General features: G+C 68.2%; 36 protein-coding genes. 25 read left to right on the top strand and 11 right to left on the bottom strand.

Translation table 11 applies throughout. The annotated features are described in order from the left end of the window. Window positions 1-168: 168 nt before the first annotated feature. The 4 genes from Q4F04_RS04350 (at window position 169) to Q4F04_RS04365 (ending at window position 2849) form a co-directional block, all read left to right on the top strand. Window positions 169-816 carry a GntR family transcriptional regulator gene (locus Q4F04_RS04350; RefSeq protein ID WP_303368607.1) on the top strand — a complete coding sequence of 216 codons (648 nt, stop codon included), beginning with the start codon at window positions 169-171 and terminating at the stop codon, window positions 814-816. After that, window positions 813-1445, top strand: a complete 633-nt coding sequence (locus tag Q4F04_RS04355; RefSeq protein ID WP_303368608.1) for a DNA-3-methyladenine glycosylase — start codon at window positions 813-815, stop codon at window positions 1443-1445. Before Q4F04_RS04350 ends, Q4F04_RS04355 begins: the two co-directional genes overlap by 4 nt. Beyond that, window positions 1442-2098, top strand: coding sequence for an alpha/beta hydrolase (locus Q4F04_RS04360; protein WP_303368609.1), 657 nt, complete (start codon window positions 1442-1444; stop codon window positions 2096-2098). Before Q4F04_RS04355 ends, Q4F04_RS04360 begins: the two co-directional genes overlap by 4 nt. A gap of 148 nt (window positions 2099-2246) precedes the next feature. Beyond that, window positions 2247-2849, top strand: coding sequence for an HNH endonuclease (locus Q4F04_RS04365; protein WP_303368610.1), 603 nt, complete (start codon window positions 2247-2249; stop codon window positions 2847-2849). A gap of 3 nt (window positions 2850-2852) precedes the next feature. Here Q4F04_RS04365 and Q4F04_RS04370 read toward each other — a convergent pair whose 3' ends face one another. Further along, a complete protein-coding gene (locus tag Q4F04_RS04370) occupies window positions 2853-3038 on the bottom strand; it encodes a hypothetical protein (protein WP_303368611.1) in 186 nt (61 codons plus the stop codon). A 120-nt stretch (window positions 3039-3158) separates the two neighbouring features. On the opposite strand from Q4F04_RS04370, the gene Q4F04_RS04375 reads away from it, so the two are divergent. Next, window positions 3159-4238 (top strand): PA0069 family radical SAM protein, encoded by a 1080-nt coding sequence (locus tag Q4F04_RS04375; protein ID WP_303368612.1) that lies wholly within the window; start codon window positions 3159-3161, stop codon window positions 4236-4238. Between the two features lie 21 nt (window positions 4239-4259). Beyond that, window positions 4260-4619, top strand: a complete 360-nt coding sequence (gene arsC / locus Q4F04_RS04380) for an arsenate reductase (glutaredoxin) (RefSeq protein ID WP_303368613.1) — start codon at window positions 4260-4262, stop codon at window positions 4617-4619. Window positions 4620-4706: 87 nt separating this feature from the next. Here arsC and trpS read toward each other — a convergent pair whose 3' ends face one another. Next, the gene (trpS, locus tag Q4F04_RS04385; protein WP_303368614.1) at window positions 4707-5726 is read right to left on the bottom strand and encodes a tryptophan--tRNA ligase; all 1020 of its coding nucleotides are present in this window, start codon (window positions 5724-5726) and stop codon (window positions 4707-4709) included. Between the two features lie 80 nt (window positions 5727-5806). Between trpS and Q4F04_RS04390 the strand changes: the two genes are divergently transcribed. After that, window positions 5807-6517, top strand: coding sequence for a rhomboid family intramembrane serine protease (locus tag Q4F04_RS04390; RefSeq protein WP_303368615.1), 711 nt, complete (start codon window positions 5807-5809; stop codon window positions 6515-6517). Between the two features lie 80 nt (window positions 6518-6597). Here the strand turns inward: Q4F04_RS04390 and murJ are convergent, their stop codons facing one another. From murJ to Q4F04_RS04405, 3 genes are all read right to left on the bottom strand, one after another. Next, window positions 6598-8130: a murein biosynthesis integral membrane protein MurJ gene (gene murJ, locus Q4F04_RS04395; RefSeq protein ID WP_303368616.1), complete on the bottom strand. Its 1533-nt coding sequence runs from the start codon at window positions 8128-8130 to the stop codon at window positions 6598-6600. Between the two features lie 4 nt (window positions 8131-8134). After that, a complete protein-coding gene (locus Q4F04_RS04400) occupies window positions 8135-10852 on the bottom strand; it encodes a [protein-PII] uridylyltransferase (RefSeq protein WP_303368641.1) in 2718 nt (905 codons plus the stop codon). Between the two features lie 77 nt (window positions 10853-10929). Beyond that, window positions 10930-12129 (bottom strand): penicillin-binding protein activator, encoded by a 1200-nt coding sequence (locus Q4F04_RS04405; RefSeq protein ID WP_303368617.1) that lies wholly within the window; start codon window positions 12127-12129, stop codon window positions 10930-10932. 99 nt (window positions 12130-12228) lie between these two features. Here Q4F04_RS04405 and rsmI point away from each other — a divergent pair, with 99 nt between their 5' ends. The 14 genes from rsmI to Q4F04_RS04475 all read left to right on the top strand — a co-directional run bounded on the left by rsmI (window position 12229) and on the right by Q4F04_RS04475 (window position 26994). Beyond that, on the top strand, window positions 12229-13185 hold the full coding sequence (gene rsmI, locus Q4F04_RS04410) for a 16S rRNA (cytidine(1402)-2'-O)-methyltransferase (RefSeq protein WP_303368618.1): 957 nt from the start codon (window positions 12229-12231) through the stop codon (window positions 13183-13185). Next, complete coding sequence (locus Q4F04_RS04415) at window positions 13160-13579, top strand: YraN family protein (protein WP_303368619.1); 420 nt, start codon at window positions 13160-13162, stop codon at window positions 13577-13579. Before rsmI ends, Q4F04_RS04415 begins: the two co-directional genes overlap by 26 nt. A 70-nt stretch (window positions 13580-13649) precedes the next feature. Further along, window positions 13650-14606, top strand: a complete 957-nt coding sequence (gshB, locus tag Q4F04_RS04420) for a glutathione synthase (protein ID WP_303368620.1) — start codon at window positions 13650-13652, stop codon at window positions 14604-14606. A gap of 464 nt (window positions 14607-15070) precedes the next feature. Beyond that, entirely contained in the window at window positions 15071-16585 is a 1515-nt protein-coding gene (locus tag Q4F04_RS04425) for a YifB family Mg chelatase-like AAA ATPase (protein ID WP_303368621.1), read from the top strand. Window positions 16586-16833: 248 nt separating this feature from the next. Next, window positions 16834-18123 carry a phosphopantothenate--cysteine ligase family flavoprotein gene (locus Q4F04_RS04430; RefSeq protein WP_303368622.1) on the top strand — a complete coding sequence of 430 codons (1290 nt, stop codon included), beginning with the start codon at window positions 16834-16836 and terminating at the stop codon, window positions 18121-18123. Then, on the top strand, window positions 18120-19169 hold the full coding sequence (locus tag Q4F04_RS04435) for a cysteine desulfurase family protein (protein ID WP_303368623.1): 1050 nt from the start codon (window positions 18120-18122) through the stop codon (window positions 19167-19169). The genes Q4F04_RS04430 and Q4F04_RS04435 overlap by 4 nt, the downstream gene beginning before the upstream one ends. A 3-nt stretch (window positions 19170-19172) precedes the next feature. Then, entirely contained in the window at window positions 19173-20699 is a 1527-nt protein-coding gene (gene sufB, locus Q4F04_RS04440) for a Fe-S cluster assembly protein SufB (protein WP_303368624.1), read from the top strand. Beyond that, window positions 20696-21721: a glycosyltransferase family 2 protein gene (locus Q4F04_RS04445; protein WP_303368625.1), complete on the top strand. Its 1026-nt coding sequence runs from the start codon at window positions 20696-20698 to the stop codon at window positions 21719-21721. Before sufB ends, Q4F04_RS04445 begins: the two co-directional genes overlap by 4 nt. A 50-nt stretch (window positions 21722-21771) precedes the next feature. After that, entirely contained in the window at window positions 21772-22533 is a 762-nt protein-coding gene (sufC, locus tag Q4F04_RS04450; RefSeq protein ID WP_303368626.1) for a Fe-S cluster assembly ATPase SufC, read from the top strand. A 103-nt stretch (window positions 22534-22636) separates the two neighbouring features. After that, window positions 22637-23863, top strand: coding sequence for a SufD family Fe-S cluster assembly protein (locus Q4F04_RS04455; RefSeq protein ID WP_303368642.1), 1227 nt, complete (start codon window positions 22637-22639; stop codon window positions 23861-23863). Between the two features lies 1 nt (window position 23864). Beyond that, a complete protein-coding gene (locus Q4F04_RS04460) occupies window positions 23865-24353 on the top strand; it encodes a hypothetical protein (protein ID WP_303368627.1) in 489 nt (162 codons plus the stop codon). Continuing rightward, window positions 24350-24928, top strand: coding sequence for a YIP1 family protein (locus Q4F04_RS04465; protein WP_303368628.1), 579 nt, complete (start codon window positions 24350-24352; stop codon window positions 24926-24928). Before Q4F04_RS04460 ends, Q4F04_RS04465 begins: the two co-directional genes overlap by 4 nt. Beyond that, window positions 24925-26136: a cysteine desulfurase gene (locus tag Q4F04_RS04470; RefSeq protein WP_303368629.1), complete on the top strand. Its 1212-nt coding sequence runs from the start codon at window positions 24925-24927 to the stop codon at window positions 26134-26136. The genes Q4F04_RS04465 and Q4F04_RS04470 overlap by 4 nt, the downstream gene beginning before the upstream one ends. A 54-nt stretch (window positions 26137-26190) precedes the next feature. Next, window positions 26191-26994, top strand: coding sequence for a hypothetical protein (locus Q4F04_RS04475; protein ID WP_303368630.1), 804 nt, complete (start codon window positions 26191-26193; stop codon window positions 26992-26994). On the opposite strand, the gene Q4F04_RS04480 is transcribed toward Q4F04_RS04475, so the two are convergent. The 3 genes from Q4F04_RS04480 to Q4F04_RS04490 form a co-directional block, all read right to left on the bottom strand. Beyond that, the gene (locus tag Q4F04_RS04480; protein ID WP_303368631.1) at window positions 26946-28622 is read right to left on the bottom strand and encodes a CHASE domain-containing protein; all 1677 of its coding nucleotides are present in this window, start codon (window positions 28620-28622) and stop codon (window positions 26946-26948) included. The genes Q4F04_RS04475 and Q4F04_RS04480 overlap by 49 nt on opposite strands. A 316-nt stretch (window positions 28623-28938) precedes the next feature. Then, window positions 28939-31044: a PAS domain-containing sensor histidine kinase gene (locus Q4F04_RS04485; protein WP_303368632.1), complete on the bottom strand. Its 2106-nt coding sequence runs from the start codon at window positions 31042-31044 to the stop codon at window positions 28939-28941. Between the two features lie 24 nt (window positions 31045-31068). Then, entirely contained in the window at window positions 31069-32214 is a 1146-nt protein-coding gene (locus Q4F04_RS04490; protein WP_303368633.1) for an RsmB/NOP family class I SAM-dependent RNA methyltransferase, read from the bottom strand. Between the two features lie 255 nt (window positions 32215-32469). On the opposite strand from Q4F04_RS04490, the gene recA reads away from it, so the two are divergent. The 3 genes from recA to Q4F04_RS04505 all read left to right on the top strand — a co-directional run bounded on the left by recA (window position 32470) and on the right by Q4F04_RS04505 (window position 37240). Next, window positions 32470-33543, top strand: a complete 1074-nt coding sequence (recA, locus tag Q4F04_RS04495) for a recombinase RecA (RefSeq protein WP_303368634.1) — start codon at window positions 32470-32472, stop codon at window positions 33541-33543. A 132-nt stretch (window positions 33544-33675) separates the two neighbouring features. After that, a complete protein-coding gene (gene alaS, locus Q4F04_RS04500; protein WP_303368635.1) occupies window positions 33676-36333 on the top strand; it encodes an alanine--tRNA ligase in 2658 nt (885 codons plus the stop codon). A 112-nt stretch (window positions 36334-36445) separates the two neighbouring features. After that, window positions 36446-37240 carry a class II glutamine amidotransferase gene (locus Q4F04_RS04505; protein WP_303368636.1) on the top strand — a complete coding sequence of 265 codons (795 nt, stop codon included), beginning with the start codon at window positions 36446-36448 and terminating at the stop codon, window positions 37238-37240. A 21-nt stretch (window positions 37241-37261) separates the two neighbouring features. Here the strand turns inward: Q4F04_RS04505 and aroC are convergent, their stop codons facing one another. Beyond that, entirely contained in the window at window positions 37262-38362 is a 1101-nt protein-coding gene (gene aroC / locus Q4F04_RS04510; RefSeq protein ID WP_303368637.1) for a chorismate synthase, read from the bottom strand. Window positions 38363-38589: 227 nt separating this feature from the next. Between aroC and Q4F04_RS04515 the strand changes: the two genes are divergently transcribed. After that, window positions 38590-39084, top strand: coding sequence for a BrnA antitoxin family protein (locus tag Q4F04_RS04515; protein ID WP_303368638.1), 495 nt, complete (start codon window positions 38590-38592; stop codon window positions 39082-39084). Between the two features lie 1180 nt (window positions 39085-40264). Here the strand turns inward: Q4F04_RS04515 and carB are convergent. Continuing rightward, window positions 40265-43603, bottom strand: a complete 3339-nt coding sequence (carB, locus tag Q4F04_RS04520) for a carbamoyl-phosphate synthase large subunit (protein WP_303368639.1) — start codon at window positions 43601-43603, stop codon at window positions 40265-40267. 97 nt (window positions 43604-43700) lie between these two features. Beyond that, window positions 43701-44074: FlgD immunoglobulin-like domain containing protein (locus Q4F04_RS04525; RefSeq protein ID WP_303368640.1), on the bottom strand; the 374-nt coding region annotated here is incomplete at its 5' end.

Raw genomic sequence — 44074 nt, forward strand, 5'->3', positions numbered from 1 at the left:
AAAGCGTGTTGTCGAGGTCGAAGATCCAGGCGCCCACGCCTGTGAAATCCGCCTGCAGGGCATGGGCGTCGATGTCGCGCAAGGGGCGAGAGGGCCTGTCCATGCGCCACGGCTAGCGCGGGCGGCGCGGCCTTGCAATCGCCGGGGCGTCCGTCCAACTCTGCCGCGATGAAAGACGCATACAGCCTGATCCTGTCGGCCATTGACGACGGCACCTACCGCCCCGGCGACCGGCTGGTCGAATCGGAACTGGCCGAACGCTTCGGCGTCAGCCGCACCCCCGTGCGCGAGGCGCTGCAGCGGCTGGAAACCCAGTCGATGCTGACCCGCGACGGCCGCAGCCTGATCGTGGCCACGCTGGACCACAACCAGCTGGCCGAGCTTTACACCGTCCGCACCGAGCTTGAGGCGCTGGCCGCCCGCCTCGCCGCCCGCCATGCCACGCGCGAGGAAGTGCGGGTCCTGGGCCAGATGGTCGAGGACGACCACCGCATCGTGGACGACCCGCAGGCGCTGAGCCGGGCGAACCGCCGCTTCCACCACCAGATCCACCTTGCCTCGCACAACCGCTATCTGGTGCAGCAACTCGACATCGTGCATCGGACGATGGCGCTGATGGCCCGGACCTCGCTGGCGGCCGAGGGGCGCGGGGCGCGGTCCCTGGCCGAGCATCGCGAGATCGTCGAGGCCATCGCCTCGGGCGACGGGGATGCGGCGGAAAAGGCTCTGCGCAACCACATCTCGACGGCCTTCGAAACGCGGCTGATGGAATCCGCCCGCGCCTGGGCCAGCACCATCGAGCAGGGGCGGAAGTGAGCGGCTTCCGCGTGATCGAGGCCGAAGGCGACATCGCCGAGGGCGCGGCGCATCTTGCCGCCACCTGTCCCGTCTGGGCGCGCGTCCTGCCCGAGCTTGGCCCCCTGCCGCTGCGCCGGCGCGAAGACGGCTTCGGCGCAGTCATGTCGGCCATCGTCTCGCAGCAGATCTCGGTTGCCGCCGCCGCCTCGATCTCGGGACGGCTGGCGGCGGCGGGGCTGGACCGGGCCGAGACGATCACGGCGGCCGAGGACGCGGCGCTGCGCGGCTGCGGGCTGTCGGGGCAGAAGGTGCGCTACCTGCGGGCGCTGGCCGGGGCGGGGATCGACTTCGACGCCCTGCGGGGGATGCCCGACGAGGAGGTGATCGCGACCCTGACCGCGCTGCCCGGCATCGGTCGCTGGACCGCCGAGATGTACCTGATCTTCGCCCTCGGTCGCGCCGACGCCTTCGCGCCCGACGACCTGGCCCTGCAGGAAGCGGCGCGGATCATGTACGCCTTGCCCGAGCGCCCGCGCGGCAAGGCTCTGGCCGAGATCGCGAAGCCCTGGGCACCGTGGCGCGCGGTTGCGGCGCGGGGGCTCTGGGCCTATTACCACCACGCCAAGGGACGCGAGGGGGTGACATGACGCGCGAGTTGCAATCGGATCGCCGCGGGCCTGCGAAGGCGGGCTCGGTCATCGTCTTCCTGCACGGCTATGGCGCGGATGGCGCCGACCTGCTGGGCCTGTCCGAGCCGCTGGGCCGCTACCTGCCCGACACCGCCTTCTACGCCCCGAACGCGCCCGAGCCTTGCGTCAACAATCCCTTCGGCTTCCAGTGGTTTCCGATCCCCTGGCTGGACGGCTCGACCGAGGCGCAGGCCCGCGCCTCGATGGAGAAATCCATCGACGACCTGAACGCTTTTCTCGACGCCGTGCTGGCGCGCGAAGGGCTGACGCCTGACCGCATGGTGGTCGTCGGCTTCTCGCAGGGGACGATGATGGCGCTGCATGTCCTGCCGCGCCGGGCGCAGGCCGTGGCGGGGATCGTCGGCTTCTCGGGCCGCCTGCTGGCGCCGGAACTGGTGGGCGAGGTCCGGGTCCGCCCGCCGGTCCTGCTGCTGCACGGCGACCAGGACCCGATGGTGCCATTCGCCGACATGGGGCTGGCGGAACGGGCGCTGTCCGGCGCGGGCTTCGACATCGCGACCCATGTGATGCCCGGCACCGGCCACGGCATCTCGCCCGATGGCCTGGGCGCGGCGCTGAGCTTTGTCCGCAAGGTGCTGGGCGCGCTTTAGAATCTGCGGCGTTGCCAAACGGTCACGTTGCCGTCATGCCGCGTTTACCTGCTTCCCCGATACCCCGCCACATGTAGAGCCTTGTCATGGTCGCGCCGCCCAATATAGTCGGCGGCGAGTCCTGAGGCGTGATGGCGGGGACAACCGGATGCTTGACGACCCACATGTCGACGCCGACTTCCGCACCCAGTTCGTGCGCGACCCCGCGTCGTTGCGGCGGAACCCGGCACTGGTCCTGAACGCGGACTATCGGCCGCTCAGCTATTATCCCCTGTCGCTGTGGCCCTGGCAGGAGACCATCAAGGCGGTGTTCCTGGACCGCGTGACGATCCTTGCCGAATACGAGGAGGTCGTGCGGAGCCAGAGGGAGGCGATACGCATCCCCTCGGTCGTGGTGCTGAGGGATTATGTCAGACCCAGGAAGCGCGTGGCATTCACGCGCTTCAATCTTTTCATGCGGGACGGATTCTGCTGCCAGTATTGCGGATCAAGGGGCGACCTGACCTTTGACCACGTGGTGCCCCGGTCGCGCGGCGGCGTCACAAGCTGGGAAAACGTGGTCGCCGCCTGTTCGCCCTGCAACCTGCGGAAAGCGAACAAGAGCCTGCGGGCCTCGGGGCTGCGGCTGGCACGCGCCCCCCGCCGCCCCAGTTCCGAGGAAATGCACGCCATGGGCCGGCGCTTTCCGCCGAACCACCTGCATGTGAGCTGGATGGACTATCTCTACTGGGACGCCGAACTGGAAAGCTGAGGCTCAGGCGTCGGGCGTGTGGCGCGGCCCGTTGCCGATGCGCGCCGACAGATGCGCGACCGCCGCGGCGATCACCGTGCCAAGCGCCAGCACCTGCAGGGGAATCCCCAGCGACACGGCCACGACCAGCGTGACGCCCGCCGCCACGATCACGGCCAGGACCAGCATCAGGAAATGGGGCAGGGGCATCGCTTTCTCCTTCATGGCCTGAATATGTGGCGCGCTGCCTGAAATGGAAAGCCGCGAATGGCGCGAAATGTTCCCATGCGCAGGCTTGCCAATGTTCCTGTTGTGTTCCAGTCTTGGCCCATGCTGCCGCCCCGCAACCCGGACGAGATCCTCAAGGCCCGTGGCGCCGCGCATCGCCCCGCCCCGCGGTTCGAGCCATACCAGCTTGTGCATGAGGATGACGGCTGGGCCGCGCCCCCCGACGAAAACCTGCTGCGGACCGAGATCACGACCGAGGCGCCGCGCCGGATCATCACCCGCAACGATTCGCCCGACGTGCCCTTTGACCGCTCGGTGAACCCGTACCGGGGCTGCGAGCATGGCTGCATCTACTGCTTCGCCCGGCCCACCCACGCTTGGCTGGGCCTGTCGCCGGGCCTCGACTTCGAAACCCGCATCGTCGCCAAGCCGGATGCGCCGAGGCTGCTGGAAGCCGAGATCGCCCGCCCCGGCTATGCCGTGGCCCCCATCGCCTTCGGCACCAACACCGACCCCTACCAGCCGGCAGAGGCGGGTCTGGGGATCATGCGCGGCTGCCTGCAGGTGCTGCATGACTGGAACCACCCGCTCAGCATCGTGACGCGGGGGCGAGGGGTCCTGCGCGACCTCGACCTGATCGGGGCGATGGCGACCCGGGGGCAGGTCTTCGTCGGCATCTCGCTGACCACGCTGGACGCGGCATTGGCAAGGGCGATGGAGCCGCGCGCCCCCGCCCCCGCGACCCGGCTGAGGATGATCCGCGCGCTGGCGGATGCGGGCGTCCGCGTCCGCGTCATGCTGTCCCCCATGATCCCCGCGTTGACGGACCACGAGATCGAATCGCTTCTTGCCGCGGCGCGGGCTGCGGGCGCGGCCACCGCCAGCATGATCCCGATCCGCCTGCCGCTTGAGGTGGCGCCGCTCTTCCGCGACTGGCTGAACCGCCACCATCCGGGGCGCGCCGTCCATGTCATGTCCCGCATCCGGGCAATGCGCGGCGGACGCGACAACGATCCCCGCTTCGGCCACCGGATGCGGGGCGAAGGACCCGAAGCCGAGCTGATGCACCAGCGTTTCCGCGTTGCCCGCAAACGCCTGGGCTATGACGGCGAAAGCCCTCCTCTCGATTGCAGCCGCTTTGCCCCGCCGCCGCGCCCCGGCGACCAGCTTGCGCTGTTCTGACAGTCAGGGCAGGCTGAAGCCATGACGGTGATCTGGCACAATCCGAACTGTTCGACCTCGCGCAAGGTGCTGGCCGCGCTGCGCGAAAGCGGCGACGACCCCGAGGTGATCGAGTACCTCAAGACCCCGCCCGACCGCGAGACGATCCGGCAATGGACAGCTGACGCCGGGCTGACGGTCCGGCAGGCGCTGCGGCAGCGAAACACCCCCTATCACGACCTTGGCCTGGGCGATCCCGAACTGACCGACGACCAGCTTCTCGATTCGATCGTGGCGCATCCGATCCTGCTGGAGCGCCCCTTCGTGCGGACATCGCTCGGCACCCGCCTCTGCCGCCCGCCCGAGCGCGTCTTCGAGATCATGGCGAACCCGCCTGCCTGATACCAGCCTCGCCGCGCAGGCTCGTTCTTCTTCGCTCAAATATCGCGGGGGAGCCGCAGAATGCGGCGGGGGCGGCAGCCCCCATGCTCACCGCGCCGCCGGGATCATCCCCATGATCCCGCGCGCTTCCGCCACGATGGGCGAGGCGATGGCATCGGCCTTCTCGGCGCCTGCCAGCAGGATGCGGTCGATCTCGGCGGGATCGCCCATCAACTCGTTCATCCGCCGGGTGATCGGCGCCAGCACCGACACGGCGAGGTCGGCCAGCGCCGGCTTGAAGGCGCCGAAGCCCTGGCCCTCGAACCGCGCCAGCACCGCCTCCGGCGTCTCGCCCGAAAGTGCTGCGTGGATGTTGACGAGGTTCCTTGCCTCGGGCCGGTCCTTCAGCCCCTCCATGGAACTCGGCAGCGGCTCGGCATCGGTCCTTGCCTTGCGGATCTTCTGGGCGATGGCGTCGGCGTCGTCGGTCAGGTTGATGCGGCTGGCGTCCGAAGGGTCGGACTTGGACATCTTCTTCGTCCCGTCCCGCAGGGACATGACGCGGGTGGCCGCACCCTCGATCACCGGCTCGGGCGCGGGGAAGAAGTCGGTGCCGTAGTCGTGGTTGAACTTGGCCGCGATGTCGCGGGTCAGTTCCACGTGCTGCTTCTGGTCCTCGCCCACCGGCACATGGGTCGCCTGATAGGCGAGGATGTCGGCCGCCATCAGCGCGGGATAGGCGTAAAGGCCAAGGCTGACCGCCTCGGCGTTCTTGCCCGCCTTGTCCTTGAACTGGGTCATGCGGTTCATCCAGCCCAGCCGGGCCACGCAGGACAGCATCCAGCCCAGTTCCGCATGGGCGGGAACGTGGCTTTGCACGAACAGGACCGATTGCGCGGGGTCGATGCCCGAGGCCAGGAAGGCCGCCGCCGCCTCGCGCGTCTGCTGGCGCAGCCGCTCGGGTTCCTGCCAGACGGTGATCGCATGCAGGTCGACGAGGCAATAGACCGTCTCGACCTGCCCCTGCTTTTCGGCAAAGCGGCGGAGCGCGCCGAGATAGTTGCCCAGTGTCAGGCCGCCCGACGGCTGGATGCCAGAAAAGATGCGCGGAGTGTGAACGCGTGCCATGCTGCTGCCTGCTGGAAAATCCGTCGGCGCCGGGATACCCCTTGCCCCTGACAGGCGCAACCGCGCCGGAAAGGACCGCGATGCGCGTCGGAATGAACGAAAGCCCCGTCAACAGCCTGCCCGCCGTGCTGTGGATGCTCGCGCTGCCCATCATCGCCGCCGAGGCGTATTTCGGCCTGGGCCGCCTGGGCTTTCTTGCGGGCGGCGTCAACGCGGGCCGGGCCGCGCGAGGGATCACCATCGAGCGCACCGCCTTCGCGCCCGAGTTCCTGGTCCGCGCCTTCGACCGCTCCTCGGTGGCGGGGGCCGAGCTTTACCGGCTGATCACCTATCCCTTCGTCCATTACTCGCTGACCCACGCGCTGTTCGTTCTCGTGTTCCTGCTGGCGTTGGGGAACATGGTGGCGCGATCCTTCCGCCCCTGGGCGGTGGTGGCGCTGTTCTTCGCCTCGGCCATCGGCGGCGCGGCGGTCTATTCGGTTGCCGCGGGGCTGCTGCCGCTGTTCCACTTCGACCCGCTGGTGGGGGGCTACGCTCCGGTCTACGGCCTGCTGGGCGCCTTCACCTTCCTTTTGTGGACCCGGCTGGGTCAGGAAAATGCCAACCAGCTTCGCGCCTTCACGCTGATCGGGGTGCTGCTGCTGTTCCAGCTTGTGTTCGGCATCGCCTTCGGCGGCGCGGGCAAGAACTGGATCGCCGAGGTTTCGGGCTTCGTGATCGGCTTCGGGCTGTCCTTTGTGCTGATCCCCGGCGGTCTCGGCCGCGTGCGCCGACGCATCCGGCAACGCTAGGCCGCTCGTTCTTCTTCGCTCAAGTATCCCGGGATCGTCGTATACGACGATGGGGCCGGCCCCCGGTCCGGCGCCGATCCTCAGCGCCGCCGTCGGATGTTGGCGCGCAACTCGGCCGGGCTGATCGCGCCGGTCAGGAAGCTCAGCGCGAAATAACCCGCAGCCCCCCCGAAGACGAGGATGGCGAGGTCGGGGATGTCGCCCTCGCCGTCCTGCGCCAGCCAGCCGCGCAGCACCCACAGCCCCGCCGCCATCAGCGCCGAGGACAGTAGGATCCGCGGCGCCCGGGCGCGCAGCCGTCGGTCCAGCCGCGCCGACAGGCCCATGCCGCGCGTGCCCCGCCAGAGCTGCACGACCATGACCCAGGCGGCCACGGTCGTGCCCAGCGCGGCCGCCAGGAAGCCGATCAGCGGCATCAGCCCCACCGCCACGACCGCGTTCACGATCATCGAATGGACCGCGTAGCGGAAGGGTGTCCGCGTATCCTCGCGCGCGAAATACAGCGGCTGCAGGATTTTCTGCAGGACAAAGGCGGGCAGGCCCAGGGCATAGACGACCAGCGCCCGCGCGGTCATCTGCGTGTCATGCGCGTCGAAGGCGCCGCGCTGGAACAGCGTGGCGACCATGGGCACCGCGATCACGGCGATGGCGAAGGCGGCGGGCAGCGTCAGGAACATCCCGAACTCGGTCGCCCGCGACAGGGCCGACTGGCCGCCCGCATCGTCGCCCGCCCGCAGGCGGCGCGACAGTTCCGGCAGCAGCACGACCGCCACCGCCGCACCGACCACCCCCAGCGGCAGTTGATACAGCCGGTCGGAATAGCTGAGCCAGCCGATCGCGCCCTCGAAGAAGGACCCGACCTGCCGCCCCACCAGCAGGTTCACCTGCACGACGCCGCCTGCGAAGATCGCGGGCAGGGCGATCGACAGAAGCCGGCGCATGTCGGGGGTCAGCCTCGGCCTGCCGGGGACGAAGCGCCAGCCGGTGCGCGAGGCGTCCCACCAGACCAGCGCCAGTTGCGCCACCCCCGTGGCCGGCGTGGCCCAGGACAGCGTCAGCCCCAGGTCCCATCCCTGCCAGCGCCCCAGCAGCATGGCCAGGATGAACAGCAGGTTCAGCAGCACGGGCGCGGCCGCCGCGACCCCGAAGCGGCCATGGGCGTTCAGCACCCCCGAGATCATCGAGGCGAGCGAGATCAGCAGGATATAGGGAAACGTGATCCGCCCGTATTCCACGGCCAGGTCGAAGCGTTCGTCGCCCGCGAAGCCGGCCGCCATCAGCCAGACCAGCCCGGGCATCAGGATCATCGCGAGCGCCGAGAACACCGCCACCACGAACCCCAGCCCCGCGAAGGCATCGGCGGCGAAGCGCCGCGGCTCCTCGCCCGATTCCAGCTTCTTGGAAAACATCGGCACGAAGGCGGTGTTGAAGGCCCCTTCCGCGAAGAAGCGGCGGAACATGTTGGGCAGCGACAGGGCCACAAGGAAAGATTCGGCCTGCGCGCCGGTGCCCAGCCATGCCGCCATCAGGATATCGCGCACAAAGCCCGTCAGCCGGGACATGAAGGTCCAGAGGCCCACGGAGATGAACCCCCGCACCAGTCCGCCGCGCATGAATTCAGGCCTCCGCTCGTTCCGCGCCTTCGCGTATCGCCTGATGCAGCCTGCGTTCAAGGGCCTCTCGTTTCGCGGGCTGGGTCAGCTTCAGCCCGAAGGCGTCCTTGACGTAGAAGCTGTCCACCACCTGCGCGCCGTAGGTGGCGATCACGGCGCTGACGATCTGGATGTGGTTCGCCGCCAGCGTCCGCGTCAGGTCATACAGCAGCCCCGGCCGGTCGCGGGTGTCCACCTGGATGATCGTGTGGATTTCCGATCCCTCGTTGTCGAAGGTGACATGGGTCGGGAAGCGGAAGGCGCGGTCGCGCTTTTTCGGCTTGTCGCGCTGGGTCAGGGCGTCGCGGGGCACGATCTCTCCAGCCAGCGTGCGGAAGATCATGCGCCGCAGTTGCGGCAGGCGGTCGGCGGCATAGGGCCGCCCCTCGGCATCCTGCACCCAGAACACGGCGGTCGCATAGCCGTCGCGCGTGGTATAGGTCCGCGCGTCCACCACGTTGGCGCCGACCAGCGCCAGGGCGCCGGCGAGGCGCGAGAACAGCCCCGGATGGTCGGCCATGACAAAGGCCGCGCGGGTGGCGTCCCGCCGCAGGTCGGGGTCGAGATCCATGCGGATCCCGTCGGCCGAGATGCCTTTCAGCAGCCGGGCGAAGACCTGCTGGGTGTCCGTGGGCAGGCCCTGCCAGTAGCTGTCGTAATGCCGCCTGGCCTCGGCGCGGATGTCGGCGGGCGCCCAGCCCTGCGCGGTCAGCAGGTGGCGCAGGCTGCGGCGCGCCTCGTCCACGCGCTGCTCGCGGTTGACGTCCTCGAGGCCATTTTCCAGCACGTCCGCCGTCAGCCGGTGCAGCTTGCGCAGCAGTTCCGCCTTCCAGTTGTTCCAGGTGGTCGGCCCCACGCCGCGGATGTCGCAGACCGTCAGCACCGCCAGCAGGTCCAGCCTGCTGCGGGATCGCACCGCCTTGGCGAAATCGCGCAGCGTGCGGGGGTCCGAGATGTCGCGCTTCTGCGCCACGTCCGACATCAGCAGGTGGTTGCGGATCAGCCATTCGACCAGTTCGATCCGGGCGGGGTCCAGTCCCAGCCGCTGGCACACCCGCCGGGCGATCTGCGCCCCGATGATCGAATGATCCTCGGGCCGTCCCTTGCCGATGTCGTGCAGCAGGGTGGCAAGATAGATCACCTTCCGGTCAAGCCTGCCCTCGGCCATGATGGCGCTGACGATGGGCAGGTCCTCGACCAGCTCGCCCCGTTCGATCTGCGCCAGCGCCGCCACGCATTGGATCAGGTGCTCGTCCACCGTGTAGTGGTGATAGACGTTGAACTGCATCATCGCGACGATGCGCTCGAACTCGGGGATATAGGCGCCCAGCACGCCCAGCTCGTTCATGCGGCGCAGGGCGCGTTCGGGGTTCCCGTGCTTCAGCAGCAGGTCGAGGAAGATGCGCGCGGCCTCGGGGTCGGCGCGCATGGGGTCGTCGATGCGGTAAAGGTTCTGCGCCACCAGCCGCATCGCCTCGGGGTGGATCAGGATGCCGCTGCGGAGCGCCTCCTCGAAGACGCGCAGGATGTTCAGGGGATCGGCGAAGAAGCTGTCGGGATCGGCGATGGCAAGGCGCCCGGTCTCGACCCTGAAGCCCGCGGCGACCCTCGGCTTGCGGAACCGTTCCAGAAGCGGCGCGCGATACAGGTGGCGCTGTTCCAGCCCGGTCAGGAAGACGCGGGTCAGCTCGCCCACCTTCGTCGCGTGGCGGAAATAATCCTGCATGAAGATCTCGACCCCGCGCCGCCCGCCCGCGTCGCGGTAGCCCATGCGCTCGGCCACCTCGATCTGCATGTCGAAGCTGAGCTTTTCCACGGCCCGGCCGGCGACCAGATGCATGTGGCAGCGCACGGCCCACAGGAAATCCTCGGCCGCCCAGAAGGTCGTGTGCTCGGCGCGGGTGAAATGGCCGGCGTCCACCAGCTCGATCGCCCGGTCCACCTGGTGGATGTATTTCGCGATCCAGTAAAGCGTCTGCAGGTCCCGCAGCCCCCCCTTGCCTTCCTTGACATTGGGTTCCAGCACATAGCGCCGGCCGCCCTGCCGCCGGTGGCGCTCCTCGCGTTCTTCCAGCTTGGCCTCGATGAACTGGGGCACGCTGCGCTCGAACAGTTCCGGCCACAGCCGCTCGCGCAGGGTCTGTCCCAGCAGGGCGTCGCCGCAGACCAGCCGGTGTTCCAGCAGGCTGGTGCGGATGGTCATGTCGGCTTCCGCCAGCCGGATGCATTCGTCGACCGATCGCGTGGCCTGCCCGACCTTCAGCTTGAGGTCCCACAGCATGTAGAGCATCGATTCGATGACGCTCTCGATCCAGCCGGTGGGTTTCCAGGGCAGCAGGAACAGCAGGTCCACGTCGGAATGGGGCGCCATCTCGCCGCGCCCGTAGCCGCCGACGGCCAGCACCGCCAGCCGCTCGCCCTCGGTCGGCGCAAGGTTCGGATGCAGGCGGACGGTGGCGACATGGTGAATGGCGCGGACGGTGGCATCGGTCAGTTGCGCGATGGCGCGGACCGTCTCGCGCCCCTTGCGGGGGTGGCTGGCAAGGCCCGCGACGATGTCGGCCATCGCCTCGGCGCGGGCGGTGGACAGCAGCGCCACGGTGCGGGCGCGGATCTCGCGCGGGTCGGTCAGCCCGTGCAGCGCGGCGTCGAGCCCCGCGATCGCGGATTCGCTGTCAAACAACGGATGCGCCCCGGGCAGGGCCGGGGCGCTCTGGATCGGCTGGACGGGGGCGCCGTCCTCGTCGGATCGGATCAAGATCAGAAACCGGCGCCGCGGAAGCTGCGGCTGGGCGGGTCGATGATGACAAGCTGCCCGTTCCGCAGGGTGGCGACCGCAAGCTGGCGCTGGTTGCCGCCGTCGGGCAGCAGGCGGAAGGCGCCCTGGATGCCGGCGAATCCGCTGCCGCGGGTCAGCCCGGCGGTGGTCACGGCATCGCGCCGCCTGGCCCGGACCTGCGCCGCGATGGCCGAGACGCCGTCATAGGCCAAAGTCGCGAATTCATGCGGCTGCTCGCCGAAGGCGGCGCGGTAGCGGGCGTTGAACTCGGCGATGCGGGGCAGGTCGGGGACCGCGAACCAGCCGTTCTGCAACTGCGGCAGGCGGGCGCGATCAGACGGGATGTCCCAGCGGGTCAGGCCCATCAGCTGGATCGACTGCCCGCTCAGGCCCACATCCGCCAGCGCGCCGGTGATCTCGGGCAGGACGGCCACGTTGTTGCCGGTCAGGAAGATCGCCTGCGCCTGGTTGGCGGCGGCCGCCCGGGCGATGGTGGGGGCGATGCGGTCCATCTCGGCCCGCGTCGGACCGTGGCCGGTCTTTCCGACGGTGGTCGCGCGGTTGCGGGCGATGGCGCCCTCGATGGCATTGCCGCCGATCTGGCCTGCGACATCCGTTTCATGGACGATCAGGAACCGGCTGAGGCCCCGGTCCACGCCATAGGAAACCAGCCGGTTGGCGGTGTTCGCAAAGGTGTTGCCCAGCACGAACAGGTTGCCGCCCGCGATGTCGGCGTTGTTCGAGAATGACAGGACGTTCACCCGCCCCTGCACCGCATTGCCGACCGCGTTGGCCGATTCCGCGTGCAGCGGCCCGACGATGACCTTGGCGCCGTCGCTGACGGCGCGGTTGGCTTCCTGCACCGCGCGGGCCGCGTCGTCGCCGCTTTCATAGACCCGCAGGTCGATGCGGGCGCCCTGCGCGTCGGCGACCGCCATGCGTGCCGCATTTGCCATCGACCGCGCCATGTAGTCGTAGTTCGGATCGCCCGAGCCGCCCGGCACCAGCAGCGCCACCTGCACCGGCTGCGAGGGGTCGATGACCGGGCCGGTCTGCGGCCCCGAGGCCTGCTGCTGCACGGGCTCGCAGGCGGCCAGCGCCAGTGCCGAGACCAGCGCCGCCACGCGCATCAGGGGGCGGCGCCAGGACGCCGGGTCGAGCCGCAGGGGGATTGAGGCCATCGGGTGATTCCCTTGTTCTGGAATGCCGGTTCGGGCGGAAGGGTAGCCACAGACGGCGCGGCGTGGCAACCTGACGCCCCGGGTGACGAAAGGCCGTTGATGCGCGAAGACGAACGATCCGGCCGCCACGAGGCGGCGCCCGCCGGGGCCGAGCCTGCGCGCGTCCTTGCGGCCTCGGTCCTCGCCGCAGGGCTCGATCCGGGGCTTTACCTTGTCGCGACGCCCATCGGCGCGGCACGCGACATCACGCTGCGGGCGCTGGACGTGCTGAACGCCGCCGACCTGCTGGCGGCCGAGGACACCCGCACCCTGCGCCACCTGATGTCGATCCATGGCATCCCGCTGCGCGGGCGGCGCATCCTTGCCTATCACGACCACAATGCCGACCGCGCCCGCCCCGCGATCCTGTCGGCGATCGCCGGGGGGCAGTCGGTCGCCTATTGCTCGGACGCGGGCACGCCGCTGGTGGCCGATCCCGGCTTCCGCCTGTCGCGCGACGTGGCGGGGGCAGGGGGGCGGGTCCATGCCGTCCCCGGCGCCTCGGCCCTGCTGGCGGCGCTGACGGTGGCGGGGCTGCCGACGGACCGCTTCCTTTTCGCGGGCTTCGCGCCGTCGCAGAAGGGCGCGCGGCGGCGCTGGCTGGAACGGCAGGCAAGGCTGGACGCGACGGTGGTGATCTTTGAAAGCCCCCGGCGCGTTAAGGACATGTTGAGAGATCTCTGCGAGATCGACGGGGACCGTGATATCGCGGTCTGCAGGGAACTGACCAAGAAGTTCGAGGAAGTGCTGCGCGGCCCGGCCCGTTCCGTGATGGGAATGATCCCCGACGAGGGACTGCGGGGCGAGATCGTGGTGGTCATGGCGCCGGGCGGCGAGGTGGCGGCGGATGACGAGGCGGTCCGTGCCGCGCTTTCCGGTCGGCTGGGCCGGATGACCATGCGGGACGCGGCCGCCGAGGTGGCGGCGGCGGTCGGCCGCCCGCGCAAGGATGTGTATCGCATGGCCCTGGCCATGCAGGAGGAACGGGACGATGACGGTGCTGATGCCGTGGATTGATGCCGCAAGGCCGCGTCGTTCCTCTCGGGGCCGTGTCGCGCGAGGGATTGCCGCCCATGCAAGCGGACATGCTGCCGAGCGGCTGGTGGCCGCGCGCTACGCCGAGCGCGGCTGCGCGATCCTGGAACACTGCTGGCGCAGCCCCGCGGGAGAGGTTGACCTGATCCTGCGGGATGGGGAAACCATTGTCTTCGTCGAGGTCAAGAAATCTGAAACCCATGACATCGCCGCCCAGCGCATCTCGCGCCGGCAGATGGACCGGATCTGCCGGGCGGCGCTGCTGTATTCCGACCGCCTGCCCGGCGGATCGCTGACCGAGATGCGCTTCGACGCGGCGCTGGTGGATGGCTCGGGCCGGGTCGAGATCGTGGAAAACGCCTTCGGCCTGAACTGACCCCCCGCTTGCATCGCCCGGACGCCCGCGCCAGAACCGGGCGAGTTCAACCCAAGCCCCGGAGCCGACGATGCCCCTCAAGGTCGCCCTGCAGATGGACCCGATCGAGAATGTCTCGATCTCGGCCGACTCGACGTTCCGGATCGGGCTGGAGGCCGAGGCGCGGGGCCACAGCCTGTTCCAGTACACGCCCGATGCGCTGATCTTCGACGAAGGGCGGCTGTCCGCGCGCGGCCGCGACGTGACCCTGCGGCGGGAACAGGGCAACCATGTCAGCTTCGGGGAATGGCGGACCGCCGATCTGACCGAATTCGATGTCCTCTGGCTGCGCCAGGACCCGCCCTTCGACATGGGCTATGTCACGACGACGCATCTTCTGGACCGCATCCACCCGGATGTGCTGGTGGTGAACGATCCGTTCTGGGTCAGGAACTCGCCCGAAAAGCTGTTCGTGCTGGATTTCCCCGACCTGACGCCCCCCACCATGATCGCCCGCGACGTCGAGGCGATCCGCGCCTTCCGCCAGCGCCACGATGAAATCATCATCAAGCCCCTTTACGGCAATGGCGGGGCGGGGGTGTTCCATCTGCCGCAGGCCGACGCCAACCTTTCGGCGCTGCTGGAGCTGTTCGGCGGCCTCAGCCGCGAGCCGGTGATCGTGCAGAAATACCTGCCCGCCGTGGTCAAGGGCGACAAGCGCGTGATCCTCGTGGACGGGGAACCGGTCGGCGCCATCAACCGCATCCCGGCCGAGGGCGAGGCACGATCCAACATGCATGTCGGCGGCCGCCCCGAGAAGGTGGACCTGACACAGCGCGAACGCGAGATCTGCGCCGCCATCGGCCCGGTCCTGCGGGAAAAGGGGCTGATCTTCGTCGGCATCGACGTGATCGACGGCTGGCTGACCGAGATCAACGTGACCTCGCCCACGGGCATCCAGGAACTCGAACGCTTCGACGGCATCAACGCCGCCGCCCTGATCTGGGAAGCGATCGAGCGCCGCCGCGCCGCTGCGCGGCAAGACTGATGGCTCGTCGGTCAGGAATGCGGACCGGCCGTGCGATCATCGGCACGGCCTCCGGTTCGGCCGGCCGCGATCAACGGGAAGGCATCCGGAAGTATCGGCGCTCTGCCGATGACGCTGCCTGATCCGAAAGGCAACAACGGTCGCGGCGCCATTGCTCCGCGCTGTTCGAGCGGGCGGTTGCCGCCACGGGCGCGATAGCATGCCCTGACGGCTTTCTGCCCGGCCGTGTTATCGTGCTGGGCGCAAGGTCAGCAGCGCGTGGATGGCAGGACCCATGACGGCCGACGTGAGCTTCATGCGAAAGGCTGGTCATCACCCGTCACGTCCATGCCCGCCCCTCACGCGGCATCGGGATTGCGGGGGCAGCGCCTTTGCTTTGCGGGCCATTCCTGCCGATCCGTTTTGGCCTTAACCATTCCTAAAGGCTTTGGCCCTAAGCCGGTCGCGAACCGGACGGAGGGCAAATGGTCGCGATCGCCTATACCGTCGCCTTCGACGGGATCGAGGCGCGGCTGGTCGAGGTGCAGGCGGCGGCCTCGCCCGGCCTGCCCTCCTTCACCATCGTGGGCCTGCCCGACAAGGCGGTCAGCGAGGCGCGGGAACGCATCCGCGCAGCCTTCGGGGCGATGTCGGTGGCGATGCCGAACAAGCGGGTGACGGTGAACCTGTCGCCGGCCGACCTGCCGAAAGAGGGCTCGCATTTCGACCTGCCCATCGCGCTGGCCGTGCTGGCGGTGCTGGAGGTTCTGCCCGCGGATGAGCTTGAGGGCGTGGTGTCCTTGGGCGAGCTTGCTCTGGACGGGCGGCTGGTGTCGGTCGCGGGTGCCCTGCCCGCCGCCATGGCCGCGGCCGAGGAGCAGCGGGTGCTGGTCTGCCCGCCCGCCTGCGGCGCCGAGGCGGCCTGGGTCGGCGCGGTGCCGGTGATCGCGCCGAAGGGGCTGCGGCAGGTGGTCGATCACCTGACCGGGCGCGCGCCGGTCGCGCCATCCGCGCCGGGACAGGTGGTGCGGGCGCCACGGCTGGCCGACATGGCCGACGTGAAGGGGCAGGAACGCGCCAAGCGGGCGCTCGAGATCGCGGCCGCCGGCAGGCACCACCTGCTGATGGTCGGCCCGCCGGGGTCGGGCAAGTCGATGCTCGCTGCCCGGCTGCCGGGATTGATGCCGGAACTGACGCCGGTCGAGGCGCTGGAAACCTCGATGATCCAGTCGCTGGCGGGGATGCTGACCGAAGGCGGGATCTCGCGCGAGGCACCGTTCCGCGATCCGCACCACACTGCCTCTATGGCCGCCATCGTCGGCGGCGGCCGGGGGGCGAGGCCCGGAGAGGTCAGCCTTGCCCATAACGGCGTGCTGTTCATGGACGAACTGCCCGAGTTTCCACGGCAGGTTCTGGAAACCCTGCGTCAGCCGCTGGAAACCGGCGAGGTCGTGGTGGCGCGGGCCAATGCCCATGTGCGTTATCCCTGCCGCTTCCTGCTGATCGCGGCGGCGAACCCCTGCCGCTGCGGGCATCTGGCCGATGCGGGCCGCGCCTGCGCGCGGGCGCCGCAATGCGGGGCCGATTACATGGGCAAGCTGTCCGGGCCGCTGATGGACCGCTTCGACCTGCGGATCGAGGTGCCCGCGGTGGCCGTCAGCGACCTCGAAGGGCGGCCCGGCGGAGAGGCGTCACGCGAGGTTGCCGCGCGGATCGCGGCGGCGCGGGCGCGGCAGGCGGATCGCTTTGCCCGGCATCCCGGCATGCGGGTGAACGCCGATGCCTCCGGTCCCGTGCTGGAGGAGGTGGCAGCGCCCGACAGCGAGGGCCGCAGCCTGCTGCATCGCGCCGCCGAGCGGCTGGGCTTGAGCGCCCGCGGCTACCACCGCGTGTTGCGGACCGCCCGCACCATCGCGGATCTTGACCATTCCGGCGAGGTGCGCGCGCCGCACATCGCCGAGGCGATCGGCTATCGGCTACCGTTTGCGGCGGGGGTGTGAGGGGAAGATCCCCGCAAGGCCCGGATGGGCAGGGTTTCGGGCCGGAAGGCCGATCGGGTGCCGGCTTTGCGGCTGTGCCGTAACCGGCGGGATCACGCGAGTGGCGCTGCCGCATGGGTATTTGACCCGGAAAGAAGCTGACGGGCGCTGCCTTCGGGACAGTTGAATGTTGCGGGCTTTCTTGCCCCGTGGGTCCCGGTCTTCTAAGTCTCGTCGCAGCCGCCACAAGCCAGGGACGAGGAACAGGGATGCAGGGAAAGCGGGTTCTGCTGATCGTGGGGGGCGGCATCGCCGCCTTCAAGATTCCCGAACTCGTCCGGTTGCTGAAGGGCGCAGGGATGGGCGTGACAACGGTGCTGACCGAGGGGGGCGCGCAGTTCGTCACCCCGCTGACGCTGTCGGCCCTGTCGGGCGAGGTCTGCCATGCCGCCTTGTGGGACCTGACCCGCGAGGCCGAGATGGGGCATATCCAGCTGTCGCGATCCGCCGACCTGGTGGTGGTGGCGCCTGCGACCGCCGACCTGATGGCGAAGATGGCCGGGGGGCACGCGGACGACCTTGCCTCGACCCTGCTGATGGCGACCGACAAGCGGGTGCTGATCGCGCCCGCGATGAACGTGCGGATGTGGGAACATCCGGCGACGCAGCGCAACCGCGTCACGCTGGAAGATGACGGGGTGCTGTTCGTCGGCCCTGATAAGGGCGACATGGCCTGCGGCGAATGGGGCGAGGGCCGGATGGCCGAGCCGGAGGCGATCTTCGATGCGATCCGCGATGCGCTGGAGGATGCGGATGCCGAGCGGCCCTTGCGGCTGACGGGCGTCCTGCGGCTTCCGCCCGAGGCGGTCGTGGTGCCGGGGCTGGCCGCGGGGCCACTGACGGGGCGCCATGTCGTCGTCACCTCGGGGCCGACCCATGAGCCGATCGACCCGGTGCGCTATATCGCTAACCGATCCTCGGGCGCGCAGGGCACGGCCATTGCGGCTGGCCTGCGCGACCTGGGCGCGCGCGTGACCTTCGTGACGGGGCCGGCGAGCGTGCCGCCGCCTGCGGGGGTGCAGGTGGTGCGCGTGGAAACCGCGGCCGAGATGCGGGCGGCGGTCGAAGATGCGCTGCCTGCCGATGCGGCGGTGATGGCGGCGGCGGTGGCCGACTGGCGCGTGACCAGCGCATCTGACCGCAAGATCAAGAAGGACGGCTCGGGGCGCCCCCCGGCGTTTGAGATGGCCGAGAACCCGGACATCCTCGCCTGGGTCAGCCGGGCCGAGGCGCGGCCCGCGCTGGTCGTGGGCTTCGCGGCCGAGACGGATGACGTGGTCGCCAATGCCGCCGCCAAGCGCCGGCGCAAGGGCTGCGACTGGATCGTGGCGAATGACGTCAGCCCGGCCAAGGGGATCATGGGCGGGACCGAGAACAGCGTCATCCTTGTGACCGAAACGAACACCGAGCATTGGCCACAACTGCCCAAGGAGGAGGTGGGCCGCCGCTTGGCCACGCGCATCGCCGACCGGCTGGCCAGCGGCTCGGGCAGCGAATGAGCCGCGTTTATCTCGACTGGAACGCCACCGCGCCGCTGTGCCCCGAGGCGCGAGCGGCGATGGCCGATGTGCTGGACGTGACCGGCAATCCATCGAGCGTCCATGCCGAGGGGCGGGCGGCGAAGATGCTGTTGGAACGATCGCGCGAGGAACTGGCCGAGGCGTTGGGCGCATCCCGCGCCGACATCGTCTTCACCTCGGGCTCGACCGAGGCCGCCGCGCTGGCGCTGGACGGGCAGGGTCTTTCCTGCGCCGGGGTGGAACATGACTGCGTGCGGGCGTGGTGCGAGGAGACTCTGGAGGCGGATGCGAACGGCATCGTGTCGGTCCCCGACCCGGCCCGCGCCACGCTGCAGCTTGCCAACAGCGAGACGGGGGTGATCCAGGACCTGCCGCAGGGGCTGGCCGTCAGCGACATGACGCAGGGCTTCGGGAAGATCCCGATGGCCTTCGACTGGCTGGGGGTGCGGGCGGGCTTCGTCAGCGCCCACAAGCTGGGCGGACCGCGCGGCGTGGGCGCGCTGATCCTTGCCGAGGGCGAGGACCGGGCGGCGCGTCTGCGCGGGGGCGGGCAGGAAAGCGGCCGCCGGGCGGGCACGGAAAACCTTGCCGCCATTGCCGGTTTCGCCGCCGCCGCCAAGGCCGCGCAGCGCGACCTTGCGGCCGGAATCCCCGAAAGACTTGCCGGCATGCGAGAACATCTGCGCGAGAGGTTGGAAGATGCCGAGGGAAACACTATGTTTCCGGGGCGCGTATCCCGATGCCTGCCGCAGACGCTGTCCATCCTCACGCCGGGGTGGAAGGGCGAGACGCAGGTGATGCAGATGGACCTGGCCGGCTTTGCCGTCTCTGCCGGGTCGGCCTGCAGTTCCGGCAAGGTCCGGTCCAGCGGGGTGCTGCGCGCGATGGGCGTGGCCGAGGCGGATGCGGCTTGCGCGTTGCGCGTCTCGTTCGGCGGAACGACGACGCTTGAGGAATTGGACCGCTTTGCCGAGGCGTGGCTTGCTGCCCGCGACCGATGGCGAAGCAAGCAGGGAAGAAGGTGACCGATGGCCGCTCTGGACATGCCCGAGATCGAAGTCCGCGAAGGCGTCGACCGTGAGACGGTCGAGACCGTCGCCAACATGGGCTCCTACAAATACGGGTGGGAGACCGAGATCGAGATGGAATACGCCCCCAAGGGCGTCAACGAGGACATCGTCCGGCTGATCAGCCAGAAGAACGACGAGCCCGAGTGGATGACCGAGTGGCGCCTGACCGCCTTCCGCCGCTGGCAGGGCATGGCCGAGCCGCGCTGGGCGATGCTGAACTATCCCGAGATCGACTATCAGGACCAGTATTACTACGCCCGCCCGAAAAGCATGGCGGTCAAGCCCAAGTCGCTGGACGAGGTCGATCCCGCCCTGCTGGCCACCTATGAGAAGCTGGGCATCCCGCTGAGGGAACAGGCGATCCTGGCCGGGGTCGAGGGGGCCGAGGCGACGCCCGCCGATGCGCGCCGGGTCGCGGTGGACGCGGTGTTCGACTCGGTCAGCGTCGGCACCACCTTCAAGGACGAACTGGCGAAGGCCGGGGTGATCTTCTGCTCGATCAGCGAGGCGATCCGCGAGCATCCCGAACTGGTGAAGAAATACCTCGGCTCGGTCGTGCCGCCGTCGGACAACTATTTCGCGACGCTGAACTCGGCCGTCTTCTCGGACGGGTCCTTCGTCTACATCCCGCCGGGCGTCCGCTGCCCGATGGAACTGTCCACCTATTTCCGCATCAACGCCGAGAATACGGGCCAGTTCGAGCGCACCCTGATCATCGCCGACAAGGGCAGCCACGTCAGCTATCTTGAGGGCTGCACCGCGCCCAAGCGCGACACCGCCCAGCTTCACGCGGCGGTGGTCGAGATCGTCGTGCTGGAAGACGCCGAGGTGAAATACTCGACCGTCCAGAACTGGTTCCCCGGCGACGAGGAAGGCAAGGGCGGCATCTACAACTTCGTCACCAAGCGCGCCGACTGCCGCGAGGCCCGGGCCAAGGTGATGTGGACGCAGGTGGAAACCGGAAGCGCGATCACTTGGAAATACCCGTCCTGCATTCTGCGCGGCGAGGAGTCGCAGGGCGAGTTCTATTCCATCGCGATCACCAACAACGCGCAGCAGGCCGACACCGGGACCAAGATGATTCACCTGGGCAAGAACACCCGTTCGCGGATCGTGTCCAAGGGGATCTCGGCCGGCCAGGCGCAGAACACCTATCGCGGGCTGGTGACGATGCACCCGCGGGCGACCAACAGCCGCAACTATACCCAGTGCGACAGCCTGCTGATCGGCGACCAGTGCGGGGCCCACACGGTGCCCTATATCGAGGTCAAGAACAGCTCCTCGCGCGTGGAACACGAGGCCACCACCTCCAAGGTGGACGAGGACCAGCTGTTCTACTGCCGCGCCCGCGGCATGGACGAGGAAGAGGCCGTGGCCCTGGTCGTCAACGGCTTCTGCCGCGACGTGCTGCAGGCCCTGCCGATGGAGTTCGCCATGGAGGCGCAGAGCCTGGTCGCGATCAGCCTGGAAGGGTCGGTGGGGTGACGCAAGAAGCCACTGGGGATGATGCGCAGCATTTCACCCTGTTCACAGCCGTGAAGAACGAGGCTCCATTCCTTCTGGAATGGATCGCCTATCACAAGGTGATCGGCTTCGACAGGATTGCAATCGTCTCCAACCCGTCCAGTGACATGACGAATGAACTGCTGGATGCCTTGGCAGGGGCAGGCGAGATCATTCACACTGTTACGACTGTGCCCGAGGGCGTCGCTCCGCAGGCGGTCGCCGCGAAAATAGCCAATGAGGGCGGGTTCATCCGCAAGGGTGACTGGGCGATCTGGCTGGATGCGGACGAATTCCTGAACATCCATGTCGGTGATGGTTTCGTCACCGACATGGTTCGTTTTCTCGGTCCGCGGCAGGCGATCATCATCCCGTGGCGGATATTCGGAGACAGCGGAAACCAGGCATTCTCTGGCCGGTTCATCTCGAACAGCTTCTCGAGGGCAGCAGCGCTCGAATCCGAGGTCAATCTGAAGGTGAAGACATTCTTCAGGATGAGCGACGCGGTGCTGGGCTTGTCGGGGCATTCCGTGCATCGGCCGCTTCTTTCCGGAACCCTGCCGATTGGAAGCTTCGCCGGCTGCGATGGGCAGGAACTGCGATCCAGCAACCGGGTTCACCGGAAGTGGGTCGAGGGACTGGATCGCTCGCGCGCGTCGCGGATTCCGCCGGAGGAAATCAGCTATGATGTCGCGCAAATCAATCACTACTGTGTCAGAACCCCCGAGCATTTCGCGCTGAAGCGAATTCGGGGACGCGGCTGGGCGGCAGCGCAGGCAGGCGCCTCGAACAAGCGCCACAATGCGGAATTCTACGTTCAGATGAACCGGAATGATTGCCCGGATCAAAGCATCCTCAGGCATGAGGATGCGGTGACCGCAGAAATCCAACGGCTGATGTCCATCCAGGGCCTAGGCGAATTGCAGCAAGAAGCCCTGCGGCGCGTTGCAGCGCAACTGAATGAAGCAACAGCAACTCACAATGTGCCGGATGCAGTGAGCTGAATGATCCGGTTCGGCAAACATCTGGTCAACGAACAATTGAGGAAATGAACATGCTGGAAATCAAGAACCTTCACGTGCAGCTCGAGGAAGAGGGCAAGCAGATCCTCAAGGGCGTCACGCTGACCGTGCCGGCGGGCGAGGTCCATGCGATCATGGGTCCGAACGGCTCGGGGAAGTCCACGACCTCTTACGTCCTCGCGGGCCGCGAGGGCTATGAGGTCACGGGCGGCACCGCCACGCTGGACGGGCGTGACCTGCTGGAGATGGAGCCGGAAGAGCGCGCCGCCGCCGGGCTGTTCCTGGCCTTCCAGTATCCGGTGGAAATCCCCGGCGTCGGCAACATGACCTTCCTGCGGACCGCCGTGAACGCCCAGCGCAAGGCGCGCGGCGAGGAGGAACTGTCCTCGGGCGAGTTCCTCAAGCTGGTGCGGGAAAAGGCCAAGGCCTTGGACATCGATGCCGAGATGCTGAAACGGCCCGTGAACATGGGCTTTTCCGGCGGCGAGAAGAAGCGCAACGAGATCCTGCAGATGGCCATGCTGGAACCCCGCATGTGCATCCTGGACGAAACGGACTCGGGCCTCGACGTGGACGCGATGCGGCTTGTGGCGGATGGCGTGAACGCGCTGCGTTCGCCGGACCGCAGCTTCCTGCTGATCACCCACTACCAGCGCCTGCTGGACCATATCGTGCCCGATGTCGTCCACATCATGCATGACGGCCGCATCGTGAAGTCGGGCGGCCCGGAACTGGCGCTGGAAGTCGAGCGCAACGGCTACGGGGACATCCTCGCCGAGGTGGCGGATGCCTGAGGCCGCGACCATGACCATCCAGACCCCCGTGATCGAGGGCGCGCCGCGTTCCGCGCCTGCCGACGTTCAGCTTGCCGCGCGGCTTGACGCTGCGCCCGCGCCGATGTCCGGCGCCACCGCCGACGCCCGCGCCGACGCGTTGGCGCGGCTGACGGCGCAGGGCCTGCCCGGCCCGCGCCAGGAATACTGGCGCTACACCGATCCCGCGCCCTTCAACGCCGCCCGGCCTGATCCGCTACCGGCCGATGCCATCGGCGGCGAGCCGACGCTGTTCGCCAATGTGGACAAGCTGCGGCTGGTCTTCACCGATGGCCGCTTTGACGCGGGTGCCTCGGACGATCTGGAACTGGCGGGGGTGGAAATCACCACGCTGGCCCAGGCCGACGCGCAGGCGGGCCACTGGGTTGCCGAGGCCTACGGCAAGCTGGAGGCGCAAGGGCAGAAGCCCGTTGCCCGTCCCTTCGCGGCGCTGAACACGGCTGTGGCTACTGATGGTGTGGTGATCTGCGTCACCGAACAGGCCGCGCGGCCGGTGCAGGTGCTTTACCGCGTCTCAGACCCTGCGGCGGATGTCGTCGTGCACCACGTCCTGCGGCTTGAGGAAGGCGCGGACCTGACGCTGTTGGAAAACGGCCTCGTCGGGGCGCGCGGCAATGTGGTGATCGAGGCTGACCTCGCGCCGGGCGCGAAGCTGCACCACATCTCGGCCCACCGCGCCGGGATCGCCCGCGTCTTCAACAGCCACCTGTTTGCCCGCGTGGCCGAGGGCGCGTCGCTGAAAAGCTTCGAGCTGTCGGTCGACGGCCGCCACATGCGGTCGGAATCGGTGATCGAACTTGCCGGCGACGACGCCGTGGCCCATGTCGCCGCCGCCGTCCTGGGTGACGGCGACAACCTGCACCATGACGACACGGTCTTCATCACCCACGGCGGCTTGCGCGGCGAAAGCCGGCAGGTCTTCAAGAAGGTGCTCAAGAACGGCGCGACCGGCGTCTTCCAGGGCAAGATCCTCGTGAAACCGGGGGCGCAGAAGACCGACGGCTACCAGATCAGCCAGGCGCTTCTGCTGGACGAGACCAGCCAGTTCCTCGCCAAGCCGGAACTGGAAATCTACGCCGACGACGTGAAGTGCAGCCACGGCTCGACCACCGGCGCGCTGGATGAAACGGCGCTGTTCTACCTGCGTTCGCGCGGGATTCCGCAGGAACGGGCGGTCGTGCTGCTGGTGCTCAGCTTCCTAGCCGATGCGCTGGAAGAGGTGGAGAACGAGGATCTGCGCGCCGAGATCTCTGGGCGGCTCGAAGACTGGCTGACCGCCAAGGCCCGCTGAGGTGGCGCTGGTCCCGCGCATCCTGCAGACCTGGCGCAGGCCCGGCGCGGCGGTGCGCGGGATGACCGGCATCTCCGAAGCAGGGCTGCTGGCCCTGCTTCTGGGCACGATGGCGGTCTATTTCGTCGCGCAATGGCCGGCGCATGCGCGGGCCGCGGCGCTGGACCCCTCGGTGCCGCTGCAGGCGCGACTGGGGGGGGCGTTGCTGGCGACCCTGTTCCTGATGCCGCTGGTCGTCATGACAATGGCGCTGGTGATGCAGCTTCTCCTCCGCGCCTTCGGCACGCGGATCGAGGGCTTCGAATCCCGCCTGGCGCTGGTCTGGGCGCTGGCCGCGGCCTCGCCCATGATGCTGCTTCAGGGACTGACGCAGGGCTTCATGGGACCGGGTCCCGCCCTGACGCTGGTGAACCTGCTGGCGGGCGCGGCGTTTCTGGTGTTCTGGATCGCCGGGCTTCGCGCCCTGTCCCGCAAAAGGCACCCTGCATGATAGAACTGATGAGGCTGACCGTCCGCGACCCGCAGACGGGATTCCGGATGCTGCAAGCCAGGCCCTGGGGGCCGGGCGACCGCTGGGCGCTGATCTTCGCGACCGCCGCGGCCTCGGCCGTGCTGTCCTGGCTGGGCGCGGCCCTGATGTCGGGACCCGAGGGCGGGGCGGGAATGCTCGGGATGCTCACGGCCTCGCCGATCTCGATGGCCTCGGTGCAGGTCGTCTCGGCCGCCTTCGGCGCCTATCTGCTGGCCGAGGTCGGGCGCATCTTCGGCGGCACCGGCAAGTTCGCCGACGCGCTGCTGGCCGTCGGCTGGATCGAGGCGATCATGGTCGCCCTGCAGGCCATCCAGCTTGCCGTCACCGTGGTCCTGCCGCCGCTGGGGGCGCTGGTCGGCATTGCGACGCTGCTGCTGGCCGCCTATCTGATGGTGGCCCTGACGATGGCGGTGCATGGCTTCCGCAATGCGCTGATGGTGGTGATGGGCATCCTTGGCACGATCATGCTGACGAGCTTTCTTCTGTCCATCCTCGCCGCCACCCTCGGGGTCCTGCCGGGAGCGCCCACATGAGCTTTGACATCACCCGCGTCCGCGCCGATTTCCCGATCCTGTCGCGGCAGGTGAACGGGCGGCCGCTGGTCTACCTGGACAGCGGCGCCAGCGCGCAGAAGCCGCAGGTGGTGATCGACGCGATCTCGGCGGCCTATGCGGGCGAATACGCCAACGTCCACCGGGGTCTGCATTTCCTGTCGAACCTGGCGACCGACAACTATGAACGGGTGCGCGGGATCATCGCCCGCTTCCTGAACGCGCGGGACGAAAACGAGGTCGTCTTCACCAGCGGCTCGACCGAGGGGATCAACCTTGTCAGTTACGGCTGGGCCGCGCCGCGCCTGCAGCCGGGCGACGAGATCCTGCTGTCGGTGCTGGAACATCACGCCAACATCGTGCCTTGGCATTTTCTGCGCGAACGCAACGGCGTGGTCCTGCGCTGGGTCGAACCCGAGCCCGACGGCAGCCTGCCTGCCGAAAAGGTGCTGGCGGCGGTGGGGCCGAAGACGCGGCTGATCGCCGTCACCCATATGTCCAATGTGACCGGCACGGTAGTGGACGTGGGCGCCATCGCGCGGGGGACGGACGTGCCGGTGCTGGTCGATGGCAGCCAGGCGGCGGTGCATATGCCGGTTGATGTCGATGCGCTCGGCTGCGATTTCTACTGCATCACCGGGCACAAGCTTTACGGCCCTTCGGGGTCCGGTGCGATCTGGATACGGGCCGAGAGGCAGGCCGAGATGCGCCCCTTTCTCGGCGGCGGCGACATGATCCGCGAGGTCTCGCGCGAGACCGTCACCTACGCCGACCCGCCCCTGCGCTTCGAGGCGGGCACTCCCGGCATCGTCAACCAGATCGGGCTTGGCGTGGCGCTTGAGTATATGATGGGCTTGGGGATGCAGAACATCGCCGCGCATGAGGCGGGTCTGCGCGACTATGCGGTCGAGCGGCTCGGTGGCCTGAACTGGCTGCAGATCCAGGGGACGGCGCCGGGCAAGGGCGCGATCTTTTCCATGACGATGGAAGGGGCGCATGCCCATGACATCGCCACGATCCTCGACCAGCGCGGCATCGCGGTGCGGGCGGGGACGCATTGCGCCATGCCCCTGATGCAGCACTATGGCCTAGCCGCCTCGGCGCGGGCCAGCTTTGCCATGTACAACACCCGCGAGGACGTGGACGCGCTCGTCTCGGGGCTGGAATTCTGCCGCGAGTTGTTCGCCTGACAACCGAATCTTAAGCCTGTCCTGCTATCCCCTTCCCATGTCCGGGGGTGGCTGATGCGGTTGGTTCGGGTTCTTGCGCTGCTGTTCCTGCCTGCGCCGGCGTTGGCCGCGACCGGCCCGGCGGACCAGCCGGCGGCGGTCTGCGAATGGGCGGCGATGACGGCGGCGGCCGAGATGGGGGTGCCGCCCGACATCCTCGGCGCGCTGACCCTGACCGAAACCGGGCGGCGGCGCGGCGACCTCGTCCGCCCCTGGGCCTGGAGCGTGAATGCCGAAGGCGCGGGAAGCTGGTTCGATGACCCGGCCGAGGCGCTGGCCTTTGCGCAGGACCGCATCGAGCAGGGGCGGGTGAACCTCGACATCGGCTGCTTCCAGTTGAACTACCGCTGGCATGGCGAGAACTTCCCGTCCGTGGTCGAGATGTTCGACCCGCTGGAAAACGCCCGCTACGCCGCCCGCTTTGTCCGCGACCTTCACGCCGAGACGGGCGACTGGCGGCGGGCGGCGGGCGCGTTCCATTCGCGCACGGCTGTTCATGCGAACCGCTATCTCGCCCGCTTCGACGAGTTGCGGGCGACATTCAAGGCGCAGGGGTTCCAGGGAATGACCGGCGCGCCGGAAACCTACAACAGCTTCGCCATGGCCGCGCCGGTCGCGCCGGAAAAGGTGGCGCGGGCGCGGCAACGCTTGACACTGCTGGGTGCGCCGCTGGGGTCGGAACGGACCGGCTCGCCGGGGTCGCTGGCGGTGGTGGGGCAGGGGCGCGGCCCGCTGATCGGCAGCAGCCGGGGCAGCCTGCTGGCCATGGGTCAGGGGCCGGAGGAACCCGAGGCCGAGGCGCCATCCGAGCCGCTGTGACCCGCCAGCGCCAGGGGAAAGGCGATGGTGACGACCATGCCGTCGGGCCCGAAGGCGCGGGCGAACGCGCCGTTCAGGTCGCCCTCGATCAGCGCATGGATCAGTTGCGACCCGAAGCCGCCATTTCCGTTCTGGTCCTCATGGCCGGGCGCCGGGCTGGCGTCCGGCTCGCTCCACCTCAGCACCAGCCAGTCGGCGCCGGCGCGTGGTTCAACCGTCCAATCGATGCGGATCGTCAGGTCGTCCGAGTTTTCCCCGTATTTCATCGCGTTGGTGCTGAGCTCATAGGCGACCAGCCCCAGGGCCTGCGCCTCGCGCCCGTTCAGCCGCACCGGGGGGCCGTTCAGCATCCCTTTGGCCTGCGCGGCGGCGACGACGCCGCCGACCTCGGCCCGCAGCAGCTCGGCAAGGTCCGCGGACCCCTGTTCGGCGCGGTTCACGGCATCCTGCGCCTTGGCCATCGCCGACAGCCGCGCGCCGAACACGCGCCCGAATTCCTGCAGGTCCGGGGCCGAGCGCATCGTCTGCCGGGCAATCGCCTGGATGCGGGCCAGGTGGTTCTTGATCCGGTGCTGCATCTCGCGCAGCAGCAGCGTGCGCTCATCGGCCTCGCGGGCGGACTGGGCGGCCCGCAACTCTGCCTCGCGCAGCGCGCGCATGAAGTTGCGCGTCGCCCCCGTCACCGCGATCAGCAGCAGAAGCGACAGCGCCCCGACCATCAGGCTGGCCGAGCGATCCTCGAGCCCCAGAAATCCGGGGGCGGGCACCATCGTCATCTGCCAGTTCCGCCCGGCGATGGCGATCTCGCGCATGGCGGCGCGGCTCAGCAGGCGGGCGGGCGCATCCTCGGGGATATTGTCGAACAACGGCTGGCCGGGGGACTGCCTGTCCACCGTCCGCAGCGACAGCGGCAGGTCCGGCAGTTCGGCCAGCACCGCATGGTGCAGGTCGCCGGCGCGATAGGGCGCATAGACCCAGCCGCCGTCCCGGCCCTCGTGCATCCCGAACAGCCCGCCCCGCGTGGGGATGTAGATCAGGAAGCCCGCCTGCTTTTCGGCGGTGATCTCCTGCACCAGTTCCACCGGCCCGGTCGCCTGCGCCTCGCCGCTTTCGAGGGCGGCGATCATCGCCTCGCGGCGGACGGGTTCCGCGAACATGTCATAGCCGATCGCCTGCCGGTTCCGCGCGTCCAGGGGTTCGAGCATGACAATGGGACCGATGAGCGGCTGGTCGCCACCCGGCCGCGCAACCGCCGTCCAGCCGTGGTTGGCAGAGATCCGCTCAAGTGCCGGGGCCTGCCGCTCTGCCGGCAGCAGCGCGGCAAAGCCGATCCCCTGGATGCCGCGATAATCGCTTTGCAGTTCAAGCCCGGCGACATAGCGGCGGAACTCCTGCACCGAAACTGGCTGGTCCTGCGCGTCGAAATAGCTGCGCGTGCCCCGCAACAGGGCGACATGCTGGATCATCCGCTGCTCGATCCGGCTCGACACAAGGTCGGCAAGCCGTTCGAACCGCAGAACAGCGGCCCGGTTTTCCAGCCGGACGGTGAAGGCGGTCAGCCCGACGCCGAGCGCCAGAGTCACGAGCACCGCGCCCAACATCAGCAAGGTCTGGCGCGCGCGTGTCATGATCTGTTCAGAAAGCGGAGGCCGATGCGGAAATGCGACAAGGCCACGCGGATAAGCCAGCGGCGGCTTGGCCCTTCCCTACGATGGCGCGGGGGACCTGTCCAGCGGCTTCTGACCGGCCGCCGTGTTCCCGGCCTGCAGCCGTCCCGCTGTGACGCAACGGCCCCAGCCGAACGGATCTGCACCCCGCGAGATCCTGCCCGGCCCATCCCCCGCTGCGGGTCAAAGATGCGGCGGGGCACCTGCGGGCGTGAGTTCTTCCCGCCGCGCGGCATGCGTATTCCCAGCCGGTCAGGCATGGACGCGGCGGGTTTCCTCAGGCGCCCGGAAGGGCGCCATCGATGGGGCGGGCCGGGGCGGCGCTGCCCGCGAGATGGCTTTCCACGGTTGCGACGAGTTCCGACAGCGAAAAGGGCTTCGGCAGGAACAGGGCGTTGGGAATGGTCATGTTGTTGTCCGACAGGGTCGCATCCATGTAGCCCGACATGAAGATCACCCGCGTGCCCTCGCGCACCTGCAGGGCGGTGCGGACCCAGCCGGGGCCGTCGAGGCCCGGCATGACGACATCGGTCACGAAGATGTCCACCGGCAGCGCGGCATCCGACAGGATCTCAAGCGCCCGTTCCCCGCTGTCGGCCTCGATCACCTCGAAACCGTGCAGCCGCAGGGCGCGGGCCGCGAAGGCGCGTACCGGGGCCTCGTCCTCGACCAACAGCACGGTGCGACGGCGGTCCTCGCCGCTGCGGGGCGCCGCGGGGCTTGCCGCCGGGGTAGGCGCGGACCTTTCCGCGGGACGCGGCCGCTGGGCCGGGAAATACAGCGCAAAGGTCGTGCCGTCGCCCGGGGTGCTGGTGCAGAAGATGTAGCCCCCCGTCTGCTTGACGATGCCATAGGCGGTCGAAAGGCCAAGGCCCGTGCCCTCGCCCTGCTTCTTGGTCGTGAAGAAGGGGTCGAAGATCTTGTCCAGCGTTTCGGGCGGGATGCCGCAGCCCTGGTCCGAGACGGTGATGCGGACATATTCGCCCTGGGGGATGCTGGCCCCTTCCAGCGTCAGCCCGGTGCGCAGCCTGACGTTCTCGGTGCGGATGGCGATCTCGCCGCCCTTCGGCATGGCGTCCCGGGCGTTCACGGCGAGGTTGATCAGCACCTGCTCGAACTGCCGCCCGTCGGCCCGGATCGGCCGCAGCGAGGGGTCGTTGGTGACGGTGACGACGACCCGCTCTCCGACCAGGCGGTTGAGCAGGTGGCTCAGGTCCGACAGGACGTGGCGCAGGTCGATGATCTCGGGGCTGAGCGTCTGCTTGCGCGAGAAGGCCAGCAACTGCCGCACCAGCGCCGCCGCGCGGTTGGCGTTCTGCGAGATCTGGTGCAGGTCGGCGTAATCGGGATCGGTGTTGTCGCGCCGCAGCATCAGCAGGTCGCAATGACCGGTGATCGCCGTCAGCAGGTTGTTGAAATCATGCGCGATCCCGCCCGCAAGCTGGCCGATCGCCTGCATCTTCTGGCTTTGCACGAACTGCGCTTCCAGCGTTTTCAGCGCGCTCACGTCCGTCAGCACCGCGACGATCCGGTCGATGCCGGGGCTGGAGGCAAGCGTCACCTGCAGCGCGCGCTCGACATCGCCGGTGCGGGTCTGCAGAACCTCTCCGCGGCCGGTGTCGCGGCCCTCGCGGACCTCGGCCAGCCAGTCGCCCAGGGGCCGCCCGAGTCCGTCCAGAAGATCACCCAAAAAGGTGCCAGGGGCAACCGGGCCCAGCAGCGCCTCGGCCGCAAGGTTGGCGGTCAGCACATGGCCATCCGGGCCGAGGTCGAGAAGCGCGATGGGCACCGTGCGGTAATCGACGCCGATGCCCGCGGCCGTCCCGGCCGGTTCGGGCTGCGGCGTCTCGATGCGCCAGATCTGCAGCGTGCTGCCCGGAATGCGCCGCGCGTCCAGCGCCGAGCCATCGCCAAGCGGCAGCCGCAGGGGCCTGCCGTCGCCGACGCGCGCCAGCAGCGCGGCCGCAGCCGCGGCGGGGTGGGCGCGGTGCCCGGCCAGCAGCGCCGCCGCATCGCGCCCCGACAGGTCCCGCAGCCGTCCGGCCGCGGCCGACTGGCCGCGGATCGCGCCCCCGGACTCGACGATCCAGGCGCAGCCCGGCTCATCGGCAAGGGTGACGCGCGCCGCCCGGACCTGCCGCGCGACCGCAAGCCGATCCAGCAGCTGCCGCCCTGCGATCATCCCGCCCAGCAGATACCAGGCGACCGCCACCGTGCCCGCAACCACGAGAACCCGCGGCGGCACCGCCGCCGGCGCCAGCGCCAGCCACAGCGCCCCGAGCATCACCGGCAGCATCAGGACCGGCACCGCCGCCAGCCCGCCCGAGGACAAAAGCCCGCCCTGCTTCATTCCCGCCTCGCCACCCGATTCGCGCCCGACCATAGCGTGCCGGAGGTTAACCGTCGTTTAACAGGTCATGAGCGCGTGGAAGAAACCGTCGCTTGCGGAAAGCGGTGTCAGGGTCGTCGCGCTCCCGAGGGTGAAATCAGGATGCCGTTCAAGGAAACGCGCGACCTGATCCTCGTTCTCGCGGGCGAAAAGCGAGCAGGTCATGTAGGCCAGCGTCCCGCCGGGCCGCACATGGCGCGCGGCGCGGTCGAGGATCGCGGCCTGCGTTTCGGCCAGCCTGTCCAGATCCGCGGGCGTCAGCCGCCATTTCGCCTCCGGCGTCCGCCGCCACGTTCCCGAACCGGAACAGGGCACGTCCGTCAGCACGAGATCATGAAACCCCTGCGGCATTTCCGCGATCCTGATCCTGACCCCGGCACGGGCGGCGCGACCCGGAAGGTCGCGCATCCGGGCGGGCGCGGCATCCCAAGCCGTCACCCGCGCGCCCCGCGCCGCCAGCGCCAGCGCCTTCCCCCCGCCCCCCGCGCAGAAATCGAGCGCGGTCGTCCCCGGCGCGATCGGCAGCGCGGCGCAGGCCATCTGGGGCGACAGGTCCTGCAGCTCGACCAGCCCTTCCCTGTAGGCGGCCGAGCCTTGGATGCGCCGCTCGCCCGCCGTCACCCGCAGGGCCGTGCCGCAGCGGGGATCGGGTTCGGCGGCGATGCCGTCAGCTTCCAGCGCCTGCCGGGCCTCGGCCGCGGTCGTCCGGGCAAGGTTCGCGCGCAGCCACACGGGAGCGCGGTCGCGCAACGCCGCCGCGACCGGGGCGAAGCCGCTGCCGAGATCGGCTTTCATCGCCTCGGCGATCCAGTCGGGCAGGTCGGTGGCCTCGGATGGCACCGGCGCCCGCCCGCCCGCCCGTTCCGCCGCCGTTAGGGGCGCGGGCGCGTGGCCTTCGCCGGTGAAGATCGTGTCGGGATCGCTGCCGGTCTCGCGCAGGGCGCCGAGGACCAGGCCGCGCCCGCTGTCCGCGCCTCCCAGGGCGGCACGGCTGCGCCGGCGCCGCAGCGTGTCATAGACGATGTCGCGCACCGCGGCGCGGTCGCCCGAGCCGGCAAAGCGGCTGGCGCGGGCCCAGCGGGTCAGTTGCGCCTCGGCAGGCTCTCCCTGCAGGATCGCGTCGAGGATCTGGATGGCCGCGGCGGCGCGGGCGGCGGGGGTCATCGCCGGAACCCGGCAGGCAGGGGCGACAGAAGATGCATGGCGCAAGAATACCGCGCCGGAATCCGGCCACAAGCGGGCCTTCGGAAGCCGCTCAACGGTTTGTTAAGATTCTTTCTGCAGAGTGCGATTCGAGGGCGGCATGTCCTTGTGGTCAGGCCGCAAAATCACCAGATGGCGTGCAGAACATCAGGTGAACAAGGAATGGCTGCGCTGCATCGTTGTGCACGGTCCTGCGCTGCAATAGAGTAGGTGAAAATGTCTGGGGCGAGCATCCTGAAGATGGACGACAAACGCAGCGCGGACCGGCAGAAGGCGCTCGACAGCGCGCTGGCGCAGATCGAACGCCAGTTCGGCAAGGGCTCGATCATGAAGCTCGGCGCCGACAACCCGGTGGCCGAGATCGAGGCGACCTCGACCGGCTCGCTGGGGCTGGACATCGCGCTGGGAATCGGCGGGTTGCCCAAGGGCCGCATCATCGAGATCTTCGGGCCGGAAAGCTCGGGAAAGACCACCCTGACGCTGCATGTCGTGGCCGAGGAACAGAAGAAGGGCGGCGTCTGCGCCTTCGTGGACGCGGAACACGCGCTTGACCCGCAATATGCCCGCAAGCTGGGCGTGAACCTGGACGAGCTGCTGATCAGCCAGCCCGACACGGGCGAACAGGCGCTTGAGATCGTGGATACGCTGGTCCGGTCCGGCGCGGTCAGCCTGGTCGTGATCGACTCGGTCGCGGCGCTGACGCCCAAGTCCGAGATCGAGGGCGACATGGGCGACATGCAGATGGGCAGCCAGGCCCGCCTGATGAGCCAGGCGATGCGCAAGCTGACCGCCTCGATCGGACGCAGCAACTGCATGGTGATCTTCATCAACCAGATCCGCATGAAGATCGGCGTCATGTTCGGGAACCCCGAAACGACGACGGGCGGCAACGCGCTCAAGTTCTACGCCTCGGTGCGTCTGGACATCCGCCGCACGGGGTCGATCAAGGACCGCGACGAGATCGTGGGCAACTCGACCAAGGTGAAGGTGGTCAAGAACAAGGTGGCCCCGCCGTTCAAGCAGGTCGAGTTCGACATCATGTATGGCGAGGGGATTTCCAAGGTCGGCGAGCTGATCGACCTGGGCGTCAAGGCGGGCGTGGTGGAAAAATCGGGCGCCTGGTATTCCTATGGCGACGAGCGGATCGGGCAGGGGCGCGAGAACGCCAAGCAGTTCCTGCGCGACAATCCCCACGTGGCCTTGGCCATCGAGGACCGCATCCGAGCCAGCCACGGGCTGGATTTCGGCGCCAGCCCCGAAGAGGATGATGCCGCGCTGACCGAGGAATAAGCGTCAGCCAGAACGGCCGCCCCGCAAGGCGGCCGTTTTCATCTGCAGGGATCGCTGCCTTCCGCGTCATTCTGGACAGCGGGCGGGGGCATCGCTATCTCTGCCCGGCAGCATTTCCGCAGGACAGACGCCATGGCCAGCCTGAACGACATCCGCTCGACCTTCCTCGACTTCTTCGAACGGAACGGCCACCGGCGCGTGGACAGCTCGCCCCTGGTGCCGCGCAACGACCCGACGCTGATGTTCACGAACTCGGGCATGGTCCAGTTCAAGAACCTGTTTACCGGGCTGGAACACCGCGACTATACCCGCGCGACCACGGCGCAGAAATGCGTGCGGGCAGGGGGCAAGCACAATGACCTCGACAACGTGGGCTATACGGCGCGGCATCATACCTTCTTTGAGATGCTGGGGAACTTCAGCTTCGGCGACTACTTCAAGACCGAGGCGATTCCCTATGCCTGGGAGTTGCTGACCAGGGACTTCGGTCTTGCCAAGGACAAGCTGCTGGTCACGGTCTATCACACCGACGACGAGGCGGCGGACATCTGGAAAAAGGTCGCTGGCCTGAGCGACGACCGCATCATCCGCATCCCGACCGACGACAACTTCTGGCGCATGGGCCCGACCGGTCCCTGCGGCCCCTGCACGGAAATCTTCTACGACCACGGCCCCTCGATCTGGGGCGGCCCGCCCGGCTCGGCCGAGGAAGACGGCGACCGTTTCATCGAGATCTGGAACCTCGTCTTCATGCAGTTCGAGCAGTTCGAGGATGGCACGATGAAGCCGCTGCCGAACCCATCGATCGACACCGGCATGGGGCTGGAACGGATCGGCGCGCTTTTGCAGGGCAAGCACGACAACTACGACACCGACCTGATGCGGGCGCTGATCGAGGCCTCGGCCCATGTCACCAACTCGGACCCCGACGGGCCAGGCAAGGTGCATCACCGCGTCATCGCCGACCACCTGCGGTCCACCAGCTTCCTGATTGCGGATGGGGTGATGCCCTCGAACGAGGGACGCGGCTATGTGCTGCGCCGCATCATGCGCCGCGCCATGCGCCACGCCCACATGCTGGGCGCGCAGGACCCGGTCATGCACCGGCTGGTCCCGGCGCTGGTCCGGCAGATGGGCGCGGCCTACCCGGAACTGACCCGCGGCCAATCGATGATAGAGGAAACGCTGCGGGGCGAGGAAACGCGCTTCAAGCAGACGCTTGACCGCGGGTTGCGGCTGCTGTCGGATGAGGTCGCGCGACTGCCCGAGGGTGCCGACCTGCCGGGCGAGACGGCTTTCAAGCTGTATGACACCTATGGCTTCCCGCTGGATCTGACGCAGGACGCGCTGCGCGAGCAGGGGCGCGGTGTTGAGGTGGCGGGCTTCGACGCCGCCATGGCCGAGCAGAAGGCCAAGGCGCGTGCCGCCTGGACGGGTTCGGGTGAGACCACGGAGGCTGCGATCTGGTTCGATCTGGCCGAGCGGCACGGCGCGACCGAGTTCCTGGGCTATGACACGCAACAGGCTGAGGGTGTGATCCTGACGCTGGTGCAGGACGGCGCCGAGATCGAGGCGGCGGGCGAGGGCCAGCAGGTTCAGATCATGGTCAACCAGTCGCCCTTCTATGCCGAAAGCGGCGGTCAGGTGGGCGACACCGGCCTGATCAAGACGGAAACCGGCGCGGCGCGGGTGACGGATACAAAGAAATCCGGCAGCCTGTTCATCCACTTCGCAGAAGTCACACTGGGCCAGATTTCGCGCGGGCAGGGGGCCACGCTGTCGGTGGACATCGACCGCCGCGGCGCGATCCAGGCCAATCACTCGGCCACGCACCTGCTGAACGAGGCGCTGCGGAACGCGCTGGGCGAGCATGTCGCGCAGAAGGGCAGCCTGAATGCCGAGGACCGGCTGCGCTTCGACTTCAGCCACGGCAAGGCGCTGTCGCCCGAAGAACTGGCGCAGATCGAGACCGAGGTGAACGCGGTCATCCGCCAGAACTCGCCGGTCGAGACGCGGGTGATGGCGCCCGATGACGCCCGCGAGATGGGTGCGCAGGCGCTGTTTGGCGAGAAGTATGGCGACGAGGTGCGCGTCGTGTCCATGGGTCGGCGCGAGGGCTCGGGCAAGGGGACGAACCGCGACATCTATTCGATCGAGCTTTGCGGCGGCACCCATGTCAGCCGCACCGGCGACATCGGCGCCTTCGTCCTGCTGGGGGACAGCGCCTCCTCGGCCGGGGTGCGGCGGGTCGAGGCGCTGACCGGGCAGGCGGCGTTGGCGCATCTGCGCGAGGCCGAGCGGCAGTTGTCCGAGATCGCGGGGCTGCTCAAGGCGCAGTCGGGCGACGTGGTGGGCCGCGTCAAGGCGCTGGCCGACGACCGCAAGGCCATGCAGAACGAGATCGCCCAGCTCAAGCGCCAGCTGGCGATGGGTGGCGGCTCGGATGCCGCGCCCAAGGACATCGGCGGCGTGCAGGTGATCGCGCGGCGGGTCGAGGGCGTCTCGGGCAAGGAACTTGGCGCGCTGGCCGACCAGATGCGGTCAGGGCTGTCCACCGGCGCGGTCGTTGTCATGACCGAGGACAACGGCAAGGCGACGGTCGCGGCGACGGTCACGCCCGATCTTGCAGAGCGGGTCAGCGCGGTGTCGCTGGTCCAGGCGGCGGTCGCGGCGCTGGGCGGCAAGGGCGGCGGCGGCCGTCCCGACCGGGCGCAGGGCGGCGCGCCCTCGCTTGCGGCGCTCGACGACGCCATCGCGGCGGTCGAGAAGGTGATCGCCGACGCGGCATGATGAGGCCTGCGCGGGGTTGTGATCCATGGCCCCGCGCAAGGTCCAAGGAATCTGCTGATTTTCCGCCCGGCTGCTGCTAGTTTCCCGCAAAACACCAATGCGGGGGACAGGAATGTGTCGCTGGGCGGCCTATCTGGGCAGGCCGATCTATCTTGAGGACATCGTCAGTCGGCCCGGCCATTCGCTGGTCCGGCAGAGCCACGGCGCCGTCCGCTGCCAGACGCCCGTGAACGCCGACGGCTTCGGCCTCGCCTGGTATGGCGAACGGGACGAGCCCGGCCTTTACCGCGACGTCATGCCCGCATGGTCCGATCCCAACCTGCGCAGCCTGACGGCAACGGTGAAGTCGCATCTGTTCATGGCCCATGTCCGCGCCTCGACCGGGACGGCCACCAGCCGCAACAACTGCCATCCCTTTGCGGTCGGCCGCTGGTCCTTCATGCACAACGGCCAGTTCGGCGGCTATGACACCTGGCGCCGCGCGGCCGAGGTGCTGATCCCCGACGAGCTTTACCCCCATCGCAAGGGCGCGACCGATAGCGAGGCGCTGTTTCTCGGCGCCTTGGGCGAGGGGCTGGTGGACGACCCCTGCGGCGCGCTGGCCCGCGCCACGGCGCGCTTCGAGGCGCTGGCGAGGCGGCGCGGCACCCTGCCTCATGTCCGCCTGACCTGCGCCTTTTCGGACGGCCAGCGGCTTTATGCGGCGCGCTACGCCACGGATGACCATGCGCCGACGCTGTATCATCGCTGGTCAGAGACACGTCAGGGGCGCGCCGTCGTCTCCGAGCCGCTGGAGGCTGACGAGGCGGACTGGCTGGAAGTGCCGCCCGGCTCTTTCTGCGAATTCGAGGGCGACCGGGTGACCATCACGCCCTTTGTCGTCGAGCCGCTGCGCGAAGCCGCGTAGGTGTCGCCATGCGGCGGGCGTTCAGCCGATCACCCCTCGCGTGCCGCCCGTCTGGGCGCGGTCCAGCAGCAGGTGGTCGAGGATCACGCAGGCCGCCATCGCCTCGGCCACCGGCACCGCGCGGATGCCGACGCAGGGATCGTGGCGGCCCTTGGTGACAAGCTCGATCTCCTCGCCTGCGCGGTTGATCGTCCGGCGCGAGGTCAGGATCGAGCTGGTGGGCTTCACCGCAAAGCGCAGCACGATGTCCTGCCCCGTGGAAATGCCCCCGAGGATGCCGCCCGCGTGGTTCGACAGGAACTCGGGTCCGTCCGGTCCCATGCGGATCTCGTCTGCGTTTTCGGTCCCGCGCAGGCGTGCCGCGGCCATGCCCTCGCCGATTTCCACGGCCTTGACGGCGTTGATCGACATCATCGCCGCTGCGAGATCGGTGTCGAGCTTTGCGTAGACCGGCGCGCCGAGGCCCGGCGGGCACCCCTGGATCAGCACTTCGACAACCGCGCCGACGCTGTCCTGATCCTTGCGGATGCGGGACAGGTAGTCGGTCCATTCGGGGACTGCCGCAGGGTCGGGAAGGAAGAAGTCATTGCGGTCTATTTCGCTCAGGTCAAAGCGCGTGTGATCGATGGTCAGTTCGCCCATCTGCACCATATAGCCTGTAATGGTCAGGTGTTGCGCCAATTCGCGCAGGACCGCGCGGGCGACGCCACCTGCCGCGACGCGGGCGGCGGTTTCGCGGGCGCTGGACCGGCCGCCGCCGCGATAGTCGCGGTGGCCGTATTTCAGGTGATAGGTGATGTCGGCATGGCCGGGGCGGAAGGCCTGGGCGATCTCGCCATAATCGCGGCTTCGCTGGTCGGTGTTCTCGATCATCAGCTGGATCGGGGTGCCGGTCGTGCGGCCCTCGAAGACGCCCGAGAGAATCCGAACGGAATCAGGCTCTTGCCGCTGCGTGGTCATCTTCGACTGGCCGGGGCGGCGGCGGTCGAGGAAGGGCTGAATCGCGGCCTCGTCCAAGGGGATGCCGGGGGGGCAGCCGTCCACGGTGGCGCCGAGCGCGGGGCCGTGGCTTTCGCCCCAGGTGGTGACGGTGAAGATGCGGCCGAAGCTGTTGACGCTCATGCGGAAAACCCCTTTGCGACGGCATAGGCGAGGGGGGCGCGCGGTGCAACGGGGCGCGCTTTCGGAACTCCGGCCCCTGCCTGTTGGGTCGGGATTTCCCCGGGAAATGCGCTGCATATCCGATGCACGGGGGATGCACACACCATGCACAAGTGATGCGAACGCCGCGTTGAGGGGGCGTTAACCCCGTTCCGCCAGACTGCGGGCACAGGGGCAGGGGGGCGCGCATGGGCGAGACGAAGGCCGAGACGGCGAGGCGGATCAACTATCACTATATGGCCGACGCGATGCGGCGGCTGGAGTGGGACCTGCACCAGAAGGTCCTGACTGAGGGGCGCATCCCCGAGGCCTGGCACGAGATCGCGCGCGAGCGCGGCGAGGCCAAGCGCATCCGGGTGACGATCGCGCTGGAGGAGGACGTGGTCCGCTTCTTCCGCGGCATGGGCGAGGGCTATGGCCCCCGCATGAACGCGGTCCTGCGCGCCTTCATGCACGCGCGGCTGGCGGGCCTTCTGCGCGGGGGCGAGACGATGGACTACCTGTCCCGCCGCGAGGGCGAGGGGCTGGACGGCCGCAAGCCGGGCTGGGGCGAGGCGCAGGCGGCCTACGAGGACCTCGGCCCCGACGCCGCCCGGCTGATGAGCGACGAGCCGGGGGTGCCTCTGGGTGAGGAGAAGCGGGCGGGGCGGGCGGATACGATGGCGTGGTTGAGGGGGAGGTAGGGTGAGGGTGCCACGCCGTTGCGGATTGGTGAGGTGAAACCCACCCCACACTTGCTATGCTTGACGTCACCAACGCATTTGTGGAGATTTACTATCAAATAGCTGCTATAAGAATGCGTATGTGAGTGGCCTAGAAGGGAGCTAGTTAGTAATCGAGCCAATGACTTGAAACAATGCTCGCTTGGGCCTCAAGACTTGTTTCTTTGTGGCCCGTCGAATGTGGAGATATGTTGTCCTAGGTCATCTGTGCTGGTTTGCTGTCTGGCTGCATATGCGGGTGGGCAGGTCGTCATGAATACTGTTCTGAACGAGCACTCGGTTCTGTACATTGTACTATCTGAGTGGGTTCCGCCACTGATTACAATTTTGATTGGTGGGGTTCTTGCATCTGTTTTGTTCCCTCGCTGGCAGGACCAGCATGCGCGCTACCATGCACGGGAAGATAGAAAGTTAGCTTTAGCCGAAGAATTTTCTCGAAACATAACTCGCTACTTGGTTTGTTGGAGGCGCTTAAGGACTATTGCAGAACTTGAGCTGTCGCGCTCTGATGGGCTCACAGAGGCTGAATTTGAGCGCAAGAAGAAATTTGTGGAAGCGCGCGATACAGCTAGAGATGCCCTGATGGACACTCTTTGTAGTCTTGGAGTTTATTTTTCGAATAATGTTAGGGCATCGATAGACGATTTTATAAGATGGGACGAGGCGTGTTGCTCTAGTCGGATAAACGACTTGCCGCCTCGCGAGGATTACACAAAGAAACGTCAAGAACTAATAGCGGTTGTGCACAGAGAGGTTGCGAGATGATGCGCTTCCTCGTTGTTTTTGTGGGCTGTGTAATCGTTATATGCCATCCGGGTTCAAGTTCAGGTCAAGGATTTCTGCCTGGTCTGCTTCCCGATTTAGACTGTCCGGGTCCTGGATGCCCTGCAGGCAGCATAGGCCCTGCTCTAAGATTCCCAGAATCGGCTATAGGCCCGTCCTCTAAGCCACTAATTGGTCTAGATTGTCCGGACCCTGGGTGCCCTGCAGGCAGCATTAGCCCTGATCTAAGACTTCCAGAATCAGCTATAAACCCGGGCTCTAAACCATTAATTGATCTTGACTGTCCAGGCCCCGGCTGCCCGGGGCGCACAATATCTCCAAGTCTCAAGTTCTAACTGTCCAAAACCTGCAGCAAGCATCACCCCTGCAACGTCCGCACCCCCACGTCCCCTTCCTCGCGTGACTTGATCGCCGCCACGGCGGCGATCGCTCCCGCTGCCGTCGTGAAATAGGGGATCTTGTCGTACAGCGCGACCGAGCGGATGTCGCGGGAATCGGCGATGGCCTGCGCGCCTTCCGTGGTGTTCAGGACCATCGCGATGTCGCCGTTCTTCAGGCGGTCCACGATGTTCGGGCGGCCTTCGTAGACCTTGTTGACCAGCTCGGCCCGGACCTCGGCGCCGCGCAGGAAATCGGCCGTGCCGCGGGTGGCGATCAGGGTGAAGCCCATCCCGACCAGGTCGCGCATGGCGGCGGCCATCTCGGGCGTCTTGTCGGCGTCCTTGACCGAGACGAAGACGCGGCCGCCTTCCGGCAGATGCGTGCCCGCGCCCATCTGCGCCTTGAGGAAGGCGCGGGGGAAGTTGCGGTCCCAGCCCATGACCTCTCCGGTGGAACGCATCTCCGGCCCCAGCAGCGTGTCGACGCCGGGGAAGCGGGCGAAGGGCAGCACGGCCTCCTTGACCGAGAACCAGGGCGTGACCGGGTCGGCCAGCGTCATGGGGTCGGCGTAGGGCAGGGGCGTGTCGGGGCCGACGCCCGCGGGATAGGCGGGGCGGAGAGGGAAGTTCGCCATCGGCTCGCCCGCCATCAGCCGCGCGGCGATCGAGGCGATGGCGCTGTCGGTGGCCTTGGCGACGAAGGGCACGGTGCGCGAGGCGCGGGGGTTGACCTCAAGGACGAAGATCTCGCCGTCCTTGATGGCGAACTGCACGTTCATCAGGCCGACGACGTTCAGCGCGAGCGCCATCGCGGTGGTCTGGACCTTAAGTTCCTCGATGGTGGCGGCGTCCAGCGTGTGGGGCGGCAGCGAGCAGGCCGAGTCGCCCGAATGGACGCCGGCTTCCTCGATATGCTCCATGATGCCGGCGACATGGACGGTCTTGCCGTCCGACAGCGCGTCCACATCCACCTCGATCGCGCCCGAGAGATAGCTGTCGAGCAGCACGGGGTTCTTGCCGGACACCTGCACGGCGGTCGTGATGTAGCGGTTGAGGTGGTCGGTGTCGCGCACGATCTCCATCGCGCGGCCGCCGAGGACGTAGGAGGGGCGGATCACCAGCGGGAAGCCCACGCGCTGCGCGATCTCGCGCGCCTCGTCGGCGGAATGGGCGATGCCGTTGACGGGCTGCTTGAGGTTCAGGTCGTTCAGCAGGCGCTGGAAGCGCTCGCGGTCCTCGGCCAGGTCGATGGCGTCGGGGGTGGTGCCTAGGATCGGGATGCCCTCGTCCTTGAGCGCCTGCGCCAGCTTCAGCGGCGTCTGGCCGCCGAACTGGACGATGACGCCGTGGAGGGTGCCGTTTTCCTGTTCCACCCGCAGGATTTCGAGGACGTGCTCCAGCGTCAGCGGCTCGAAATACAGGCGGTCCGAGGTGTCGTAGTCGGTGCTGACGGTCTCGGGGTTGCAGTTGACCATGATGGTCTCATACCCCGCGTCGGTCAGCGCGAAGCAGGCGTGGCAGCAGCAGTAGTCGAACTCGATCCCCTGGCCGATGCGGTTGGGACCGCCGCCGAGGATGACGACCTTCCTGCGGTCGCTGGGGCGCGCCTCGTCCTCGACCTCGCCCATCGCGGGGGTCTCGTAGGTCGAGTACATGTAGGGGGTCTGGGCCTCGAACTCGGCCGCGCAGGTGTCGATGCGTTTGAAGACGGGCAGGATGCCCATGCCGCGGCGGGCGCGGCGGATGGCGGTCTCGGTCTGGCCGGTCAGATGCGCAAGGCGGGCGTCGGTGAAGCCCATCATCTTGACGCGGCTGAGGCCTTGGGCGTCAGAGGGCAGGCCGTGGTGGCGGATCTCGTGCTCGGCCTCGACGATCTCGCGGATGCGGGACAGGAACCAGGGGTCGAAGCTGGTGACGCGGTGGATTTCATCGTCCGAGAGGCCCGCGCGCATGGATTCGGCGATGACGCGGATGCGGTCTGGGGTCTGGCGCGACAGGGCCTTGATGAAGGCGGGCTTGCCTTCCTCGGCGGCGCCCTCGATGGCAATCTCGTCGAGGCCGGTCAGGCCATTCTCCATCGAGGCCAGCGCCTTCTGCAGCGATTCGTGGAAGGTGCGGCCGATGGCCATGACCTCGCCCACCGACTTCATCGCGGTGGTCAGGTCGGGCTTGGCGCCGGGGAATTTTTCAAAGGCGAAGCGGGGGATCTTGGTCACGACATAGTCGATGGACGGCTCGAAGCTGGCCGGCGTGACCTTGGTGATGTCGTTGTCCAGTTCGTCCAGCGTGTAGCCGACGGCGAGCTTCGCTGCGATCTTGGCGATGGGGAAGCCGGTGGCCTTGGACGCCAGCGCCGAGGAACGCGACACGCGCGGGTTCATCTCGATCACGACCATACGGCCGTCGGCGGGGTTCACGGCCCACTGGACGTTCGAACCGCCGGTTTCGACGCCGATCTCGCGCAGGACCGCGATCGAGGCCGAGCGCATCCGCTGGTATTCGCGGTCGGTCAGCGTCAGGGCAGGGGCCACCGTGATCGAATCGCCGGTGTGGACGCCCATTGGGTCCACGTTCTCGATGGAACAGACGATGATGGCGTTGTCGTTGCTGTCGCGGACCACCTCCATCTCGTATTCCTTCCAGCCGAGCAGGCTTTCGTCCACCAGCACCTGCGCGACCGGCGAGGCGTCGAGGCCGGAGCGCACGATGGCCTCGTAGTCGTCGCGGTTATAGGCGACGCCGCCGCCGGTGCCGCCCAGCGTGAAGGCGGGGCGGATGATGGCGGGCAGGCCGATCTCCTCCAGCGCCTCCATCGCTTGCGCCACGCCGGCCGAGATGTCGTATTTTCCATTCGCCAGCTTCGGGGCCGAGACGATGGTGGCGCGGGGGTTTTCCAGCCCGATCCGGTCCATGGCCTCGCGGAAGAGCTTGCGGTCCTCGGCCATCTCGATGGCGGCCCGCTGGGCGCCGATCAACTCGACGTTGTATTTTTCCAGCGCGCCCATGTCGGCCAGCGCCAAGGCTGTGTTCAGCGCGGTCTGCCCGCCCATCGTCGGCAGCAGGGCGTCGGGACGCTCGGCGGCGATGATCTTTTCCACGATCTCGGGGGTGATCGGCTCGATATAGGTCGCGTCGGCCATGCCGGGGTCGGTCATGATCGTCGCGGGGTTCGAGTTCACCAGGATGACCCGGTAGCCTTCCTCGCGCAGCGCCTTGCAGGCCTGGGCGCCCGAATAGTCGAACTCGCAGGCCTGGCCGATGACGATGGGTCCGGCGCCGATGATCAGGATCGAGGAGATATCGGTTCGTTTCGGCATGGCTTCCCCTCGGGCGATTGTCGGCGTGCAAATCGTCGGGGGTTATAGACAGCGATGGCGCTTCCGCAAGGGCGCGCGGGCCGGACGCGGCGTGAACTCAGCGCGATTCGCGCAGGGCCGTCACCTCGCTTTCCAGCGCGCGCGCCCCGCCGGGCAGCGACAGCCTGACGCCCTCGGCGGTCAGTTCGGCCCCGGTGACGCGGGCAAAGGCGCCCACGGCGCTGGTCCCGAGGATTTCGCTGCCACGATGGCTGACCAGCTTGAAGCTGTAGAGACCCTCGGCCAGCGGCCCTTCGGCTCTGCGGCCCACCCAGTCGACCTCGCCCGTCCCAAGGCCGATGCTTTCGCGCAGCACCTCACGCCCGTTGCGGTCAAGCGTGACCAGTTCGACCCGGTCGGCGGCGGTTTCGGGCTGGATGTCCAGCGTGATCGGCTGGCCGTCAAAGGCGACCGGAGCGGTGGTGCGGATAT

It is taken from the genome of Paracoccus sp. (in: a-proteobacteria) (assembly GCF_030536915.1).
Classification (GTDB): domain Bacteria; phylum Pseudomonadota; class Alphaproteobacteria; order Rhodobacterales; family Rhodobacteraceae; genus Paracoccus.

Bases quoted from the DNA above. Each gene is read 5' to 3' on its own strand.
- Q4F04_RS04515 (WP_303368638.1), top strand. From the start codon at position 38,590: ATGGGCGAGACGAAGGCCGAGACGGCGAGGCGGATCAACTATCACTAT.
- Q4F04_RS04370 (WP_303368611.1), bottom strand. From the start codon at position 3,038: ATGCCCCTGCCCCATTTCCTGATGCTGGTCCTGGCCGTGATCGTGGCG.
- Q4F04_RS04490 (WP_303368633.1), bottom strand. From the start codon at position 32,214: ATGACCCCCGCCGCCCGCGCCGCCGCGGCCATCCAGATCCTCGACGCG.
- rsmI (WP_303368618.1), top strand. From the start codon at position 12,229: ATGCGCGAAGACGAACGATCCGGCCGCCACGAGGCGGCGCCCGCCGGG.
- Q4F04_RS04360 (WP_303368609.1), top strand. From the start codon at position 1,442: ATGACGCGCGAGTTGCAATCGGATCGCCGCGGGCCTGCGAAGGCGGGC.
- Q4F04_RS04375 (WP_303368612.1), top strand. From the start codon at position 3,159: ATGCTGCCGCCCCGCAACCCGGACGAGATCCTCAAGGCCCGTGGCGCC.
- Q4F04_RS04405 (WP_303368617.1), bottom strand. From the start codon at position 12,129: ATGGCCTCAATCCCCCTGCGGCTCGACCCGGCGTCCTGGCGCCGCCCC.
- Q4F04_RS04390 (WP_303368615.1), top strand. From the start codon at position 5,807: ATGCGCGTCGGAATGAACGAAAGCCCCGTCAACAGCCTGCCCGCCGTG.
- Q4F04_RS04465 (WP_303368628.1), top strand. From the start codon at position 24,350: ATGATAGAACTGATGAGGCTGACCGTCCGCGACCCGCAGACGGGATTC.
- Q4F04_RS04455 (WP_303368642.1), top strand. From the start codon at position 22,637: ATGTCCGGCGCCACCGCCGACGCCCGCGCCGACGCGTTGGCGCGGCTG.
- alaS (WP_303368635.1), top strand. From the start codon at position 33,676: ATGGCCAGCCTGAACGACATCCGCTCGACCTTCCTCGACTTCTTCGAA.
- Q4F04_RS04485 (WP_303368632.1), bottom strand. From the start codon at position 31,044: ATGGTCGGGCGCGAATCGGGTGGCGAGGCGGGAATGAAGCAGGGCGGG.
- Q4F04_RS04415 (WP_303368619.1), top strand. From the start codon at position 13,160: ATGACGGTGCTGATGCCGTGGATTGATGCCGCAAGGCCGCGTCGTTCC.
- carB (WP_303368639.1), bottom strand. From the start codon at position 43,603: ATGCCGAAACGAACCGATATCTCCTCGATCCTGATCATCGGCGCCGGA.
- Q4F04_RS04430 (WP_303368622.1), top strand. From the start codon at position 16,834: ATGCAGGGAAAGCGGGTTCTGCTGATCGTGGGGGGCGGCATCGCCGCC.
- Q4F04_RS04365 (WP_303368610.1), top strand. From the start codon at position 2,247: ATGCTTGACGACCCACATGTCGACGCCGACTTCCGCACCCAGTTCGTG.
- murJ (WP_303368616.1), bottom strand. From the start codon at position 8,130: ATGCGCGGCGGACTGGTGCGGGGGTTCATCTCCGTGGGCCTCTGGACC.
- Q4F04_RS04475 (WP_303368630.1), top strand. From the start codon at position 26,191: ATGCGGTTGGTTCGGGTTCTTGCGCTGCTGTTCCTGCCTGCGCCGGCG.
- Q4F04_RS04470 (WP_303368629.1), top strand. From the start codon at position 24,925: ATGAGCTTTGACATCACCCGCGTCCGCGCCGATTTCCCGATCCTGTCG.
- Q4F04_RS04350 (WP_303368607.1), top strand. From the start codon at position 169: ATGAAAGACGCATACAGCCTGATCCTGTCGGCCATTGACGACGGCACC.
- gshB (WP_303368620.1), top strand. From the start codon at position 13,650: ATGCCCCTCAAGGTCGCCCTGCAGATGGACCCGATCGAGAATGTCTCG.
- Q4F04_RS04480 (WP_303368631.1), bottom strand. From the start codon at position 28,622: ATGACACGCGCGCGCCAGACCTTGCTGATGTTGGGCGCGGTGCTCGTG.
- Q4F04_RS04425 (WP_303368621.1), top strand. From the start codon at position 15,071: ATGGTCGCGATCGCCTATACCGTCGCCTTCGACGGGATCGAGGCGCGG.
- Q4F04_RS04435 (WP_303368623.1), top strand. From the start codon at position 18,120: ATGAGCCGCGTTTATCTCGACTGGAACGCCACCGCGCCGCTGTGCCCC.
- aroC (WP_303368637.1), bottom strand. From the start codon at position 38,362: ATGAGCGTCAACAGCTTCGGCCGCATCTTCACCGTCACCACCTGGGGC.
- Q4F04_RS04505 (WP_303368636.1), top strand. From the start codon at position 36,446: ATGTGTCGCTGGGCGGCCTATCTGGGCAGGCCGATCTATCTTGAGGAC.
- sufB (WP_303368624.1), top strand. From the start codon at position 19,173: ATGGCCGCTCTGGACATGCCCGAGATCGAAGTCCGCGAAGGCGTCGAC.
- recA (WP_303368634.1), top strand. From the start codon at position 32,470: ATGTCTGGGGCGAGCATCCTGAAGATGGACGACAAACGCAGCGCGGAC.
- trpS (WP_303368614.1), bottom strand. From the start codon at position 5,726: ATGGCACGCGTTCACACTCCGCGCATCTTTTCTGGCATCCAGCCGTCG.
- sufC (WP_303368626.1), top strand. From the start codon at position 21,772: ATGCTGGAAATCAAGAACCTTCACGTGCAGCTCGAGGAAGAGGGCAAG.
- arsC (WP_303368613.1), top strand. From the start codon at position 4,260: ATGACGGTGATCTGGCACAATCCGAACTGTTCGACCTCGCGCAAGGTG.